The sequence below is a fragment of the Frankia sp. CcI49 genome (assembly GCF_001983215.1).
Classification (GTDB): domain Bacteria; phylum Actinomycetota; class Actinomycetes; order Frankiales; family Frankiaceae; genus Parafrankia; species Parafrankia irregularis.
Window position 1 is genome coordinate 1 of sequence record NZ_MOWP01000022.1, and the last position, 57,671, is coordinate 57,671.

Sequence of the window (57,671 nt, forward strand, 5' to 3'; positions counted from 1 at the left end):
GCCGTCCTCCCCACGCCCGTGGGGGTGATCCGCCGAATCCGCAGCCGGATGGCGGATCCGATGAGTCCTCCCCACGCCCGTGGGGGTGATCCGGCCGCGACCGCACCCACGGCGCGCTTGTGCGCGTCCTCCCCACGCCCGTGGGGGTGATCCGAGGACTCACATGGATGGTACGACGGGCGTGCGGTCCTCCCCACGCCCGTGGGGTGATCCGCAACGCGAATACTCGGGTGCGCGATGGATTCTGTCCTCCCCACGCCCGTGGGGGTGATCCGTGCACAATCGGACCGCAGCAGGCTGTCAACGTCGTTCTCCCGACGCCCGTGGAGGTGATCCGCGGGCGCAGTAGCGCGGCGAGAGTCTATATTCCGGCAGATTATAGGTTTGAGTTTGGTTGTGGGGGGCTGGAGGTCATTGGGTATTGGGGTGACGGCGACCTCCGTGTGGCTTGGATTCCTGGGCCCCGTTCGTGCGGTGGCGAACGTGCGGTGGTGAAAATTTTGGGACGGCTACGGGTTCCCCTGGCGGCCTTCAGGAGGTTCTGAGGTTGGCGAGTGAGCATCGACGGTTTTCGCGCTCCTGTGGTGTAGGTCTCGGGGAATATCTCGGGGATCGGTAGGCTGAGCGTCCATTGGTATGACGAGTGTTTGTTTGCGAAAAGGTTCCATCCGACGCCCGGGAGCGCTGGACATCTTGCAGTCAGACGGTCGGCGGATCGCGAGGTCAAGGAAATGGTGTGATCGCGCCTACCGCGGTCCGTCGGCGGTCCGTGTGTGTTGGAGTCGGTGACCGTGAGGGAGGAGGAGCAAGCCGCTCCGACAGAGTCTGCTGAGCTGGAAAGCCTAGGCGAGGCAGCTGCCGCTCGGGTGCATGGCGAGGAGTCGGCTGAACGGGACGCGGTGGGCACGGCGTGTAACCGGGCTGGTGTGCATCGTGACGACGCTATTTGTGTCATTATTCTTGATGATTCGCCGCCGCTTTCCCCTGAAGCAGCACGGGCTTTGTTGCGTATACTTCTTGCTGTCGGTGAGCGTGGACCAACTGAGGAATCCGCAGAGACCAGAGGTGATGGTCGCGCCCGCCGGAGGCGGAGCGACGGTTCTTGAGTATTCCCGGGTTGTGCTGGCTAGATGATGCCGGCCATCCGCGGAACATCAATCCTGTTCAGGATGGAAAGTGGTGATTTGGATGACGTCCTCTCCCACTCTGCCGGCCGCCGTCGGAAGGCCGGAGTCGGCTCGGATACGGTTTGCCTTCACTGGGCGAGTCTCGACCGAGGACCAGCAGGACCCTGAGGCATCCCGGCACTGGCAGATCGCCCGTGCTACGGCGCTGATCGACGGCCATGGGGAGATCGTGGCCGAGTACTTCGATGTCGGCCAGTCACGCTCGCTGCCGTGGAAACGGCGTCCGCAGGCGAGTCTGCTTCTTGCTGCGCTGGCCGACCGGGAGCGCGGCTTTGATGCTGTGGTGGTCGGTGAACCACACCGTGCGTTCTACGGCAACCAGTACAGCCTGACGATGCCTGTGTTCGAGCATTACGGCGTCGCGCTGTGGGTGCCCGAGGTCGGCGGGCCGATCGACCCGACGTCGGAAGCCCACGACATGATCATGTCGGTGTTCGGTGGCATGTCCAAGGGGGAGCGGAACCGGATCAAGATCCGGGTGCGGTCGGCGATGCAGGCGCAGACCAAGGTCGAGGGCCGCTATCTCGGGGGCCGGCCGCCCTACGGGTACCGGCTCGCCGACGCCGGGCCCCATCCGAACCCGGCCAAGGCTGCCGATGGGCGACGGTTGCACCGCCTCGAACCCGATCCTGCGACGGCCCCCGTGGTGGTCCGGATCTTCGAGATGTTCCTCGGTGGTGCGGGAGTCTTCGCGATCGCGGAAAGGCTGACAGCCGACGGGATCCCGTGCCCGTCCGCCAACGATCGGGCCCGTAACCGCCACCGTGAAGGTCTGGCCTGGTCGAAGGGTGCGATCCGTACGATCCTCTCCAACCCCCGGTACACCGGCCACGAGATCTGGGGGAAGCAGCGGAAGGAAGACGTTCTGCTCGACGTCGAGGACGTGGCCCTCGGCTATGAGACCAAGTTTCGGTGGAACGCGACCGAGACCTGGGTGTGGTCTACCGAGCGGGCCCATCCCGCGATCATCGACATCGACACCTTCACCCAGGCACAGACGCTGCGTGCTGCCCGCAGGGTCGTCCCGCCCAGCGAACGCGGCCAGCGGCGCGACACCCGTCGCTACCTGTTCCGCGGGATGCTGCACTGCGGTCTGTGCACCCGGAAGATGCAGGGTAACTGGATCAACGGGAAGGCGCACTACCGCTGCCGCTACCCCCAGGAGTACGCCCTGGCGAACCACGTGCACCATCCGAGCAACGTCTACCTGCGCGAAGCGGCGATCGTCCGGCCCCTCGACGACTGGCTGTTCACCCGCTTCGCACCCCACCGCGTCTCCGACACGATCGACGCCATGACCCAGGCCCAGAGCGACCCGGAAGCGGACGACCCTCGCCGGGCCGCCGCACAGAGGCAGGTGGCTGAGTGCGACCGCAAGCTCGCCCGTTACAGGGCCGCCCTTGACGCAGGTGCCGACGAGACGACCGTCGCGGGTTGGATCGCGGAGACGACAGCGCAGCGCGCCGCCGCCCAGGCCGTCCTCTCCACCTGCTCCCGACAGGCACGGCCGCGTCTGTCCCGCCAGGAGATCGCGGATCTTGTCGAGCGATTGGATGATCTCCGTCGGGTGCTTCGCGACGCCGATCCGGAGGACAAGGCGAAGGTCTACGCTGCGCTGGGAGTCCGCCTGACCTACAAGCCCTCTGAGCAGAGGCTGCTGGTCGCAGCAACGCCTGCCTCAAGGCACGTAGGCGTAAAGGTTGTGTCCGAGGGGGGACTTGAACCCCCACGCCCGTTAAAGGGCACTAGCACCTCAAGCTAGCGCGTCTGCCATTCCGCCACCCGGACGAGTGGTGGTTCTGGGCTGCTCGCCCGAACCGAGGATGACTCTACACGCTCGCGGGGGCGTCCGACGCTACGCCAGGCCACCAGAGGATCAAGCGCCGATCCAGAGATCGCGTCGGGGCCTTGACATCGCGCGTTCGTGTGCTCCTGTGGCGACCCCGATCGGTGGCCGAGTATGTGCCTGGCTGAGGACGTCACCGCTCCGTGACGGGGGTGAAATCGGTGCGATGATCGTGTGCCCACTGTTCGAGCGTGCGGCCGGGTCGGCCGGTCAGCTCGGTGACGCCCGGCCGCACGCGGTCCGGTTCGGTGAGGGTGTCGTGCCAGTAGGCGAGCAGCATCGCGACGATCGGCTCCGGGATGAACTCGCCGACGTCGGCACGGAACTCCTCGGGGGTGATCTCGACGGACCGCAGCGCGCGGCCGATGCCCGCACCGATGGCGGCGATCTGCTCGGCACGGGTCAGCGACCGTGGGCCGGTGAGCGGGATCGCCCGGCCGATCAGGTCGTCGCGCAGCAGTGCCGCCGCGGCCGCGTCCGCGATGTCCGCCTCGTGGATCGGCGCCTGGGCGGACCGCAGGTACGGTGCGCGGATCGGCCAGCCGTTCCTGATCGGCCACGCCCAGGCGAGCAGGTTGTTGGCGAAGGTGCCTGGGCGCAGGATCGTCCAGGCATCGGTGCGCGAGGTCACGGCCGCCTCGATCGCCGTGTGGTGGAGCTGGCTCGCCGAGCCCGCGTCGCGGGCGTGCTCCTTCGCCGCGGCGAGTGAGGAGAGCACGACGAAACGTTCCACGCCGGCGGCGATCGCCGCGGTCATGAACGCTTCCACTCCGCTTTCGGCGGGGAACACGAAGGCCTGCCGCACCCCGCCGAACAYCGCGTCGCCGAGGGTGGAGGCGTCGCCGAGATCACCGGCGACGGCATCGACGGCGGCGGGCAGCGACGCCTTCCCGGGATCGCGGCTGAGTGCGCGCACGGTCTCGCCCTGATCGAGCAGGGCGCTGACAAGGTGGCTGCCGACGGCGCCGGTGGCACCGGTGACGAGGATGGTCATGGGCTGTTTCTCCTGTGGGTGTGCGCCTCGGTGGGATCGAGACCCAGCGTGGCCTCCGCTGAGGTCAGCTCCTGTCCTCAGGTCGGACGAACCCACGGTCCGGACTCCGATTTGTGGAATGGTTGATCAACACCCTGTGCGCCCGCACCCGGAGGCATCTGGACGTCCGTGCCGGATGATGGGCGTCGAGGGCATGACGCCCGACCACGTGACCTCCTCGTCCTCGTCCCGGAGTGCTTCATGACGACCCGACACCTCGGCGACGACGTCACCGGGGCCCCGGACCCCGCCGGGCTCGTGACCTCGCTGCGCGCCCTGCACGCGACCGGTCGCACGAGGCCGGTGGCCTGGCGGCTGGCCCAGCTCGATGCCGTGATCCGGCTGCTCGACGAGCGGGAGAGCGACCTCGCGGGCGCGCTCGAGCAGGATCTGGGCCGCAGCGAGATGGAGGCCTGGCTCGCCGACATCGGGTCCTCCCGCGCCGAGGCCGTGTACGCCCGCAGGCACCTGCGGTCGTGGATGCGCCGGCGCCGCCAGCGTCTTCCGCTGCACCAGTGGCCCGGGGCCGGCTGGGTCCAGTACGAGCCGCTCGGCGTCGTGCTCGTCGTGGGGCCGTGGAACTACCCCGTCTACCTGTGCCTCGCGCCGCTGGTCGCCGCGGTCGCGGCGGGCAACTGTGTCGTCGTCAAACCGTCCGAGCTGGCCYCGGCGACGTCCGCGCTGCTGGCCCGGCTCATCCCCGAGTACCTCGACGTCGACGCCGTCAAGGTCGTGGAAGGCGGCGGGCAGCTGACCCAGGGGCTGCTCGCGGCCGGCTTCGACCATGCGCTGTTCACCGGCGGAACGGAGATCGGCCGAAAGATCATGGCCGGGGCGGCGGGCACCCTCACCCCGGTCACCCTGGAGCTCGGCGGCAAGAGCCCGGTGATCGTGGCACCGGACGCCGACCTGGACGTCGTCGCACGCCGGGTCGTCTGGGTGAAGCTGATGAACTCCGGGCAGACCTGTATCGCGCCGGATTACATCCTTGTCGACGAGCAGGTCAAGGACCGGCTTCTCGAGCGGATCACAGCCACGATCGCGGAGTTCCGCGCGGGTGCGGCCGGCGGGCTGCGCATCGTCAACGCACGTCAGTTCGACCGGCTGGCGGGCTATCTGCTGTCCACCAAGGGCACCATCGTGAGTGGCGGTGGGGTCGACGAGGCGGCGCTGACGATCGAACCGACCGTCGTCGTCGATCCCGGGACCGACGAGCCGCTGATGCGGGAGGAGATCTTCGGGCCGATCCTGCCCGTCCTCGGCGTCGACTCGGTCGAGGAGGCGGTGCGGTACGTCAACCGCGGCGACAAGCCACTCGCGGTGTACGTGTTCAGCCGGTCGCGGGCGCTGGCCCGGCGGGTCGTCGATCAGGTCCCCGCCGGCGGCGCGGTGATCAACCATGTCGCGGTGCACTGTCTCGTCCCGTCGCTGCCGTTCGGCGGGGTCGGCGCCAGCGGGATGGGGGCCTACCACGGCGAGTGGGGCTTCCAGACGCTCAGCCACCGCAAGGCGGTCCTCGCCCGGAGCAACCGGCCGGACCTCCGGTTCGTGTACCCGCCGTACACGCAGCGGGCGCGACGCCTCCTGCGCAGGCTCCTGTGATCCGCCGGCTCCGCGAGACGGTGTGGGTGTGCGCTGGCGTTTCCGGTGTGCCGTGTGCCGTATGCCGTGTGCTGTGCGCCGCTGCCCCGGTACCTGCTCGACGTCCGGAAACTAGCATCCGAGCCAGAACGCAGTGGTGCGTTCGGGGGCGTGGGTGTCAGGAGGATGGGATGTCGGGAGTCGACGGTCGCGTAATCATCGTCACGGGCGCCGGGGGTGGGCTCGGCCGGGAGTACGCCCTGCTGCTCGCCGCGAACGGAGCGCGGGTTGTCGTCAACGACCTCGGCGGTGCCCGGGACGGGTCGGGCTCCGGTTCCGAGATGGCGGACAAGGTCGTCGCCGAGATCCGGGAGGCCGGCGGGGAGGCGGTCGCCAACTACGACAGCGTCGCCACCGCCGAGGGCGCGGCCGCGATCGTGGCGACGGCCCTCGACGCCTTCGGGGCCGTGCACGGCGTGGTCAGCAACGCCGGGATCCTGCGTGACGTCTCGTACGCGAAGATGACCGACGCCCAGTGGGACGCCGTCATCCAGGTCCACCTGTACGGCGGCTACAACATCACCCGCGCGCTGTGGCCGCACTTCCGCGAGCAGCGGTACGGGCGCATCGTGGTGATCACCTCGACCAGCGGCCTGTTCGGCAACTTCGGCCAGTCCAACTACGGCGCCGCGAAGATGGGCCTGGTCGGCCTCATCAACACCCTGTCGATCGAGGGCGCGAAGTACGACATCACCGCCAACGCGATCGCCCCGATCGCCGCGACCCGGATGACCGCCGACATCGCCTCCGCCGACCTTCTCGCCAAGCTTTCGACCGCGTTCGTCGCGCCCGTCGTGACCCAGCTGATGACCGACGAGTGCACCGACACCGGCTCGGTCCTCGTCCTCGGCGGTGGGCTCGTGCAGCGGGTCCAGCTGTTCCAGAACGCCGGTGTGCAGTTCGAGCAGCCCCCGACGCCGGCCGAGGTCGCCGACCGCTGGGCGGAGATCACCGACATGTCGGCGGCCGTTCCCGCCAAGAACCCGCTGCACTGAGCCGGTATCCAGTCGGGCCGGTATCCAGCTGAGCTGGTAACCGGCCGGGCCGCGGGCCCGGGCGGCGGCCTGCCGGGAGGGCGGCCGTCGCCCGGGCCTCGTGTCTGCCTGGGAGGCGTCGCGTCTGCCTGGGAGAAGAGCCCACATCCATCGGGAAAGATGATGGGTCGTCATCGGGCTTCGTCGTTGGACGTGGCGGATCTTCCTGCCGCAGGATCACACAGGTGACCCGGTACATCATCATCGGGGCGGGCGCGGTGGGCGCCATGCTCGCCGCCCAGCTCACCGAAGCGGGCATCGACCACGTGCTGGTCGGCCGCGGAGAGCACATCCGGCGGATACGTGAAGACGGCCTGCGGTATGTGCAGCACGGCGAACCGCGGACCGTGCGGGTGTCCACCGCGTCAGACCCCGACGAGGTGGACCTGCGCGGCGGTGACCTGCTCGTGCTCGCCACGAAGGTGCAGGACGCCGAGGCCGCCGTGCGTACCTGGGCGTGGCGGCCGGTCGACATCGACGGCCGTCCGGGGGTCGCGGCGGAGCTTCCGTTGCTGACCCTGCAGAACGGCCTCGACGCCGACCGCATCGCGCTGCGCCGGTTCGCGCGGGTGCTCGGCGGCACGATTCTCACCAGTGCCCACTACCACAGCGTCGGCGAGGTGCGCTCGGGTGCGAGTGGCGCGATCGGCGTCCTCACCGTCGGTGGCGCGCCGCGCGGCACCGACCCGGCCCTGGAGGGCGTCGCGGCCGACCTGCGCCGTGCCGGATACATCGTCCAGCTCACGGACGACGTCACCCGTTGGAAGGCGGCGAAGCTGCTGCACAGCGTGCGTAACGGGCTGGAGGTCCTGGCCGGCGACGAGGCCCTGGCCGGCGGCGACGACGAGGAACGGTCAGCCCTCGGCCAGCGGCTCGTCGCGGAGGCCCGAGGCGTGTTCGAGGCCGCCGGTCYCGCGGTCGCCGACACCGCCGCGGAACGTACGGAGGACCTCTCCACGTTCGGGATCGATCCGAACTCGGGCGTCGTGGCGGGCCGGCAGTCCACCTGGCAGAGCTTCGCCCGCGGCGTTCCCAGCGAAGCCGACTTCCTGAACGGCGAGATCGTGCTGCTGGGCCGGCTGCACGGCGTCCCGACCCCGGTCAACGCCGCACTGCAGCGGGTGCTCGGCGAGGCGGACGCACGCCGCCTGCCGCCCGGAACCCGCACCCTGCGCGAAGTGACCGAGCTGGCGGCACTTCCAGCACGGACCTGACGGCGCCGCGTCGCGGACGCCCGACCCGCCCCAGACCCTCAAACCGCCAGCTCATCGAGCTGCGGAGGATAAGCGTGGGGGTTCAGGTTCCAAGGCTCATATACGAGGACATCCTGACCCGTCGGTGTCCGGAGCGTAGCGACGATCATCCCGACACCCTGGTCTCGGTGAGCAACCCCGCCGAAGCCCTGCACGCGCTCCGAGACGTTCACCTGTCCGGCTTGCCAACACCGTCCCCGCCACACCGTCGCCTACCCGTGGCGCCGGGGTGATCTCGCCGCGGTCGATCGTGGGTCTCCCCGCCGGCGGGATCGGACCGCTAGTCGGTCTCGTCCACAGCCGGGACCGTCTGGGCGGTCGTAGTCGTGCTCGCGGCCTCGGAGGAGACCACTCTGTCGGTGGTGAGCGGGTGGTGGCATGCGGCGTACTGGCTGGGGCGGAGCTCACGGATCTGGGGCTCCTCCTCGGCACACCGCCTGGTGGCCTGTGGGCAGCGGGTGCGGAACCGGCAGCCTGTCGGCGGAGCCAGAGGGGAGGGCAGGTCGCCCTCGATGGCCGGGCCGTGGAAGGCGTTGTCCGGGTCGGCCCGCGGGACCGAGTCCAGCAGGGCCCGGGTGTAGGGGTGGGCGGGGCTGCCGTAGACGAGGTCGGCGTCACCGAACTCGCAGACCTTGCCCAGATACATCACCAGCACGTTGTCGCTGACCGAGCGGACGACCCCGAGGTCGTGGGCGATGAACACGACGGTGAGGTGGTACTCGGCCTTCAGCTGTTCGATCAGGTTGAGGATCTGGGCCTGGACGGACACGTCGAGGGCGCTGACCGGCTCGTCGCAGATGAGCAACTGGGGTCTGAGGGCCAGTGCCCGACCGATCGCGACCCGCTGGGCCTGTCCACCGGAGAGCTGCCGGGGCAGCAGGTCGCGGAAACGCTCGCTGCCCAGCCCCACCTGTTCGAGAACCGCGGACGACATGGCGGCCCGTGCGGTGGCCGGGACGCCGGCGATCGCCAGGCCCTCGACCACCAGGTCCTTCACCGGCCGGCGGGGGTTGAGTGACGCCACCGGGTCCTGGAAGATCATCTGAATGTGCCGGCGCAACTCGCGCATCCTGGGCTCGCCGGCCCTCTCGAGGGGCTCACCCGCGAACGAGATCTGGCCGGAGACCATCTTGCCCAGCCGCAGGACGGCCCGGCCCGTCGTGGACTTGCCACAGCCCGACTCGCCGACGATACCGAGGGTCTCCCCGGGCAGGACGTCGAAGCTGACCTTGGATACTGCCTGCACCACGCCGCCCTTGGATCGGTACTCGACGACCAGGTCGCGGATGGACAGCAACGCCTGTTCGCCGCGCAGATGCGCGGTGCCGCTACCAGCCAACAGGCTCACCTCCAGATGTGGCGGGTGTCCTGGCATCGGCCGGAACCTGTCCGGCGGGTTGCATTCCGGCTTTCCCGGTGTCGGGTCCAGCCGGATGCAGACAGGCCACCTTGTGGTCGGCGCCGACCGACGACATCGCCGGTCCGGGTTCCAGGCACCCGTCGTCGGCGTGGGTGCAGCGCGGCGCGAACCGGCAGCCGGAGGGCGGGTTGGTCGGGTCGGGCAGCGCGCCCGGGATCAGGCGCATCGGGGCGTGCCGGACGTGGTCGAGCGACGGCGTCGCGTCCAGCAGGGCTTGGGTGTAGCGGTGCCTGGGGGAGCCGAACACCTCCCGGGTCGACCCGTACTCGGTCAACCGGCCGGCGTACATCACGGCGACCCGGTCGGTGCGTCCGGCGACGACGGCCAGGTCGTGGCTGATGAGCATCATGGACATGCCGCGACCGTGCTGGACCCTGCGCAGCAGGTCGAGGATCTGGCGCTGGACGGTGACATCGAGCGCGGTGGTCGGCTCGTCGGCGATCAGCAGCTCCGGCTCGCATGCCAGCGCCGTCGCGATCATCACCCGCTGTCGCATGCCACCGGAGAGCTCGTGCGGATAGTTGCGTAACCGTTTCTCCGGGTCGGGCACCCCCACCTCCTGCAGAAGATCGAGGGCCCGAGCACGGGCTTCGGAGCGTCCGATGCCCAGGTGCCTGCGCATGCCCTCCGTGAGCTGGCGCTCGACCCGGACGACCGGGTTGAGCGAGCGGCCCGGGTCCTGGAAGACCATCGCGATCTGCTTGCCCCAGATCTCCGCCCGCTGCGCTCGGGGGAGCGCGAGCAGGTCCCGGCCCTGGAAGAACACCTCACCGGAGCATCCGGACCGGGCGGGCAGGATGCCCATGATCGCTCTCGCCGTCACGGACTTCCCGGACCCGGACTCCCCGACCACGCCCAACGCCTGGGCATGGTCGAGGTCCAGGCTGACGTCGTCCACCGCGCGTACGACGCCGCGTGTGGTGCCGATGTGGGCTCGCAGGTTGCGCACCCGCAGGACTGGTTCGGTGCTCATGAGCCGGAAGCACCTTCCCTTCGGAGCGTCGGCGGCGGTTGCGCGGGTATCTCCCGCGATCGACGGGTGTCTGGCCCGCTCGGGTGAACAAGGCGCTCAGGCGAATGCGCCCGGCGGGCCCTAGTCATGCAGGGTGCGGTCGAGTCGATGGCGCAGGTGATCGCCGACCTGGTTCAGCGAGAACACGGTGAGGAAAATGATCGATGCTGGTATGAGCACCATGTGCGGCGCGTCCACCAGGTAGTCCTTGCCGTCGGAGATCATGCCGCCCCAGCTTGGCCGGGGCGGCGGAATACCGGCGCCGAGGAAACTGAGCGAGCCTTCCGCGACAATCAGGGCCGAGATCACGACCGGAAGGTAGGCCGCCAGTGACGGCAGGAGATTGGGCAGGATTTCCCGGATCAGGATCCGTCCGCGAGAAGCGCCCATGTTCCTGGCCGCGGTGATGAAGTCGCGAGAAGCCCAGGTCAGGGTGTTCGCGCGGGCAAGCCGGGTGAACGTCGGAATGATCAGCAGCGTGAGCCCGGCGGTGAGCGTCATGATGCTCGGCGTCAGGATCGAGGAGATCGCGAGCAGCAGGATCAGTGGTGGGAAGGCCAGCAACGCGTCGGTGAGCAGCCGGACAACCCAGTCGAGCCATCCGCCGAGGTAGCCGGCCAGCAGGCCCAGGGCCGCGCCGATCGCGGCCCCGAGCAGGCTGCCCACCGTGCCGACGAGCAGCGAGACCTGCGCGCCGTAGACCGCCCGGGAGATCATCGGCCGGCCCTGCGAGTCGGTGCCCAGCAGGAGGTCGAACCCGCCGCTCGGTCCCTGGCGCGGGTCCCCGACCGGGATCGTGTACGACGGGATCGGCAGCACGTCGGCCAGTACGGCGACCCCCAACACCAGTGCCAGCCAGCCGTAGCACAGGTAGACCAGAAACGACCGCGGCCTGCGCGCCGCGGAGACGATCGGCGTGCCAGGCAGGACCTCCGCCGGTGCGGCGGTTCGCTGCTCGGTCACAGTCGCCGCGGTGCCGTAAGGACGGGTCATCTCACGCCCCGGCCTTTCTGACCCTGGGGTCGAGCCAGCTGTAGCTGATGTCCACGAGCGTGTTCAACGCCACGTAGACCACCGCCACGAACACCACGACTCCCTGGATGGTGATGACGTCCCGGCTGGTGATAGAGCTGACGACCAGCTGACCGAGACCGGGCAGCGAGAACAGGGACTCGACGATGACCGTCCCGCCGATCAGTCGCCCGAGATTGATCCCGATCAGGGTGATCAGGGAGAAGGATGACGGACGAAGGGCGTGGCGCGTCATCACGTAGGCGGGGCTCATGCCCTTGGCACGAGCTGCCTCGACGAAGTCCTCGCGCATCGTTCCGACCAGGTCGGCGCGCAGCAGCCGGTGGAACGCGGCGATCTCGGTCAGTGAGATCGCCAGAATGGGCAGGAAAGCGGACTCCAGATTTCCTCCGAAGCCCGCGCCGATTTTGACCCAGCCGGTCACCGGAAACCAGCCGAGTTGGACCGCGAGGAGGTAGGTGAGGAGAGGTCCCGCGATGAACGCGGGAACGGACAGGAAACCTGAGGAGAGTGCGGTGATCGCGCGATCGAGCAGTGTTCCCTCGAATGCCGCGGAAACGATGGCCAGCCCGACCGCGATGACCAGCGCGAGGATGAGGGCGAACACCGCGAGTTCAATGGTGACCGAAAGCCGCTGGTTGATCGCCTCGACGACCGGCTGGTTGGTGATCGGTGAACTGCCGAGATCACCCCGAATCGCGTTACCGAGCCAGCTGACGTACTGCTCCCACACCGGCTTGTCGAGGCCGAGCTGGTGCTCGAGTTCCGCGACCTGCTCGGGTGTCGCGTTCTCCTGGAGCATGACGGCGGCCGCGGAGCCCGGTGCCAGGCTCAGCAGCCCGACCGAGCCCATGGTTACCAGCAGTACGACCAACAGGCTGCGCCCTAATCGTTGCGCGGTGGTGAGCAGCATGTGGCTTGCTTCCTCCGGTGGTGGTCGACGGGTTGCGCGCCGCGTCCACGGCAGCCGATGCCGATGGCCGATCTCGGCGCCGACCGGCCGCTATGGGCAGTCGCATCGGCTATGGCTTGATCCACAGCTCTTCGGGAAGCAATGAACCCAGGCCGTACTGCCGCACACCGCCGACGTTCGTGGCGGTGATGACGCTGGGCGCGGCCCGGGTGTAGAAGATCACCGGGACCTGCTCGACCAGCCGTTCCTGCAGCGTGTCGTAGGCCGCCTTACGGTCCTGCTCGGTGGTGGCGGTCCGGGCGTCCTGCAGCGCCTGGTCGAGCTGCGGGTCGGCCAGGCCTCCCAGGTTCGCCGCCGAGGTCGAATGCAGCGCCGTGAACAACCGTGGCTCGGGGTCCTGGAAGAACGCGGAGGTGGTGGCCACGTCAAAGTCGTGGGTCCGGCGAAGCCCGGCGAGTTCCGTCACTTCGACGACCTTCACATGGACGGTGACGTTGCGGAACGCGCTGAGCTGGGCCTGGACGTTCTCGGCCAGGGCCTTGTTCTCGGTCGAGGGTGCGCTGGTGAAGGTGAAGGACACCGGCTTGCCCTCTGCGGCGAGCTCGTCGAACAGCCGCTGCGCCTTCGCCTTGTCCGGGTGTGCCAACGGGGTGTTCGAGTAATAGGGCGAATCCTCGGTGAAAAGAGTGCTGGCGAGTTTCGCGGTACCGCCGTAGACGGCCTGGTTCACGACATTGGTGTCCAGCGCGGCGGCTACCGCCTGCCGGGCCCGGATGTCGTTGAACGGCGCCCGCCGGCTGTTCAGCGCCATCAGGACGCCGCCGGAGAGGTCCATGACGTCGGTCGGCAGGTTGGCCTTGGCTGCCTTGTCGAGGTTGACCCAGTTCGACTCGATGGCCACGTCGGCGCCGCCGCTGAGGATCGTGTTGTAGCGCTGGGTGGCATCGAGCGCCGGGCGGAACGTCAGGCTGTCGAGGTAGGGCCTGGGGGCGTCCCAGTACTTCGGATTCCTGACCATTTCCATGGTCGCCTGCCTGGTCCAGCTCCTCAGCGTGAACGGCCCGGCTCCCACCGGGTTCCGGTCGAACTCCGCCTGCCCCTTGGCCAACGCCGCCGGTGAGGCGATCCAGTTCAGGGTCGAGGTGATGACGGACTGGACGTAACTCGGCACCGGGCTGGTCAGGCTGATTTTCAGTGTCACCGGGTCGATCACCTCGGCGGAGGCGATCATCGACGCCTCGGAGACGTTGACCGATCCGGTGGCCGGATCCTTGGCCCGCTCCCAGTTGAACTTCACGGCCGCGGCGTCGAGCGGGGTGCCGTCGGAGAACACCAGGCCCGGTTTCAGCGTGAGCCGGAACGAGGTGCCGTTGTCGGCAGTGGTGAACGACTCGGCCATCCTGTAGACGACCTTGCCCGCGCTGTCGTTGGTCATCAACGTCCCGTACAGGGCGTTGCCGATGACAGCCGAGGTCGCATAGGCATTGCCGATAGCCACGGGATCCAGGCTGCGTGGGTCGTTCAAGGTGAGTACTCGCCCGTTGCCTCCGGCCACCGGCGCCCCGGATGCGCCTGCTGATGCGGACGGCGTGGAATCGCCGCCGGCACAGGCTCCGAGCACGAGCGTCATGGCGCAGACAACCGTGATGGCCAGTAATCGTGCCTTGCGGATCATCTGTGACCTCTCATCGGTACTCCGGACCTTTCCGGAGCTCGTTGTCAGCGGGTCGGCCGTGGCGTCTGACGAGCACGTGCCGCGATGCCAGGCGTGCGCGTGCGCGGCGCGCCGGCCGGTCAGGTTCGTTCGGGTCTGTCTGCGGTGGACGGCACGCCGAAATCCGGGATCGAGCCCCGGGACCGGCGGCTCATCGTCAAGAGGACTCCTCGAGCAGAAGTCGATGGCAATATTGCTATAACGAAAACCAAATCGGGTCAAGGTGTCTCAGGCATGCCAGCGCCGTGGGCTTGGCGGTCCGTTTGGCCAGGTCAGGCCGTCGGTGTTCATCAATGACCGGTGGTAACTGGTGGCGGCCTACCGGTGCCGGACGACCCACCGAGCGTGAGCGTCCGGCTAGCCTGGTGGCCGGTCGCGTACGAGCCACCGCAGTGGCGGACGCGCATCACGACGGTGCGCGGACGTCATCTGCCTGCTCCGGCGGCACCGTGGTCCTCGTGCCCGAACCGTGAAAAGCGGGTCCGCCCTGGGCGCGCCGGTGACGCCCAGATCGCGTCCGGCGCACCCGGCGCCGCTGGTCAGCCGCAGCGCAGGGGCTGGTGGCCCGGCCGCGGTCTCACGTGTCCGCTGGGCACGTGAGAGCTTGTCAGCGCTGGCGGGCCGAGCCGGCCGACGCGGACGCCGGCAGATCGCGCCCGGGAATCCGGCCGCGGGCCTGACGAGTCGCGATGGCCGCTGACTGGGCCAGGCGACGGCCCAGCTCGCCGACCTGTGAGACGGGGACCGGGTGCTCCGCGGCGGTGATGCTCAGTGACAGCAGCACCCGGCCGATCGGGTCGAAGATCGGGGCGGCGATGGTCTTGACCGCGATCTCGTCCGCGTCCTCGAGCCCGTCGAACGACAGCAGCATCTCGTCGGTAGCCGCGAGGGCCTCGGTGAGGCGTTGTTCGGCCTGCTCGTCGGTCGGCTCGCTGCGCAGCCTCGCGACCGCGTCGATCACTGCCGGGGCGGCGATCGCCTGCAGCGGGACGCTGAAGCCCCGGGYCCGGATCTCCGCCAGGACTCCGCGGTACAGCTGGGCGAGCGGGGCTGTGAGGGCGGCGCGGTCGATCCACGAGGTGATCGCGTCGTCGTCCGCCCAGGCGAGGAAGACGGCACCGATCGGCGCGAGCAGCGGTGTGCGGTCTCCGGGGTAGCCGACGCTGGGTGTGAGCGGCTGCGGGCCGCGCCGAGCGAGGAAGATGACGTCCCGTCCGGCGGTCGCGGAGACGCCGACCTCCGCGCCGAGCTCGCCCGCGAGCACCTCGGCCTGCTCGATGGCGGCATTGATCGCCGGATGCTGCTCGAGCGCGGCGAAGCCCGTCGCCGCCAGCGCCGGACCCAGCACGTAGGTGCGATGCACCGGGTCGCGGATGAGGAAGCCGCAGTCGCACAGCACCGCCAGGGTCGCGTGGGCCGAAGCGATGTTCATGTCGAGGTGCGCGACCAGCTCACTGATCGTGAAGCCACGGGACGGATGCGCGGTCAGGAAGGAGACGATGTCTGTCGCGCGGGCAGACGCGGGCGCGGGCCTGGGCATGCGGACACCGTAGCGAACCCCGACAAGAAGAGGCTGTCCACCGGACTGACTGCAACGGGGATTTCGTCATAGCAAAATGCGGCGGTCGGGGTGGCTCTCGCCACCCAGGTCAGGGCGGCTCTCGCCGCCTGGACCTCGTCGAGACCGGAAGGTGCGGCCGCATGAACCGCTTCGAAGGCAGGAACACCGTGATCGTCGGCGGTGGACAGAGTGCCGGAGCGACGGTGGGCAACGGGCGGGCCGCCGCCCTCGCCTACGCCCGCGAAGGCGCCACCGTCCTGGTCGTGGACCGCGACCGGGAGGCGGCCGAACAGACCGCCTGCGAGATCCGGGCCGGCGGGGGTGTGGCGTACGCCCACCAGGCTGACATCACCCGCCCCGAGGAGTGTGCGGCCCTCGCCGAGGCCGCGGTGGAGACTCTCGGGGCGATCGACGTCCTGCACAACAATGTCGGTGTCGTCGTGGCCGCCGCCACCGAGGACCTCAGTGTCGCCGACTGGAACCGCGGCCTCGACCTCAACCTCACCGGCCTGTGGATGGTGTGCCGGCAGGTGCTGCCCGTCATGCGTGCCCAGGGTCGAGGGGTGGTCATCAACATCTCCTCCCTGGCGGGGGTTCTCGCCGGGGCCAATCCCTACTCGGTCGGCAAGGCGGCCCTCAACGCTCTCACCCGGGGCCTGGCGCTCGAGTACGCCCCGCACGGCGTCCGGGTGAACGCCATCGTGCCCGGCATGATCGACACCCCCATCGGTGTCGACCGTGTCGCGGTGGCGAGTGGCCGCTCCCGCGACGACGTCGCCGCCGCCCGCGCGGCCCAGGTGCCGATGAGACGCCAGGGCACCGCCTGGGACATCGCCCGGGCGGCCCTGTTTCTCGCCTCCGACGACGCCTCGTACATCACGGGCGCCGTCCTCCCCGTCGACGGGGGTGGCTCCCTGCGTGGACATCAGGCTTGACTGCAAAGAAGATTTTGCTATAGCAATATTCCATGTTCGACTTAACGGGCCGGGTGGTCGTGGTCAGTGGCGGGAACGCGGGGATCGGGCTGGCCTTCGCGCGCGGGGTCGCCCAGGCCGGTGGCGATGTCGTCGTCTGGGGCCGGCGCGCGGACAGGAACGCCGAGGCCGCCAGGGAGCTGGCTGCCTTCGGCCACCGGGTCCTCGCACAGGAGGTGGACGTCTCCGACGAGGCGCGGGTCGTCGCCGCGATGGCCGAAGTGGTTGAGGAGTTGGGCCGGGTGGACGGCGTCATCGCCAACGCCGGCCTGATGCGCCGGGAGCGCAGCTTCGTGGAGATGACCAGCGAGGCGTGGCACGGACTGCTGGCGGTCAACCAGCACGGGGCGTTCTACGCCGTCCGCGAGGGGGCGCGGCACATGAAGCGGCGCTACGACCAGGGTGACCCCGGCGGCTCGTTGTTGTTCTGCGCCAGCCTGTCGGCGTTGACCGGCAGCCCCGGGATGGAGCACTACAACGCCGCGAAGGGTGCCATGGTGGCGATGTCGCGGGGCATCGCGGTGGAGGCCGGCCGCTACGGGATCCGCTGCAACGTGGTCTGTCCCGGCTACACCGTGAGCGAGACGGTGCAGGTCGCGCAGGAAACCCCGCTGTCCCAGCGCATCCGCCGCTTCAGCCCACTGGGCCGGATGGCGGAGTCGGACGAGCTCGCCGGGATCGGCGTCTACTTCATGAGCGACGAATCCCGTTTCCACACCGGCGACGTCGTCGTCGTCGACGGCGGATGGCTGGCGAACGCCGGAAAGACCGACATCACGGAGCTGCCGCCATGGCCGTGAAAGTGCTGCGCGTCGACGGGATGCGCACCGACACCCGCACCGCCGCCGAGCGGGCCGCCCTCGAGGCCGTCGAGGGACGTCCGCTGGACATGAGCGTCGACGCGGTGCTGGCCGCGGCCCGGCGCCAGACCGGGCTCGACGACTTCGGCGCCCTCGACTTCACCGAGCGCCTCGGGCTGCTGCTGGCCGAGGTCGAGGCCGACGGGAACGTGTGGCGGGCCAGCAAGGCGACCTTCGTCGACCAGTGCGTCCGGGCGGCGGCGAACCGGCTGCTGATCCAGCACTACTGGAACGAGTACCCCGCCTGCCTCGACGCGCCGATCGAACGCCCGATCAACGTCGTCGCCCTGCCGCGGTCGGGCAGCACCCACCTGGAGAACCTCCTCGCCGCCGACCGGCGGCTGCGCCACCTGCCGGTCTACCTGGCCGCGCAGCCGGCTCCGAACCCGGGCGAGACGGCGGGCCCGGGCGGGACGGACCCGCGCTGGGCCCGGTCCGACGCGCGGTGGCAGCAGCTGAGCCGTAACGAGATCTTCGCCGCCATGCACGAGCACTCACCCGACCACGCCTGCGGCGAGAACGAGCTGCAGGTGCCGGACTTTGCCAGCTACCAGTGGGAGTGGATGGCGAACGTCCCCGGCTTCCGCGATCACTACCTGACCCACGACCAGACCCCGCACTACCGCTACATGAAGGACGTGCTGCGGGCGATCACCTGGCAGCATCCCAGCAAGGGGCGCTGGATGCTGAAGTCCAACCAGCACAGCGAGCAGCTGGGCCCGCTGCTGGCGGCTTACCCGGACGCGACGGTCGTGATGATCCACCGCGACCCCGTGGCGACGATCCAGTCCCTGCTGACGATGCGCGGGCTCGCGCTCAAGATGAGCCAGAAGCAGCCGGACATCGACGCCCACGTCGCCTACTGGGTCGACCGTCCCGAACGGATGCTGCGCAGCTACCTGCGTGACCGGCACCTGGTACCTGCCGAACAGCTCGTCGAGGTGCACTTCGACGAGATCGTCGGCAACGACGTCCAGGCCGCGGCCGGCGTGCTGGAACGCGCCGGGCTCGAGGTCACCGACGACACCATCGCCGACATCGAGCACTATCTCGCGTCGCATCCCCGCGGCCAGCGCGGCCGGGTCGTCTACGACCTGGAGGGCGACTTCGGTCTCGACGCGGATGGGCTGCGGCGCCGGTTCGCCTTCTACACCGAGGCCTTCGGGGTCCGTTCCGAGGCGCGCAGGGGAGACAGCCGATGAGCTCGGAGAAGCAGCCACTCAACGCCCTCATCGTCAGGGCGGGGGAGGGCGTGCAGGACGCCGTGGACCTCGGCGACGGGATCCACGCGTCGAAGGGCATCTCCAACAGTTATCTGGTCACCACCCCCGGCGGCGACCTGCTGATCAACACCGGGATGTACTTCGAGGCGGAGCAGATCCGGGCGCGGTTCGCCAAGGTCAGCGACCACCCGGTTCGCGCCATCGTGTTCACCCAGGGCCACCCCGACCACGTCGGCGGCTGGTCACAGCTGGTGACTCCCGAGGTGGAGACGATCGCCCAGGCCAACCACGGGGACGTCCGGGAGTACTTCCACCGCCTGCAGCCGTTCTTCGCCCGCCGCAGTCGACGGCTGTGGAACCGCGACGTCACCCGGGTCGACCCGCTCTACCAGCCGCCCGAGCCGGTCCTGACGACAACGTTCCTCGACAGCCACACGCTCACCCTGGGCGGCCGCCGGATCGAGCTGTACGCGACCCCGGGCGGGGAGACGACCGACTCGCTGGTCGTCTGGCTCCCCGCGGAGCGCATCGCCTTCACCGGCAACCTGTTCGGCCCGCTGTTCGGGCACATCCCGAACCTGTACACGGTGCGCGGGGACAAGATCCGCAGTGCCATCGGCTACCTGCACGCCGTCGACCGGGTCATCGCGCTTCGCCCCGAGAAACTGATCACCGGGCACGGCGAACCGGTCAGCGGCGAGGAGAACATCCGCCAGCAGCTGACCCGGATGCGTGACGCCACGCAGTACCTGCGTGACCGGACCATCGAGGGAATGAACGCAGGTGTGGACCTGTGGACCCTGATGGGGCAGATCACACTGCCGCCCGAGCTCGACATCCCACAGGGGCACGGCAAGGTCCCGTGGATCGTGCGGGCGATCTGGGAGGAGCACGCCGGCTGGTTCCGCTACGAGTCGACGACCGAGCTCTACGACGTCCCCGCCAGCGCGATCTGGGGCGAGCTCGTCGAGCTCGCCGGCGGCACGGCACCGCTGGTCACCCGTGCGCAGGCGCACCTGGCGGCCGGGCGGCCCCTGCAGGCGCTGCACTTCGCCGAGATCGTCCTGTCGCAGACGCCGAAGGACACCGACGCGCTGAACATCAGGCTTGAGGCCCACGAAAGGCTGCTGGAGCGCAGCGGCCGGGAGAACTTCAGCGAGGTCCGCTGGCTGGAAGCCGAGATCCGTGACCTGCGGGAGGACGGGTCATGACCCACCCCCGGCTGTCCGTCAGCGAGATGTGCACCTACCCGTGGGCGTTCGCCGACGAGCTGCTCCTGTGGGACTCCCTCGACGTCCACCGCGTGGGCGTGCTCGACGTCAAACTCACCGACCACGGACGCGGCGAGGCGGTGCGTGCGCTCACCTCCCGGTCGATGCGCCTCACGACGGTCATCACGCACTCCTTCGACCTGAGCGCCCCCGACACCTGGGACGCGACCCGCACCCGGGTGAACCAGGCCATCGACCTCGCGGCCCTGCTCGGTGGCTGTGTCTACTTCACCCCCGGCGCCGCCGACGGCCGGGCGTTCGACGAGCTCACCGCGGCGCTCGCCGACGCGGCCGCACCCTGCCTCGCCCGCGCCGACGCCCGGGGTGTCCGGCTGGCGATCGAACCGACGCAGCGCGCGGACCGGTCGTTCGTCCACACCCTGCGCGAGGCCGCCGAGGTCTCCGACCGCACCGGCCTCGCGCTCATCGTCGACCTCGGCAACTGCTGGCGGGAACCCGACCTGGCTGCGGCGGTGCGCCAGATCGGCGACCGCCTCGCGGTCGCGCAGCTCTGCGACGTCATCGCCCGCGAGGACGGACCGCTGCCGGCCGGAACCCGGATGGTCCCCGGCGACGGGGACATGCCAGTCGAGGCCTTCGTGCGGGCCGTTCTCGACACCGGCTATGTCGGGCCGTTCGAGCTGGAGCTCGTCGGCCCGGCGGTCGAGGCCGAGGGCCTCGAGCCCGCGACCCGCCGCGCCGTCGAGCGGGCCACCGCACTACTCGAGAAGGTGATGTTATGAGCCGGGCGGTCGTGTTCAACGGCGACGAGACATGGGAGCTGCGCGACCTCCCGGTGCCGGCCCCGCAGCCCGGCGGCGCCGTCCTGCGGGTCGAGGCCACCGGGCTGTGCCACAGCGACATCGACCATTTCCGCGGGCACGTCCACACCTCGTGGGGCGGCGCCTTCCCCTCCATCCCCGGGCACGAGATCGTCGGGCGCATCGAGCGCATCGACCCTGCCGCCGCCGAGAAGTGGGGCGTCGCCGAGGGCGATCGGGTGGCGGTCTGGGACATCGTCTTCACACCGGCCGGCCACCGCATCTACGGGCACGACTTCTCCGTCGACGAGGGCTCGGGGCTGTACGGCGGCTTCGCCGAGCACCTGGAGCTGCTGCCCGGGTCCATGGTCTACAAGCTGCGCGAGGACGTCCCCGCCGACCAGCTGACGGTCTTCGAGCCGTTGAGCTGTGCGGTCACCTGGGTCGCCCCGGTCAAGGACGGTGACGTCGTCGTCATCGAGGGCCCCGGGCACATGGGCATGGCCACGATCGTCGCGGCCAGGGCGGCCGGCGCCGCGAACGTCATCGTCACAGGGACGGCCCGGGACCGGTTCCGGCTGGACTGCGCGCGCCGGATCGGCGCCGACCACACCGTCGACGTCGAGGCCGAGGACGTCGTCGAACGGGTCCGCGAGATCACCGGCGGCGCGATGGCCGACGTGGTCATCGACGCCGCGGCGGGCAACCCGGTGACCGTGAACCTGGCCATGGACCTCGTCCACAAGGGCGGCCACGTCGTCATCGCGGGAATGAAGGACCGCCCGCTCGAGGGATTCCACAGCGACTGGATCCCGACCCGCCGCATCACGCTGCACCCCGGCGCCGGCCTCGACGCCGCGGGCGCCGTCGCGCTCATCAACGCGGGCAAGGTGCCGACCGCCGAACTGCTCGGCGACTCGTTCCCGCTGGAGAAGTTCGAGGACGCCTTCGCTCTCCTGACTCGCTCGACGCCCGGCCGTGACTCGGTACGGGTCGCACTCCGGATGAGCTGACCCGCAGACCACGCGACACCACGGCAGGAGATCCTGAACATGGGCAACGCGGAGAAGATCTACCGCGAGGTGATGACCAGAGAGCCCGCGCCGGCCGGCACGCCACACGAGGCACTCACCCGTGACTTCGTGTTCGGCGAGGTCTGGTCCCGCCCCGGGCTTTCCCGACGCGACCGTCGATGGGTGACGCTGACCTGCGTCGCCGCCGCGGACGCGCCCGGGCCCATCGACGACCACGTCTACGCCGCACTGAACAGCGGGGACATCGACCTCCCGGCGATGCTCGAGTTCGTCCTGCACTTCGCCGTCTACTGCGGCTGGCCCAAGGCCAGCCACCTCGAAGGCGTCATCGCGAGAATGTCGGCCCGGATCGCCCAGGAGAACGGGCGGGATCCCGAGCCGTGGCCGGTGCTGCCCAACGAAACCCTGGGGGAGAACGACTGGGAACGGCGGATCGCGCGGGGCGTGCAGGAGTTCATCGACGTCAACCTCACCCAGGCGCCGCCGCCCTCGTCGCCCTACCGGCAGGCCGGAATCCTGAACTTCGTCTTCGGTCATGTCTGGCAGCGCCCCGGCCTCACCCGGCGCGAGCGGCGGATCATCACGGTCGCCTCCGTCGCGATCGACGACTCCCCGACACCGCTGCGGACCCACGTCTCCTCGGCGCTGCACTCCGGCGACCTGACCAAGGAGGAGATGGACGAGATCGTGCTGCATTTCTCCGCCTACTACGGATTCGCCAAGGGCGAGGCGTTGCATGACGCGGCCGAGGCCGCGTGGGCAGCGAAGGCCGCATGATGCCAGCACAGCCCCTTTCGGGACCTCATGGCGGCGCAACCCATCTGCAGCGCCTGGAGAACGAGAGCATCCAGATATTCCGCGAGGCTGTTTCGGAGAGCGAACGGCCGGTGATGCTGTACTCGGCGGGCAAGGACAGCGCGGTGATGCTGCACCTCGCGCGCAAGGCGTTCTACCCGTCGAAGCCGCCGTTCCCGCTGCTGCACGTCGACACGACGTGGAAATTCCGCGCGATGTATGACTTCCGGGACAGCCTGATCGGCGACCTGGGCCTGGAGCTGCTCGTCCACCAGAACCCGGAGGCGCTCGCGCGGGGCATAAACCCGTTCGACCACGGCTCCGCCCTGCACACCGACGTCTGGAAGACCGAGGGACTCAGGCAGGCGCTGGACAAGTACGGCTTCGATCTGGCGTTCGGCGGCGCTCGCCGGGACGAGGAGAAATCCCGGGCCAAGGAGCGGGTGTTCTCGATCCGGTCCGCGCAGCACCGCTGGGACCCGAAGGACCAGCGCCCCGAACTCTGGCGGCTCTACAACGTGCGGCGGGCACCGGGGCAGAGCGTGCGGGTGTTCCCGCTGTCGAACTGGACCGAGCTGGACATCTGGCTCTACATCCACAGGGAGAACATCCCGATCGTGCCGCTGTACTTCGCCGCGCCGCGGCCGGTGGTGGAACGCGACGGCGCACTGATCATGGTGGACGACGAGCGCATGCGGCTACACCCCGGTGAGGTTCCCCAACAGCGTTCCGTCCGGTTCCGCACGCTGGGCTGCTACCCGCTCACCGGCGCGGTGGAAAGTGAGGCCGCGACCCTGCTGGCGATCATCCAGGAAATGCTGCTGACGACGAGCTCGGAGCGGCAGGGACGGGTGATCGATCACGACTCGTCCGGATCGATGGAGAAGAAGAAGCATGAGGGGTACTTCTGATGGCGGGTGAGCGGTGATGGCGCACGCGACCGACGACCTCGTCACGACCGACATCGCGGAATACCTGCGCCGGCACGAGCACAAGTCGATGCTGCGGTTCATCACCTGCGGCAGCGTCGACGACGGGAAGTCCACCCTGATCGGCCGACTGCTCTACGACGCGAAACTGGTCTTCTCCGACCAGCTCGCGGCGTTGGAGTCCGACTCGAAGAAGGTCGGCACGCAGGGCGGTGAGCTGGATTTCGCGCTGCTCGTCGACGGGCTCGCGGCCGAACGCGAGCAGGGCATCACCATCGACGTCGCCTACCGGTTCTTCTCCACCGAGCGGCGCAAGTTCATCGTCGCGGACACCCCCGGGCACGAGCAGTACACCCGCAACATGGTCACCGGGGCGTCGACGGCCGACCTCGCCGTGATCCTCGTCGACGCGCGCAAGGGTGTGCTCACCCAGACGCGCCGGCACAGCTACCTCGTCTCGCTGCTCGGCATCCGCCACGTCGTCCTCGCGGTCAACAAGCTCGACCTCGTCGACTACTCGCCGGACGTCTTCGCCGCCGTCGAGGCGGACTACCGGGCCTTCGCCGCCCGGATCGGCCTGGCGGGCGACGCCGTCACCTGCATCCCRCTGTCGGCGCTGCGCGGTGACAACATCACCACCCCCAGCCCGAACACCTCCTGGTACTCCGGCCCGACCCTGGTCGGCCACCTGGAAACCGTCGAGATCGACAACGCGTCGGACGCCGGGCCGTTCCGCCTGCCGGTGCAGTGGGTCAACCGGCCCGACCTCGACTTCCGCGGCTTCGCCGGGCAGATCGCCGGCGGGGCGGTCCGCCCGGGTGACCGGGTCCGGGTGCTGCCGAGTGGCCAGGAAAGCACCGTCGGCCGAATCGTCACCTTCGACGGCGACCGGGACACCGCCCGCGCGGGAGACTCCGTCACGATCACGCTGACGGACGAGATCGACGTCAGCCGGGGCGACATCCTCGCCGCCGCGGACGCCCCCGCCGAGGTCGCCGACCAGTTCGAGTGCCACCTGGTGTGGATGAGCCCCGAACCGATGCTGCCCGGCCGGCCCTACCTGCTCAAGATCGGCACCCGCACCGTCAGCGCGACCGTCGCGCAGCCCAAGCACAAGGTCAACGTCAACACCCTGGAGCACAGCGCCGCGCGCACGCTCGATCTGAACGAGATCGGTGTCGCCAACATCAGCCTGGACCGCGCCGTGCCCTTCGACCCGTACACCAGCAATCGGGACACCGGCGGGTTCATCCTCATCGACCGGTTCACCCAGGCGACGGTCGCCGCCGGGCTGCTGCACTTCGCGCTGCGCCGCGCGCACAACATCCACTGGCAGGCCGTCGAGGTCGACCGGCGAGCGCGGGCGGCACGCAAGGGCCAGCGGCCGGCGATCGTGTGGTTCACCGGGCTTTCCGGCGCCGGCAAGTCCACGATCGCCAACCTCGTCGAGAAGCGGCTGCACGACCTCGGCTTCCACACCTATCTGCTGGACGGCGACAACGTCCGCCACGGACTGAACAAGGACCTCGGGTTCACCGAGGCTGACCGGGTCGAGAACATCCGCCGCATCGCCGAGGTCGCCAGGCTCATGGCCGACGCCGGGCTCATCGTGCTCACCTCGTTCATCTCGCCGTTCCGTGCCGAGCGTCAGCTGGCCCGTGATCTGGCGGGTGACGGCGAGTTCGTCGAGGTATTCGTCGACACGCCCCTCGAGGTCGCCGAGTCGCGCGACCGCAAGGGCCTGTATGCCAAGGCCCGCCGCGGCGAGCTGGTCAACTTCACGGGCATCGACTCTCCCTACGAGCCACCCCACCATCCCGAGATCCGTCTCGACGCCTCCGGCGAGGTTTCCGCCGAGACCAATGCAGACCTGGTCGTCGCCTATCTACGCGACATCGGTCATCTCACACCGGCGGACGAGACATGAGCGGCGGACGAGATATGAGTAACGGACGCGACCTGAGCGCGGTGGACGATCACGCGCTCGCGGCGGACCTCGCCACCGAGGCCGGTGACCTGCTGCTCGTCATCCGTGACCAGGGCGGCGCTGCCGGGGACCAGCAGTCCAACCAGCTGCTGCTGCGCCGCCTCGCCCAGGCACGCCCAGGCGACGCCGTGCTGTCCGAGGAACACACCGACGACCCCGCCCGGCTCGATCACGAGCGGGTATGGATCGTCGACCCACTGGACGGGACACGTGAGTACGGCGAGCCGCCGCGGGACGACTGGGCGGTTCACGTCGCGCTCGCGGTCAACGGGCAGCCCGTCGCCGGCGCCGTCGCGCTGCCCGCCGCCGACCTGGTGCTGCACACCGGGGCTCCGCCCGCTCTGCCCACCCGGTCCGCCGGCCCGATCCGCCTCGCGGTGTCCCGGACCCGGCCGCCCGCCTGTGTCGACCAACTCGTCACCCGGCTGGGGGCCGCCCTGGTGCCGATGGGCTCCGCCGGAGCGAAGGCCATGGCGGTCCTGCGCGGGCAGGTCGACGTCTATGCGCACTCCGGCGGCCAGTACGAATGGGACTCCTGCGCGCCCGTCGCCGTCGCCGCGGCCGCCGGGCTGCACGTCTCCCGGCTTGACGGCTCGCCGCTTCGCTACAACGAGCCCGACCCCTACCTGCCAGACCTGCTGGTCTGCCGCCCGGAGCTGGCCGACGCCGTCCTCGACGCGCTGCGGGACCTGTGAGCACGTCGAGTGGCGGCGACGCACAGTCGATGCGGGTCGGATTCATCGGGCTGGGCAGCCAGGGCGCACCCATGGCGCGCCGCATAGTCGAAGACGGCTTCCCTCTCACGCTGTGGGCCCGCAGAAGCGCGTCAACGGAGCCCTTTGCCGACACCGCCGCGAACCTTGCCGCGACGCCGGCCGAAGTCGGTGCGTCCAGCGACATCGTCTGCGTCTGCGTCGTCGGCGACGCCGACGTCGAGGACGTCCTGCTACGGCCAGATGGAGTCCTGGCCGGACTCGCACCCGGCGGCCTCGTCGTAATCCACTCCACGATTCATCCGGACACCTGCCGGAGGCTCGCGGATAAGGCCGCCAAGCGAGGGATCGCCGTCGTCGACGCTCCGGTCAGTGGCGGCGGCGCCGCCGCGGCCAAGCGTGCGCTCCTGGTCATGGCCGGCGGTGCGGAGGAAGACGTCGCCCGCTGCCGGCCGATGCTGGAGACCTTCGCGAATCCGCTGATCCACCTGGGCCAACTCGGCAGCGGGCAGCTCGCCAAAGCGCTGAACAACTTCGTCTTCACCGCGCAGCTCACCGTCGCGTGGGAGACCTTCACGCTCGCGGAGGGACTCGGCATGGACCCCGCCGCGGTCGCGCAGGTCCTCGCGCACGGCAGCGGCGGAAGTCGAGCCGCCGGGATTCTCGCCGCCTCCGGCTTCAACACGACCGGGTTGCGGCAGGCCGCGACGTTGTTGCGCAAGGACGTGGGCATCATGCTCGACGTTGCGAGGACAGACGGGGTAACCGAACCCGCCGCTCTGATGAAGCTCGTCGACGCAGCCCTTAGCACGCTGGAATAGAAAGAGTGGTCAGTGCCCGGCGCCCGTCTGGAGGATGGTGCCGCCGAAGATGAGGAGGTCGACGACGGCGGCGCAGAGACTGGGCGTCGTTCCAGAGCCAGACGGCGCGGCGGTCTCGGCGGGCGCGAGCGGCGACGATGCGGATGTGGTTCTCGGCGTGGCGAATGCCGATCCACCTGGTCGCGCACGCCTGAACGGGCCGGAGCTTCACCACCCCGGGCGACAATTGTGTGGTGCCGAACCACCATGACCGCGCCGACAGTCGGCGAGGAGGCCGTGGTCCTGAGGATGATGCATCGGTGAGCAGCGTGTCGGATGCCGCCGAGATCTTCCGGACCGTCATGGGCCGGACGCCCGAAGGGGAGTGGGCCGCGCCTGGCCGGGTCAACGTGATCGGCGAGCACACCGACCACAGCGAGGGGCTGGCGCTGCCGATCGCGTTGCCCCAGCAGGTGGTCGTCGCCGCGGCCCGCCGCGATGACCGCGAGCTCGTCATCCACTCGGCCCAGAAGCCCGATGACAGGCGCACCCTTCGGCTGGACGAGCTGGAACCCGGCGACGCCGGCAGCCACAGTGCGGCCAGCGGCGCCGACAGCCCCGGCGGTGTCGACGGCTGGGTGGCCTATCTGGCCGGTGTCGCCTGGGCGCTGCGCGAGGCAGGGCATCACCTCGGCGGTGTCGACATCGTCGTCGACGGGGACGTTCCGCAGGGCGCCGGGCTGTCCTCTTCGGCGGCGCTGGAATGCGCCACCGCGCTCGCCCTGCGGGACCTGTTCTCCCTCGCGCTCAGCCGTCCGGAGCTTGTTCGACTCGCCCAGCGGGCCGAGAACGGCTTCGTCGGTGTTCCGTGCGGGATCCTCGACCAGTCCGCGTCGCTGCTCACCACCGCGGGGCACGCGCTGCTGCTCGACGTCCGCAGCCAGACGTCCGAGCAGATCCCCTTCGATCTGACCGCCGCCGGCCTGACCCTGCTCGTGATCGACACCCGGACCGTCCACGCCCTGGTCGACGGCGAGTACGCGGCCCGCCAACAGGCCTGCCTGCGGGCCGCGCGGGAGCTCGGCCTGCCCGCCCTACGAGATGCGACCCTGGACGACGTTCGCGGGCTGGCCGATCCGCAGCTGCGCCGGCGCGCCCGCCATGTGGTCACCGAGAACGCCCGTGTCGCCGAGACCGCCGCGATCCTGCGCGGCGGCGACGACGTGCGGGTGATCGGGCCGCTGCTCACCGCTTCCCACACGTCGCTGCGGGACGACTTCGAGGTGACCGTCCCTCAGCTCGACGTCGCCGCGGCGGCCGCCGTCGCCGCCGGGGCGTACGGAGCCCGGATGACCGGCGGCGGTTTCGGGGGCTGCGTCATCGCCCTCGTCGAGGATGCCCGGTCCGACCAGGTGGCCGCCGCGGTGGCGCAGGAGTTTGCCCGGCTCGGCTTCCGGCCGCCCACCCACTTCCGCGCCGTCCCGTCCGCGGGGGCGCACCGGATCCGTTAGCGCGGCGGCCCCGTCGGCGCAGTTGATCCGCGGGTTCTGGTTCGTGGCCGTCAGCCCGTAACGCCGGTAACGATCGCGATAACACCGGCTGGCCACCCTCCTGGCTGACCGCTCAGACCCGGCCGCGGCCGCGCCTGAACCGTCTGACGGAGAGTGGAGCCCGCTGTGACCAGTGCCATCGCGCGTCTGCAGGATGCCATCGCCCGTTTGCACGATGCGGCAAACCTGAATGTTCTGCGGATGGCGTTGGCGCACCTGACCGGGGATCCGATCCTGCTCGACATGTCGGTCGAACAGACTCCGCTGCGTGGTGGCGCGTTCCTGTCCGCGCAGCTCGACCCGGTCCATCACGAACAGGTGCGACGTCGGGCGATCGAACTGGCACCGGGTTTCGCCGAGAACACCGGTGCCGCGCGCGGTGACGCCGAGCTGCGGGCGATGATGACGGCGTTCCTCGGGCGGCCGTTGACCGACGGTGAGTTCCGGCTCGGCCGCGAGCAGCTGTGCGTCGACGACTTTCCCCGCGCGGCGCACTGGTCCGCAGGCCGGCCCGCGGGCGCCGATGATCTGGGCGTGGTCATCATCGGGGCCGGGCCCAGCGGCATCGCCACCGCCGTGCAGCTGGAGCGCCTCGGGCTGCGCTACACCATTCTGGAACGCCAGCACGCCGTCGGCGGGACGTGGCTGCTCAACCGTTATCCGGATGCCCGGGTCGACGTGAACAGTTTCCAGTACCAGTTCACGTTCGAGAAGAACTATCCGTGGCCGGACTACTTCGCCTCGGCGGCGGACGTCCGGGCCTATCTGGAGCATGTGGCGGACAGACACGGTGTGTCCGCGCGGATCCGCTTCGGTGTCGAGCTGACCCGCGCGAGCTGGGATGAGCGGAGCCGGACCTGGCACCTGGAGGTGACCGGAGCCGGCGGCGACGGCGACGGTACCGGTGGCCCGGCCAGCGTCGAGCACATCGAGACCCAGGTCGTGGTCAGCGGCGCGGGCATGTTCAGCACGCCGAAGTTCCCTGACATTCCGGGAATCGAGACCTTCCAGGGCCGTCACTTCCACACGACCCAGTGGGATGACAGCTGGGATCCGGCCGGCCAGCGCATCGCCGTGATCGGTAACGGGTCGACCGGGGTCCAGCTCATGCCGCGGCTCGCGGAGGCCGCCGAGCGGCTCTACCAGTTCCAGCGCACGCCACAGTGGATCTCGCCGATGGAGGGCTACAAGGAGCCGATCTCGGCGGACGACCGGGCGTTGCTCGACGGCATTCCCTTCTACTGGAACTGGTTCTGCCTGAAGAACTGGGCGATCGGGATGTCGATGGAGGCCGCGCAGACCGTCGACCCGGACTGGGTCGCGCGCGGTGGCCAGGTCAGCGAGCGCAACGATGGCCTGCGGGCCACCCTGACCGAGATCATCCGCCAGAAGCTCGGGCACGACCCCGAGCTGTTCGCCCGGTGCGTCCCGGACTACGCACCGCTGGCGCGGCGCCTTGTCGTCGACAACGGTTACTACGACGCGATTCTGCGTGAAAATGTCGAGCTCGTCACCGACGGCATCGTGGCCATCGACGAGACCGGCATCACGACCGCCGACGGGACGCACCGCGAGGTCGACGCGATCGTCTACGCCGCGGGCTTCCAGGTGACGAAGTACCTGTACCCGACCGAGTATGTCGGCGTCGGCGGGATCACGCAGGAGAAGGCCTGGGAGGAGGACGGGCCGCGGGCCTATCTCGGCATCACCATGCCGTCGTTCCCGAACCTTTTCATGTTGTACGGGCCGAACTCGCAGCCGAGATCAGGATCCTTCATCAACGCCATCGAGAACTGGGCCCGCTATGTCGCGCAGATGATCGCGCTGATGGCCGAGCGCGGAATCCGGTCGGTGGAGATCAGGCCCGAGGTCTGCGCCGCCTACAACAAGCGCCTCGACGACGAGAGTGAGCAGATCATCTGGCTTACCGAGGCCGCCCGGACCAGGGGACGCAACTACTACGTGAGCGAGCAGGGGCGGCAGGTCGCGAACGTCCCGTGGGCGCTGCCGGAATTCTACGGCATGCTCGCGGAGCCGCGCCTGGACGACTACCTGCTTACCTGGTGAGCGCGGCCCGACAGGAGCGGAGGAATTTCTTCGCCCCAGAGCCTGTCGTCGGAGCGGAATCGAAGGTGTTGAGGAATCTGGTCGTTTCGGCGCCCAGAGTCCTCAACACCTGCCCGGCAGCAGAAGTGGCAAAGGCGGCGGCGGTGAGAGGTGCCGTTAGTCGAGAGTGGTGGCTGGGCCGTGCACGTGCTCGGTCGCCCGGATCTCGGCGATCTGGGCGGGCGACAGGCCCAGTTCGGTCAGCACCTGTTCGGTGTCGGCGCCTACCTGCGGTGCCGTATGGCTGGCCGGCAGGTCGGCGCCGGCGAAGTCCACCGGAGAGTTGACCGAACGGTAGGTGCCGGTGCCGAGCGGGATGTCCAGGAACGCGCCGCTGGCGTGCACGACCGGGTCGGCGAGGGCCTCCGGCAGGTTCTGCACCGGGGTGAACGGCAGGCCTGCGGCGGCCAGCCGCTTCGCCCATTCCGCTGCCGTGCGGTGCCGGAAGATCTCCTCCAGGGTCTCGACCAGGATCTCGCTGTGCTGCGCCAGCCGGGTCGGTTCGCCGCCGTGGAAGCGGGGATCCTCGTCCAGCCAGTGTGCGTCGAGGACGTCGAGCAGCAGGTACCAGTCTCGGGCGGGGAACAGCACCTGGAGCCAGATCCACCGGCCGTCGGCACAGCGGTAGCAGTTGAGCGTGGCTTTCGGCGTGGTCTCGTGAACGGTGGGGTAGGGCCGGTCGTCTCGGTGCAGGGCGTCGGCCACGTCCGAGGCCATCAGCCACATCGCGGTCCGCAGCAGCGACACGGTGACCACCGTGCCCTCGCCGGTGCGTTCCCGCTGGAACAGCGCGGCGCTGACCGCGCCGGCGAGGGCGGCGCCGCCGGCACGGTCGCCCATGCCCGTCGCCGGGTGCGGCGGACGTCCGGTCGCGTCGCCCGACAGCGAGGCGAGGCCGGAGTACGCCCAGAAGGCGCCGAGGTCATAGCTGCGGCGCTGCCCGACCTGGTCGTCGCCGTAGCCGGTGACATGGGCGTAGATCAGCCGGGGATGGTCCGCGCGCAGGGTGGCGCTGTCGAGCTCGATCTGGCGCAGCACGCTGGGTCGCAGGTTGGTGACGAAGACGTCGCAGCCACGGACGAGCTGGTGGGCGACCCGCCGGGGGCCCGGCTCGAGCAGGTTGAGCACCACGCTGCGGCGGCTGCGGTTGTGCACGTCGAAACGCGGGTTGGCCAGCGGCGCGTTCGACGGGCCCGACCGGGCCAGGGTCGCCCGGCCCGGCTCGCCGCCGGGCGGTTCGAGCTTGATGACCTGCGCACCCCAGTCGGCGAGGATCGTCGCGCAGGACGGTGCCGACGCGAACCAGCCGGCCTCCACCACACGCACACCATTCATCGGTCCGTTCACGAAGGAATGCTGCTCGCCGACCCGTTATCGCTGCCGTTACGGTCCTCGTGCCCCGGTCCTGGTGATCCGGTCTGCGTCGGTCCGGTCTGCGTCGGTCCGGTCTGCGTCGGTCCGGGCGGTGTGGTGCCTACGCGCCGGTCGGCGCGGCCGGTCCCACGGCGTGGCGGGGGCGGTCGATGAGCCGGCGGGCGTCGCCGGGACGCAGACCCAGCTCTCCGAGCGCTGCGACCGCGCGGCTGTAGGCGGCCAGCGCCGAGGTCTCGCTGCCGATGCTGCGCTCGATCTGGACGAGCAGCCGGTAGCCGGGATCGCTGTAGCGGTTGAGGCGCAGCAGGATCTCGCACTCGTCGCGCGCGGCCTCGGGACGTCCGAGGTCGAGCAGGAGACTGACCAGCTCCAGGCGGGCCTCCTCCTCGACGACGGCGAGGTGGGTGCGGCGCTCCTCCGCCCAGGCCAGGTCGCTGCCGCTGAGGTACGGTCCGCTGACCAGCGCCAGCGTGCGCCGCAGGCGCTCGACCCGCTCCTGCCCGGTCACCAGGCTGGCGGACCGGGCCAGCTCCTCGAACTGCAGGTCCGCGGCGTCCACGACGGTGTCGCCGGGCAGGCCGACGAGGTTGCCGTGGCGGCGGTCCAGGGCGAGGCCGGTGATCTGGCGGAACTTGAAGCACACCTGGCGGAAGTGGTTGCCGCCGTTGCGCAGGGAGGCGTCCGGGAAGAGCCTGGACTGCAGCTGCGCCCGGTCGACGCCCGCCGGGTGCAGTACCAGCAGCGCGGTCAGTTCGATGATCTTGAGGCGTCCGATGTGCTGGGGTACGCCGCCGACGAGGACGTCACGGTTGGCGCCGAACGGCTGGAGCGCGAGGTGCACGCCGCCGCGGGTGGCCGGGCGGCGCACGGGCCGTGCCGACGGGGCCACGACGAGACGCCGCCAGCGCCGCCCGGACGGGTCATGACGGTCCTCCCGCTCGGCGATCGCCGGGAACAGCGTCACGACCGGTAACAAGGACATCGTCGTCCCCATCATCGCCGCGGTGTGCTGGGCCAGCTCCGCGGCCTCGTGTGCGGCGTCCGGGTCGCCCGTCCTGGCCTGCGCCTCGGACAGCGCGGCCGCGGCGAGCGGCAGGTAGAGGCGCCGCTGCGCCGCCTTCATGGAACGCACGCACTCCTCGAGGAAGCCACGTGCCTCGGCGGCGCGGTCCAGGGTCAGCAGGGCGCAGCCGAGAAACGCCTGCCCCCACTCCAGCAGTGCCAGATGCCCCGAGCGGGCGGTCGCCTCGACGGAGCGTTCGAGCTCGGTGAGGGCCTCCTCGGCCCGGCCCGCCAGCAGCAGCGCCCAGCCGTGGAACATCGGGTACGCCGGCGAGATCGCGTACGGGCTGCGCTCCCGGTTGTGCAACGCCGCGTCCAGGGTGGCGATGCTGGCCTCGGCGTCGCCCTCGGCCAGCTGGACGACGGCCTCGATGTAGCGGGTGTGCGGCCGTTCCCGCAGCTCCGGCGGGACGCGTTCGAGGCTGTCCCGGGCGTCGGCCAGATCGCCGGTGAAGCACATGCCGAGCACCACGTTCGGGTTGAGCACAGGTGCCGCCGGGTCGTCGGGGGCGAGGCGGCGCAGCTCCTTCGTCCGGCCCTGCAGGAACAGCCCCCAGCTGAAGGGCCGTTCGAAGTCGCCCCACTCCCGCCAGACGGGAGGTGTGGCCGGCCGCAGGCCGCAGGTGGCCTCGGTCATGAACCGCAGCACCTCGGACCGGTAGTCGCCCCGGTACCGGTCGAGCAGCCGGTGTGCCTCCGCGACGTCGGACTGCAGCGCCCACGCCGCCGTGGCGAGCAGGGCCGGGTCGGCCTCGGTGCAGGCTCGCAGCGAGCCGGTGACGTCGAGGCGGCGGATCAGCGAGATCGTGTCCTCGAAGCGGTGCTGCCCGAAGAGCGAGCGGATCAGGCCGGCCATGAGCCGCGGGTTCGTGGTGATGCGGTCGCGCCCGATCCGCTCCGCCCAGCGCAGGAACGTGGCCCAGTCCGACCGGGCCAGCAGTCCCTCGGCCGCGCGGTCGAAGGCGAGGAGGGCCTCGTCCCGGGCGTCTATCGAGAGGTACTGCTCCACCGCCTCCTCGACCCGCCCGCTGTCGGCGAGATGGCCGGCGTAGCGGCGCACCATCAGCGCGTGCCGGCGCGGCTCGGTCGACAGCAGAGTGCGCTGCAGGAAGGTGCGGAACAGCGAGTGGTAGACGACCGCGTCGTCGGACATCGTGGTGGCGGGCAGATGCCGTGAGCGCACCGTGTCCCACAGCCGGTGGCCGTCGTCGCCGCACAGCGCRGTCGCCGCCTCCCGGGTGACGGCGGTGGGGATGCTCGTGTCCAGCAGGAACTGCGCGTCCTCCGCCGGAAGACGCTCCAGGACCGCGGACATGAGGACCGTGGGCAGGTGGTTCGTCCGGCTCTGCTCGTGCAGGCCGAAGCGGTAGCTGAAGACCGCGCCGGCCATCCACCCGCCGGTTGCCCGCATGACCTTCGCGGCCTGGCCGGTGTCGCTGGCGAGCAGCTCGGCGAGCTGGCGGTTCTCCTCCTCGGTGAGCGCCAGGTCGCTGTCGGCCACCAGGGAGATCCCGCCCTCGACCAGCCGATGCTCGATGAAGCCCTTCAACGCGCCCGAGGACAGCAGCAGGACCCGCAGGGTGTCGGGTGCGCCGACGACGAACGTGCCGAGGGCGTGCCGCGCCTCGTCGGCCAGCATCAGGTACTGGCACTCGTCGATGACGAGCAGTGCGGGGCGGCGCTGGATCGTGCCGGCGGCCACCGCCGCGGCCTCGGGCAGCGAGGCCTCGATCCGGAAGGCCGGGTTCGTCGAGCCCTGGGCCTGCGCCGGCCGGAGGTCCCGCAGCGCGTCGAGGAGCGTGGCCAGCAGCCGGTGCGGTGAGACGTGGGAGCCGTCGAGCGTCACCCAGATCGTCGGGCGGTCGAGCGCGGCGCTGTAGAGCTGCGCCGCGACCGTCTTGCCGGCGCCCGGGGCAGCGGAGATCAGCACCGCGGGGGAGCGTGCGAACGACCTCTCCAGCAGCTGGTCGACCCGCGGGCGGTGCAGCACCGCACCGGGCAGCCCCGGGCGGGTCTCACCGGCCCGCCGCTCGTCGTCGGCTGTCGTGGTCACCGGGCAGGCGTTCCTTTCGGTCCCGCGTCGATGCGAGTGGTCAGCCCCCGGAGCAGCGCAGATGCCGGGAAAAGGGATGTTAGCTCCGCCTCGCGACCCATCGCAATCTCGGACGAGTGCGCGGCCGCGCAGGTCAGCGCCCTGCCCGAGGGCGTCCGGCCCGACGAATCCACCCGTAATGACGCAGGTAACACCGCCCGCAGATCGTGCGGCCGACCGTCCCCGGCCACTGGGCATCTGCCGTGGGGACCGAGAGAGGAGTCCGTGGTGACCGTAGGACACGGCCGAGCACGCGCCGCCCGGGTGGGTCGGCGACTCGCCTGGCCACGCACGATGGCGGTCGGGCTGTTACTCGCTTCGGCGGTCGCCGCGTGCGGGGGAGGCGGCGACACGAGCGATTCTGCCGCCTCGACGCTTCCGCTGGCGTCGTCGACCGGCGATCCGCTCGCGCCCCAGCCACTGGCCAGGCAGGAGACCCTCCGCATCGGCGTGAGCTCCAAGCTGGAGTCCTTCTCCGCGCTGCTGCTGGCCACCGACGAGCTCGCGAAGGAGAACATCAAGGTCGAGCTGACCTACGCCGGAGTGTCCGAGACCACGCTCCTGGTCACCCAGGGCAAGCTGGACATGGTCTTCGGCTCCTACACGGCCGGGTTCTTCAACATCGTCTCCGCGAACCCCGACGTGCGGTTCATCTTCCCCGGTGCGAGCCAGCCCGAGGACTCGACCCAGGGCTTCTGGGCCAACAAGTCGGTCCTCAACCCCTCCGGGGGTGAGCTGACGGCCGCGGCCTTCAAGGGCAAGAAGATCCTCACGGTCTCCGGTGACGGCAGCCCCAGCGCCTTCCAGATGGCCGCGTGGATCAGGACGCTGCCCGGGGGTGACTCCGTCAAGCCCACCGACCTGACCTTCGAGCAGTTCGACGCCACCCTGGTGTCGCAGGCGCTCCAGCAGGGGGCGGCCGCGGCCGGCCAGGTCAACTCCCCGTACGACCAGCAGCTCAGCGACGACTCCTGCTGCGAGTTCATGTCCGGCGTCATCCCGACGAAGGCGACCGTCTCCGGGATCGTCGAGGGCAGGTCCATGAAGGGCCGGGAGGACGTCACGCTGGCGTTCGTCCGGGCGATGGCCCGCACCACCCTCGACAAGCTGCAGCCGGGCTACAAGGAAGACCCGGACACGCTCAGTGCCCTGGCGAAGGTGCTGGAGATGGACACCGCGAAGCTCAGGTCGATTCCCGAGCTGTACTTCGACCCGACCTTCCAGAGCCACATCGCCCCGGCCCTGTCGGACGGCCAGGGGTTCTGGCGGGCCCGCGGCCTGCTCAAGTACGACAAGGACCTGACCGAGTCGGACCTCTGGGACTACCGCTACCTCGACGCGATCGGCTTCGCGCAGCAGAGCTAGCAGCCGGCGGACACATCCGGCCCGCCTCCGGAACGCCCCACCTCCGGAACGCCCCACCTCCGGAACGCCCCGAGTTCGGCGGACGAACCGTGCCCGGAACGCACCGCATCCCAGGAGGGGAGCAGACATGACCCAGCCTGCCAGGCCCGGCACCGGGACGCTGGCCGACCTCCGCGTCGTCGAGCTCGGCGGCATCGGGCCCATCCAGTACGGCGCGATGCTGCTGGCCGACCACGGCGCGGACGTCGTCCGCATCACCCGGCCCGGACATCCCTTCCCGAACCGCCCGGACGGCGTGGACCTGCTCGACCGGGGCAAACGGCTCGTCGCCCTCGACCTGCGCCGGCCGGACGACCAGGCCGCCGCGCTGCGCCTGGCCGTGGCCGCCGACGTCGTCGTCGAGGGCTGGCGGCCAGGCGTCGCCGAGCGGCTCGGTGTCGGGCCGGCCGAGATCACCGCGCGCAACCCCAGGAGCGTCTACGTGCGGATGACGGGCTGGGGCCAGAGCGGCCCGCTCGCCGAGCGGGGCGGTCACGACATCAACTACATCGCGGCCGCCGGCGCGCTGGACGCCTTCGGGAGGCGGGACGGCCCGCCTGTCCCGCCGCTCAACCTGGTGGGCGACTTCGCGGGGGGCGGCCTCATGCTCGCGTTCGGCATCCTCGCCGCGCTGCGCGAGGCCGACCGCCGCGGGGAGGGCCAGGTGGTCGACTGCGCGATGGTCGACGGCGTCAGCCACCTGATGACGGCGTTCCACGCGCCGGCACTGGCGCTCGGCCCCCGCGGTACCAACCTCCTCGACACCGGGCACCCGGCCTACGAGGTGTACGAGACGGCCGATCGACGCCACGTCGCGGTCGGGGCGCTGGAACCCCGGTTCTTCGACGTCCTGCTGGCCGGGCTCGGGCTCGACCCGGCCGAGGTGCCGGGGCCGCTCGACATCGCCCGGCGGGAGGAGCTGCGGGCGGCGCTGGCCGCAGCGATCGCCCGGCGGACGTCGGCGCAGCTTCGGGAGGTCTTCGACCGGCTCGACGCCTGCGTCACCCCGGTTCTCACGCAGGGCGAGGCGATCGCCCACCCGCACAGCGTGGCCCGGGAGGCCTTCGTCGACGTCGGTGGGATCGTCCAGCCGGCGCCGGTGCCGCGGTTCTCGCGGACGCCGGGACGGGTCACCGCGCTGCCCCGCCCGGCCACCGCGGAGGAATGCCGGCGGGAATGGGCCGGGTCAGCACGGTCGGCCAGGTCCGCCGGGTCGGTCGAGGTGGCAGGGTCAGCCGAGGCGGTCGAGGTGGCAGGGCTGGCCGACTCGGTGGCGCCGGCCGAGGCGGCGGCCAGATGACAGCGCGTCACCGCCACGGCCCGCTCGCCGGGGTGAAGGTCGTCGACCTGTCCACGGCACTGGCCGGGCCCTGGGCCGCCGGCATCCTCGCCGGTCAGGGCGCCGAGGTCATCAAGGTCGAGCGGCCCGAGGGCGACCAGGCCCGCTGGTCGGGCACCCGGGCCGGCGACATCTCGGCGATGTTCCACATGGTCAACCGGGGCAAGCGGGGAATCGTCCTCGACCTCCGCACGGCGGAGGGCCTCGCCGCCGCGCACCGGCTGGTGGCCGGGTCCGACATCGTGGTGCAGAACTTCCGCCCCGCGGTGGCCGAACGCCTCGGCCTGGCCTACGAGCAGCTGCGCGCGGTGAACGAGGACGTCATCGTCGTGGCCGTCACCGGCTTCGGGCCGACCGGACCGGACGCCGACCGGCCGGCGTTCGACAGCGTGATCCAGGCGGAGGCCGGGTTCGCCGACCTGCAGGCCGGCGCCGACGGTGTGCCGCGGTTCTCCGAGCACACGATCATCGACAAGATAACGGCGATGGCCGCGGCGCAGGCCGCCGTGACGGCGCTGTTCGCCCGCGAGCGCGGACTGGGCGGCCAGCTCGTCGAGGTGCCGATGCTCGACGTCGCCGTGGACTTCCTGTGGGCCGATGTAGCCGGTGACGAGACCCTTCTCGACGCCCCGCGAGAACCGTCGCGCGGCGTGACCGTGGGCCGGCGGCACTTCCTGCAGCTCGCCGACGGGTGGGTGACGGTGTCGTTCGGCCGGCCCGGTGCGGTCGGCGGCCTGTGCCGCGTGCTCGGCCTCGACCTGGCGCGCTACGCCGGTCTGGCCGAGGAGGCCGGCCCCGGGCCGGGTGGCGCGCGCCCCCGGCTGCTCGACGCGTTCCTCGCCGAGGCCCGGGCGGCCGCGCGCACGCTGACCCGCGACGAGGCCGCCCGCCGGCTGGTGGACAACGACGTGACGATCGGGGTCGTCCGCACCCTCGCGGAGATGCACCGCAACCCGCAGCTCGCCGGCGCCGGCTTCTTCCACGAGACGACGCAGCCCGGCGTCGGACGCATCCGGCACACGGTCCCACCGGTCCGGTTCGGTGCGTTCGAGCCGGTGGTTCCCGGGATCAGCCCACACCTGGGCGAACACACCGACGAGGTCCTCGCGTGAGCGGGGCAGCAGCGACCAGTCCGCCGGGACGGAGAGGAACGGACAGCAGATGGCCAGAAAAATCGCGGTCCAGGAAGTGGAGCGCACCTTCGGCACTGGCACCCGGACGGTCCAGGCACTCGGCCCGCTCGACCTGGACATCGGCGACGGCGAGTTCGTCTGCGTCGTCGGGCCGTCGGGCTGCGGGAAGTCGACGCTCCTGCGCATCATCGCCGGGCTCGTCAACCCGACCGGCGGCGCGGTCTCGATCGAGCACGACGACATCAGCCGGCATCTGATGGCCGTGGTCTTCCAGGACTACAGCATCTACGCCTGGAAGACCGTGGAGGCGAACGTCCGGCTCGGCCTGGACATCGCCCGGGTGCCGCGCCGGGAGGCGAAACGGCGCGTCGAGGCGATCCTCGACCGGCTCGGCCTGTACGGCGTGCGCAAGGCCTACCCGCACGCGCTGTCCGGGGGCATGCGCCAGCGTGTCTCGATCGCCAGGGCGCTCGTCGTCGAGCCGGAGATCCTGCTCATGGACGAGCCCTTCGCGGCGCTCGACGCGCAGTTGCGGCTGGTCATGCAGGAGGAGCTGCTGGCGCTGTGGCAGCAGGACCGGCGCACCGTCGTCTTCGTCACCCACAACCTGGACGAGGCGATCCTGCTCGGCGACCGCGTGGTGGTCATGTCGGCGGGCCCCGGCACCATCCTGGAGCAGGTCGAGGTGCCGTTCGCCCGGCCACGCTCGGCGGCGCTGCGGGGCACCAGCGAGTTCGCCGCCCTTGAGGACCACCTGTGGTCCCTGCTGCGGCGGGAGATCCGCGACCACAACCCCGGCGGAGCCGACACCGGTTCCGACCGTCACCACACCGCCCTCGCAGAGCAGGTGATCTCGTGAGCATTGGCAGCAGCCAGCAGAGCATGCCACCGGCGCCGCAGGTGGCACCGGCACCGGCACCGGACGCCGGCACCGCGCGACCGGCGGCCACCGCCGCCTTATCTCCCGAACCGGGCGCGTCATCTCCCGAACCAGGTGCTCGTCCGGCATCCGCCTCGGCGACCGCCGCGACGGCCGGTGGCGCGGTCACGGTGGTCCGTGCGCCCGGTGCGCTCGAACGGGACCGGTCCCGCTACCAGCGCCGGCAGCGGGTGGTGGACATGGCGCTGCGCTTCGGCACCCCGATCGTGCTCCTGCTGCTGTGGCAGTGGGCGTCGACCAGCGGTGCGATCGACCGCCAGTTCTGGCCCCCGCCGACCGAGGTGGCCAGTGCGTTCGGTGACTCGGTGAGCAGCGGCTACCTCGGCGAGAACCTGTGGAAGACGTTCGTCCGGCTCATCTACGGCTACGCCGGCGGAGCGGCGGCCGGGATCCTGCTCGGCCTGCTGCTCGGCACGGTCCGGGCGCTGCGGGTGGCGCTGGAGCCGATCGTCTCAGCCCTCTACACGGTGCCGAAGCTGGCGATCTTCCCGTTGTTGCTGCTGGTGTTCGGTGTCGGCGACGCACCGAAGATCATCCTGACCGGGCTCGGTGCGTTCTTCGTGACCTGCCTGTCCACGCTGGCCGCGGTGGTCAGCGTCCCGGCGCCGATGCACGAGCCGATGCGCTCGTTCCAGGCGTCGTGGCTGCAGACGTTCCGCCACCTGACGGTCCCGGCGGTCCTGCCCGAGGTGTTCCACGCCCTGCGGCTGGGGGCCGGGATGGCGGTGCTCGTCCTGGTCGGCATGGAGATGATCCAGGGCGCGAACGGCCTCGGCGCGATGATCTGGAGCTCCTGGCAGGTCTTCGACACCGGCCGGATGTATGTGGGCATCGTCGTCGCCGCCGTGTTCGGTGTGCTGTTCCAGAGCGCGATCAAGTGGGCGGGCACCCTGCTGCTGCCCTGGACCCGCAACGACCGCTGACAGGCCGGGGAATGCACCGGTTCGCCCTGTGGCGGCTGCTGGCCGGGCCCGGCCGGTTCGGGATGTTCTTCCTCGGTTCGACCCTGACGAACATCGGCACCTGGGCGCAGAACTTCGCGGCCGTGCTGCTCGTCTACCGCCTCACCGGCTCGACCACGCAGGTCGGGCTGGTGAGCGTGGCCCAGTTCGCCGCGCCGATCCTGCTCGTGCGCTGGACCGGCGCGGTGGCCGACCGGGTCGACCGGCGGCTGACGATCATCGTCTGCCAGCTGCTCGGTGCGGCGGCGACACTCGTCCTGGTGGTCGCCAGCGCGACCGGAACGGTGACACCGGCGCTGGTACTGGCCGTGACGCTGGTCCTCGGCGTCTTCCTGGCCTTCCAGACACCGGCGCAGCTCGCGCTGGTGCCGCTGCTGGTCACCCCCGCGCAGCTCGACAGCGCCTTCTCGCTCAACGGGGCTCAGTTCAACCTGGCGCGCGCGGTGGCTCCCGTCCTCGCCGGCCTGCTCGTCGGCAGCTTCGGCTTCACCGTGGTCTTCGCCCTGAACACGGTGACGTTCCTGCTCTACCTGCTGGCGATCCTGCTGGTCCGGCCGGCACCGCAGGAACGGCCCGCGTCGAGGCCGCGGCTGCTCGCGACGCTGGAGACCGTCCGGCGGACCCGCTACGTCACCACACTGCTGGCTGTCGCGTTCGTCGTCAGCGGGGCGACGGACGCGGCGGTCACCCTCGGGCCCGCGCTCGGCGTCACGTTGGCCGGCGACGACGGTGCCGCCGGATCGATCATGACGGCCTTCGCTGGCGGCGCCGCGCTGGCCGCGATCGGTCTCGCCTCGTGGGTCGAGCGGTTCCGCCGCCGGTTGCCCGCGGCGATTCTGGTCCAGGCCCTGGGGCTGGCCGGGGTGGCGCTCGCACCCTCGCTGCCGGTGGCGCTCGTGGCCGTCGCTGTCATGGGCAGCGCCTTCATCCTCGGGGTGAACCGGGCGCTGTCACTGATCCAGCAGCGGGTGCCCGCGGTGGCGCTCGGCCGGGTGATGGCGCTGTTCGCGGTGTGCGTCGCCACGAGCAAGCCGGTTTTCGCGCTCGCCGACGGCTTCCTCAGCGACCGGCTGGGACCGCGCTGGGCGGTGGCGGCACTGGCTGCGACAGCCGTGGTGACCGGCACCCTGCTGTGGCGTCAGGGAACCGCGGCCGACCAGGCGTCGGCGTCGGCAGCGGGCGCGCCGGTCACCGCGCCCGCTCCCGCCGACCGTGCGGCGGCGGTGGGTCAGGGGATCGCGCCCGCCGACTGATAGGCGGCGATGTCCTCCCAGGTCTTGCCGCATTCGAGCAGCACCAGCTCGGTGTGCTCGCCGAACTCCGGGGCGCGGGCCAGCGCCGGCGCGCTGTCGTCGACGGTGACCGGCCCGCGGACGGTGGGCACGCCCCGCTCCTCGATCCGGGTCACGTAGCCGTTCGCCACCACCTGCGGGTCCTGGACGATCTCGTCGGCGGACTGGACGGCCGCCCAGGGCGCGTCGAAGTCGCTGAACAGGGCCCGGATGTCGGCGAGGGTGTGCCGGGCGAACGCCGCGTCGAGCTCCGCCAGGCAGGCCGCCTTCTCCCGGGCGCGGGCGTGGTGGTCGACGAAGCGCGGGTCGGCCGCGAGGCCCGGCACGCCCAGCAGCTCGACCAGCCGCGGCCAGTAACGGTCGCTTTCCAGCAGGCAGAGGCTGACCCAGCGCCCGTCGGCGGTCGCGAAGAAGTTGACCAGTGGGTTCGAGGTGGCGCCCCGGCCGTGGTCGACGGCGTCGCTCATGCCGGACGCGGCCCGCATCAGGTCGGCGGACATGAACCAGGCGGCCATGCCGAGCAGGGAGACGTCCACGGTGCTGCCCATGCCGGTGCGGTGGGCCCGCAGCAGCGCGGCGCAGACACCGTAGGACAGGGCCACCGCGGCGGTGCGGTCGCCGATGGCACCGGGCATGGGCGGTGGCCAGGGGGCGTCCTGGCCGGCGAAGGCCTGGGCGAGGCCGCCGCGTGCGTAGAAGGCGGTGAGGTCGTAGCCGGGAGTGTCCCGGTCCGGGCCGCGCCGGCCGAAACCCGAGCCGCGGGCGAGGACCACGCGCGGATACCGGCGGTGCACCTCCTCGGCAGTGATCCCGAGCCGTTCGGCCGCCGCGGGACGGAAGTTGGTGAGCAGGACGTCGGCGTCCCCGAGCAGCTCCCAGAACAGGTTCAGGCCCAGCGGGTTCTTCAGGTCCAGCGCCACGCTGCGCTTGCCGCGGTTGGTCATCTGGACGCCGACGTCGGGCGGCTGGCCGTGGGTGCGCAGGGACCGGTACGGATCACCGCGGCGCACGTGCTCGATCTTCACGACGTCCGCGCCGAGGTCGGCGAGCAGCGCGCCGACGGTCGGCACGAAGACCCACTCGGCCAGTTCGACAACCCTGATGCCAGCGAGCGGGCCGGGAGGAGGCGTGTCAGACATGCCGCCCACGACAGCGCCGGCGAGTTATCCAGCGCGTTACCGCACGCTGCCGGCAAGGCCCGGGCGGCACAGGGCCGGGATCGTCACGAGCCCGATAACGGACACGGTAACGCCGGCGGCCGAACGTCGACGGCGAACCGGGCGCCGCAGCGCGGATGACCCACTGTCCAGCAACGCCCAGCCACGCATGGGAGATCGCCGTGACGACGACCGAGCGGCCCGCGTTAGGAACGATGCTGCGGGAGTTCGATGTGCTGAACCCCGAGCATTCCGACCGCAAGCACGAGATCCTGGCCTACGCCCGCCAGCACTGCCCGGTGAGCCGGACCGAGGCGAACTACGGCGGCTTCTGGATCCTGACCCGCTACGACGACATCCGCCGGGTGCTGGAGGACTGGGAGACGTTCTCCTCCACCGAGGCAAGCCCGGCGCCGTCGAACCTGAAGATGTGCCCGATCCACACCGACCCGCCGGTGCAGACGCACGCCCGGGACATGCTCAACCCGCTGCTGTCGAGGAAGGCGCTGGCCCGGTTCGAGCCCCGGATGCGCACGATCGCCGCCGACCTGGCCGACGCGTTCGCCGACCGGGGCGAGGTGGAGCTGCTGACCGAGTTCGCCGGCCCGTTCTCCAGCCAGGCGCTGGTCGAGATCGTCCTCAACGACATCACCCCCGAGCAGCTCGCCGAGGCACGCGAGATCTCGCTGCGGGCGTCCGAGCAGCCCACCCCGGAGGTGATCGGGCAGCTGATCGCGATGAGCGAGCGGTTCCTCGACCACGCCCGCGCCCACCTCGACGAGCTGCCGGACGGCATCCTGCGCACGATCGTGACCGGGCCGTTCGGCGGCCAGGTGCCGACGCCGGACGAGCAGCTGCGGATCCTGGCGATCCTCATCCTCGGTGGGCTGGACACCACCCGCGCCGCGATCGGCGCGATCGGCTACTACCTGGCGACGAACCCGGGCCTGGAGCTGCGCCTGCGCGACCCGCGCTGGATCCGCCGCGACCTGGACGAGTTCCTCCGCCTGGCGTCCCCCGTCGGCTACATGGCCCGGGTCGCCACCCGGGACACCGAGGTCGGCGGGGTCGCGATCGCCAAGGGCCAGCGGGTCATGGTCCGCTTCGACTCGGCGAACCGGGACGAGGCCAAGTTCCCCAACCCGGACGAGCTGACCTTCGGCGCGACCCGGCCCGGCCACGCGGCGTTCGGCCTCGGCGTGCACCGGTGCATCGGCTCCAACCTGGCCCGGATGCAGATCGAGATCGCCCTCGACGAGCTGCTGCGGCGGGTCGAGAACCTGCGCCCGGTGCCGGGAGCCCGCTACGAGTGGACGGCCGGTGTCGGCAACTCGCTGCGCTCGGTCCCGCTGCACTTCGACCGCCGGGCCTGACCCATGACGCACCGGATGACGATCGCCGGCCGGCCCGCGTCGACGCACGCCTCCTTCGATGTCGTGGACCCGGCGACGGGCCAGCCCGCCGGGCGTGCGCCCGAATGCTCGCCCGAGCAGGTCGACGAGGCCGTGGCCGCCGCCGTGGCGGCGTTCGGTGAGGAGCCCGGCGCCTTCGGCGAGGAGCCCGGTGGCGGGTGGGGCCCGGCCCTCGGCGGCAGGCCCGGCGGCGGTTCCGGCCCGGCCTGGCGCCACGATGAGGCGGGCCGCCGCCAGGCCTTGCGCGACATCGCTGACACCATCGAGGCGCACCACGGCGAGCTGACCCGGCTGCTGGTGCTGGAGTCCGGCAAGCCGCTGGCCTGGGCCGCCGGCGAGGTCTCCTATGCGCCGAGCTGGTTTCGCTACTACGCCGACCTGGACATTCCCCGGGAGGTCCTGCGGGACGTCCCGGGCAGCCTGGTGGAGCTGGCCTACCGGCCGCTGGGGGTGGTCGCCGCGATCACGCCGTGGAACGGCCCGATCGGCATGGCGGCCTGGAAGGTCGCGCCCGCGCTGCGCGCCGGGAACACCGTCGTGCTGAAGCCCTCGCCGTTCACGCCGCTGGCCACGCTTCGCCTCGGCGAGCTGCTGGCCGGGGTGCTGCCGCCGGGGGTGCTGAACGTGGTCAGCGGCGGCGATGATGTCGGCCGGCGGATGACGGCGCACCCGGCCGTGCGCAAGATCAGTTTCACCGGGTCGACCGGGGCGGGCCGGCAGATCGCCGCCGCGGCCGGCAGCCGCCTCGCCCGCGTCACCCTCGAGCTCGGCGGCAACGACGCGGCGATCCTGCTCGAGGACGTCGACGTGCCGGCCACGGCCGCCGCGCTGGCGGCGCTCGCGCTGAAGAACTGCGGCCAGATCTGCGCCATCCCGAAACGGATCTTCGCCCCGGCCGCGATCTACGCCGACGTCGTCGCCGCGTTCGCCGACGCGTACGGGCGGGTCGTGGTCGGCGGGCCCTACGAGCCCGGCGTGACGATGGGCCCGCTGTCCACCCGGCCGCAGTGGGAGCGGGTACGCGGACTGGTCACGGACGCGGTGGCCCGCGGTGGCCGGATCGCCACCGGCGGGGCGCCGCCGGACCGGCCGGGATTCTTCTACCCCGCGACGGTCGTCGCCGACGTCGCCGAGGGCGTGCCGCTGGTGGACGAGGAACAGTTCGGCCCGGTCACGCCGATCATCCGCTACGACCGGCCGGCTGACGCCGTCGCGCGCGCGAACGCCACCGAGTTCGGCCTGTGCGGCTCGGTCTGGTCGGCCGACCCCGAACGCGCCGCGGTGCTGGCCGAGCGGCTGGAGACCGGCATGACGTACGTCAACGGGCATGGCGGTCTGCCGCCCGAGCTGCCGTTCTTCGGGGCGCGCTCCAGCGGGATCGGTGTCGCGAACGGCCTGCCCGGGCTGTTGGAGTTCACCCAGCCCCAGGTGGTCACCCGAGCCCGCGGCTGATCTCGCCGACAACGCAGAAGGAGCAGACCCGATGACCAGAGCGTCCGTGGACGAGGCCCGCTGCCAGGGGCACGGCCGGTGCTCCCTGGAAGCGCCCGACCTCTTCGACGTCAGCGACAGCGGCACCGCCTTCCTGCTGGTCGCCGACGATCTCACCGTGGCCCAGACCGTCCAGCTCGACGACGCCATCGTGGCGTGCCCGGAGCAGGCGATCTCGAAATCCCCCTGAGGCACGACAACCCAGGCACGACAACTCAGGCGCGGCAGCCCAGGCGTGACACCCCAGGGGCGAGACCACCGCCCGGCCGCGCCATGCCGCCTCACCACTGCGAAAGGAACGGGACGTCGACCATGTCCGCCACCCCGCCGCGCACCGTGGATCCGCTCGATCCACTGGCCCTGACGACCCAGCTCGACGACACCGAACGCGCCCTGGCACAGACGGTCCGTCAGTTCGTCACCGAACGGTTCCTGCCGCAGGTCGCGGACTGGTACGAGCACGGCATCTTCGACCCCGCGCTGGCCAAGGAGCTCGGCGCGCTCGGCCTGCTCGGCCTGCACCTGGAGGGCTACGGCTGCGGCGGGGGCAGCGCGGTCGCCTACGGAGTGGCCTGCGCCGAGCTGGAGGCCGGTGACAGCGGCCTGCGGTCGTTCGCGAGCGTGCAGGGCTCGCTGGCGATGTTCGCCATCCACCGCTGGGGCAGTGAGGAGCAGAAGAACGACTACCTGCCCCGGATGGCCGCCGGCGAGCTGATCGGCTGCTTCGGGCTGACCGAGGCCGACTCGGGCAGCGATCCCGGCGCGATGCGCACCACCGCGCGCCGCGACGGGGACGACTGGATCCTCGACGGGTCCAAGATGTGGATCACCAACGGCAGCATCGCCGACGTCGCCGTCGTCTGGGCCCGCACCGACGAGGGCGTGCGCGGCTTCCTCGTCGACCGGGGCACCCCGGGGTTCACGGCGAACACCCTGCACCGCAAGATGTCGCTGCGCGCCTCCGTCACCGCCGAGCTCGTCCTCGACGGTGTCCGGCTGCCCGAGCGCGCCCGCCTCCCGCTGGCCCGCAGCCTGGCCGGGCCGCTGTCCTGCCTCAACGAGGCCCGCTTCGGCATCCTCTGGGGGGCCACCGGCGCCGCGCGGGCCTGCTACGAGGCGGCGCTGTCCTACACCTCGACCCGCACGCAGTTCGGCCGGCCGCTCGCCGGCTTCCAGCTCACCCAGCAGAAGCTGGCCACGATGGCCCTGGAGATCGGCAAGGGCCAGCTGCTGGCCCTGCACCTGGGCCGGCTCAAGGACGCCCAGGGCCTCGCGCCCGCGCAGGTCTCGATGGGCAAGCTCGCGAACACCGTGATGGCGAGCGACGTCGCCCGCACCGCCCGCGGGATGCTCGGCGCGAACGGGATCTCCCTGGAGTACCCGGTGATCCGGCACATGATGAACCTGGAGTCGGTCCTCACCTACGAGGGCACCGCGGAGATCCACGCGCTCTCCATCGGCCAGGCGCTCACCGGGCACCGGGCGTTCACCTGATGACGGCGTCCGCGACGTTGTCCGGGTCCGCGTCCGCGACATCGACGCTGCCCCCGGCGTCGACCGCATCGCAGACGTTGGCGGCGGCCGACGACGTCCTGCTCACCGAGGACGAGATCGAGCTGCGCGGGCGGATCCGCGAGTTCGCCGAGGCCGAGCTGGTGCCAGGCGCGCGCGCGGCCGACCAGCGGCACCGGCTGGCACCCGAGACGCTCGACCAGCTGCGCCGGATGGGCCTGTTCGGCCTGGTCGTCAGCGAGGAGCACGGCGGCGGGGGCGCCACCCGGGTCCAGCTGTCGCTCGTCGTCGAGGAGGTGGCGCGCGCCTGCGCGTCGGCGGCGATGACCGTGATGGCGAACGCGCACAGCAGCGGTGTCATCTCCCGCTACGGCACCGACGACCAGCGCCGGCGCTGGCTGCCCGCCGTCGCAACCGGGGAGTCGATCGCCGCCGTCCTGCTCACCGAGCCGGCGGTCGGCACCGACGTCCTGTCGATGACGACGACCGCGCGACGCCGCCGGGCGACGGCCGGGGCCGACGACCACTACGTGCTGAACGGACGCAAGACCTTCATCACCAACGGCGACCTCGCCGGGACGTTCGTCGTCTTCGCGAAGGTGCGTGAATCGGACGCACCGGACGGCACCGTGGCCGCGTTCGTGCTGGCCGCGGACAGCCCGGGAATCACCGTCGCCCCCGGGTTCGACAAGCTGGGGCTGCGCGGGTCGAGCACGAACGAGGTGGCGTTCGACGACGTCGCCGTGCCCGCCGCCGACTGCCTGGGCGCGGAGGCCGACGGCCGCCGCTACCTGCTCGAACCGCTGGACGGGGCGCGCCTGAGCACCGCGGCGCAGGCCGTCGGGATCGGCCAGCGCGCCCTGGACCTGGCCCGGCGCTACTGCCTGGAACGCCACCAGTCCGGCCGGGTGATCGCCCACCACCAGGCTGTGCAGCTGCGCCTGGCGGACATGCGCATCGAGCTGTTCGCCGCCCGCGCGCTGCTCTACAGCGCGGCGCGGGCCGTCGACACCGGCCGGGGCAGCATGGGCTCGGCCGCCGCCGCCAAGGTCTTCTGCACCCGCACCGCCGCCGAGATCACCTCGCGCGCGGTCGAGCTCGTCGGCGGCTACGGCTACATCGAGGAGTACGAGTTCGCCCGCCTGCTGCGCGACGCGAAGGGCGGCGAGATCTACGACGGGACGAACGACGTCAACCGGCTGCTGCTGGCCCGCCAACTCGTCCGGGAGGGCACGCCGTGCTGACGCTCGCCGTCGACGGCCCGCTCGCGACCGTCACGCTCGACCGGCCGCCGGTGAACGCCTGGGACGACGACGCGCTCGACCGCCTCGATGCCATCACCGCACGGCTCGCCGCCAGCCCGCAGGTACGCCTCGCCGTGGTGCGCTCCGCCGGGAGGCACTTCTCCGCCGGCGGTGACATCGCGATGATGGCCGCCGCGGTCGACAGCGGCGACGTCACCGCGCTCAACCGGTTCGCCGGGCGCATCCAGCACGCGTTCACGCTGTGGGCCGAGCTGCCGGTGCCCACCCTGGCCGTGCTGCGCGGCGCGGTCACCGGCGGGGGCCTGGAGTTCGCCCTCGCGTGCGACCTGCGGATCGCCGCCGAGGGGTCCCGGATCGGCCTGCCGGAAAGCCAGCTGGGGCTGGTCGCGGCCGGCGGCGGCACGCAGCGCCTGACCGCGGCGATCGGCCGCGGCGCCGCGATGCGGATCATGCTGACCGCCGAGCTCGTCGACGGACGCCGGGCCGCCGAGCTCGGGATCGTCGAATGGTGCGTCCCGGACGCCGACCTCGATGCGGAGGTCGACGCCGTCACGGCGCGGATCCTGGCCGGTTCGGCCGCCGCGCAACGGGCGGCCAAGGAGTGCGTCGCCCGGGCCGGTACCGCCGCCGGTTTCGCCGCCGAGACGGTCAGCCAGCGCCGGCTGCACGCCGACCCCGACACCCAGAACCGGCTCCGGCGCTTCCTGCACGACCGCCGCACCCAGCACGGCCGCACCCAGCACGGCCGGACCCAGAGCAGCCGCACCCAGAACACCGAGACCAAGGAGATCGACACGTGACTGCTGACCTGTGCGAGCGCGTGGCCGTCGTCACCGGGGCCGGATCCGGCATCGGCCAGGCCGTCGCCGTCGAGCTGGCCGCCGCCGGTGCCACCGTCGCCGTCGCCGACATCAACCCGGCGGGCGCGAACGAGACCGCGAGCCTGGTCACCGCTGCCGGCGGAACGGCGAAGGCGTTCTCGGTGGACGTCACCAGCCAGCCGAGCATCCTGGCGCTGCGCGACGCCGTGGCCGGCGAGTTCGGCCTCACCGACCTAGTCGTCAACGGTGCCGGCTGGAACGTCGGGCAGCCGTTCCTGCAGAACGACGCCGAGCACATCATGCGGGTCACCACGCTGAACCTGCTCGGCCCGATGTGGGTCTGCCAGGCGTTCCTCGCCCCGCTCGTCGAAGCCGGCCGGCCGGGCAGCGTCGTCAACATCTCCAGCGACGCCGGCCGGGTCGGCAGCCTCGGCGAGACCGTGTACGCGGGGGCGAAGGGCGGCGTCATCGCGTTCACCAAGTCCCTGGCGCGGGAGATGGCCCGCCACAAGATCACGGTCAACACGGTGGCGCCCGGCCCGACCGACACGCCGCTGTTCCGCCTGCAGCCGGAGAAGATCCAGGAGGCGCTGGTCCGGGCGATCCCCTTCCGCCGACTCGCCGAGCCCGCCGAGGTGGCCCGGGTCGTGGCGTTCCTCGGCTCGCCGGGTGCGTCGTATGTGACCGGCCAGGTCATCAGCGTCAGCGGTGGCCTCACGATGGCGGGCTGAGCCCGATGGGGGAGTGCATCCGCGACGTCGGAGGACATGAGGTCGGTGAACGTGAGGTCGGTGAGCAGAGCCGCCGGGTGCTCGGTACGTTCGGCCTGACGATCGATCCGGCCCGCCGCCGGGAGTACCGGGAACGGGGCTGGTGGCCGGACACCACCGTGCTCGACGAGTTCGACGCCACCTGCCGGGCACATGGCGACCGCGAGGCCGTCGTCGGCTACCGCGCCGGCAGCGCCACCCCCGGCAGCGCCACCGCTGACCGGCTCACCTACGCCCAGCTCGCAGACCGGGTCGAGCGGGTGGCGTCGTTCCTGCTCGGCGTCGGCGTGCGTCCTGGCGACGTGGTGTCGGTGCAGCTGCCGAACTGGTGGCAGTTCCCGGCCGTCGCGCTCGCGACCCTGCGGGTGGGCGCGGTGCTGAACCCGGTGCTGCCCATCCACCGCGCCCGCGAGATCTCGTTCGCGACCGGAATGTTACGGCCCAGGGTGTACTTCGCGCCGCGCCGGTTCCGGTCGTTCGACTACCCGGCGATGCTGGCCGAAATCTGGCCGGACGACGGCGCGGAGGCGGGGTCGGCGGCACCGACCGTGGTGCTCGTCGGCCCGGGGCCTGACGCCCCCGGCTCCGACGACGTCGGCACCGGCGATCTCCATTCGGGAGATCTCGGCTGCGACCACATCCGCGCGCTGTCGTTCGAGACGGACGTCCTGGGCCGCCCACCGTCGCCGGCGGCGGGCCCCGGCTCGCATCACGACCGAGGCGTGGACGGTGACCTGGTCAGCGACATCCAGTTCACGTCCGGGACGACCGGCGAGCCCAAGGGCGTCGGCCACGTACACGCGACGCTGACCGCCCGCACCCGCGCCCTGTTCGACGCGCTCGACGTCGCCGAACACGACGTCGTCTTCATGCCGTCGCCGGTCACCCATTCGACCGGTCTGGTCTACGGCGTGCTGGCACCGCTGTCGCACGGGATGACGACGGTGCTGCAGGACGTCTGGGAGCCGCGGGCGGGGCTGGACATCATCGCGGCGGAACGGGCGACGTGGACGTTCGCCACCACCGCGTTCCTCGTCGACATCATCCGCGCCCAGCGCGCCGCCACCCCCACGGCCACGTCGCTGCGCTACTTCATCGCCGGGGGTGCCGCGATCCCGCCCGCGGTCGTCACCGAGGCGGACGAGGTGCTGGGCACCCGGGTGGTCGCCGTCTGGGGCATGACCGAGAACGGCGCCGTCACCTTCACCCGGGCCGGCCAGGGGCGGGACGCGGCCGCGCGCAGCGACGGCGTCCCCTGCCCGTGGATGTCGGCCCGGGTGGTCGACCCCACCGGGGCCGACCTGCCGGTCGGGCAGGAGGGCCAGCTGCTCGTGCGCGGAGCCTCGCAGGCGCTCGGCTACGTCCGCCGCCCGGAACGGACCGGGGAGGCCTACGACGGCGACGGCTGGTTCCGCACCGGTGACATCGCCCGCCTCGACGCCGACGGCGGCGTGCGGATCACCGGCCGGCTCAAGGACATCATCATCCGCGGCGGCGAGAACATCCCGGTCACCGAGGTCGAGACGATGCTCTACGCGCACCCGCGGGTCGCCGACATCGCGATCGTGCCCTACCCCGACGAACGGCTCGGGGAGCGGGCCTGCGCCGTGGTCGTGCCCAGACCGGGGCCGCGCCTGACGCTCGGTGACCTGACGTCCTACCTGGCGACGCTGAGCGTCTCGAAGACCTACTGGCCGGAGCGGGTCGAGCTGGTCGACACCATGCCGCGCACCGCGTCCGGGAAGATCCAGAAGTTCGTGCTGCGCGACCTGGTGCGGGATCTGCCTCCCGGCGAACGCGGGGCGGTGACAGCGTGAGCACCGACCGCACCGACCGCACCGACCGCACCGACCGCACCGACCGCGCCGACCGCGCCGACCGCACCGACCGCGCTGGCCGTGCCGGGCTCGGTGGGCTGCGTGCCGGCGTTCTGCTGCCGTACCGGGCGGTGCCGGCGCCGCGCACCGCGGCGCTCGCCGGACTCGCCGAACGGCTCGGCTTCACCTCCGTGTGGGCCGCCGAGGTCAGCGGAGCGGACGCCTTCGCCCAGCTGGCGGCGGCGGCCGCGGCGACCGTCTCGGTGGAGCTGGGGACCGCCATCGTCCCGATCGGCTCGCGCACCCCGGCACTGCTCGGGATGTCGGCGAACACGCTGGCGACCCTGTCCGGCGGCCGGTTCGCCCTGGGGATCGGTGTCTCCTCACCGCGCATCATGCGGTCCTTCCACGGGCTGGCGCCCACCCGCCCGCTCGCCGCGGTCGGCGACGCGCTGACGATCCTCGACGACGTGCTGGGCGGGCGCCGCACCTTCCACTCCGGGGAGGCCTTCAGCTCCAGCGGGTTCACGCTGACCGTGCCGGCCGCCCGGCCGCCGTTGCTGCTGGCAGCACTTGGGCCGGGCATGCGGCGGCTGGCCGGCGAGCGCGCCGACGGGGTGATCCTCAACTTCGTCCCGGCCTCCGCGGCGGCCACGCTCGCGGCGGAGACCGCAGTGGCGGGCCGGCCGTTCCGCCGGCTCGCGCTGGTGCGGGTGGCGCTCGCCGAGCCGGGCGCCGACCGCACGCCGGTGACGCTGCGCCGCGGCCTCGCCTCCTACCTGCGGGTCCCGCCGTACGCCCGCTGGTTCACCTCGCTGGGGCTCGGCGCCGTCGTCGAACGGGTCACCGCGCAGCCCGACCTGGACGCCATGGCCGACGCGCTGCCCGAGGACGTCGTCCGTGACCTGGCGGTGGTCGGCACCGCCCGGGAGTGCGCCCGCCGGCTGCGCGAGTTCGCGAGCACCGGGCTGGAGCCGGTGATCGTGCCGGAGACCGCCGCCGGCGACGTCGAGGCCTACGAGCGCCTGATCACCGCGCTTGCCGCCCACCTGGCGGACTGACATCCGTCGCGCGGATCCTGCGCATCCCCACGCGGTCGGAAGCGGGCGCGAAACGCCCCGCGTAACGCGGCCACGCGACGGTGGAAACACACGAACGGGGCCAGGCCACTCCCGCGGTGGCCCTGATTCAGGGAGGCACGTTGACGACAGGGACATCCTTACCGGCGGCAGCCGCGCATTCCCCGGCTGCCCCGAGTTCTCCTGCACCCGCACCCGCTCGTTCCCCCGCACCTGCGGCCGTCTCCGCGGACCTGCCCAGCTACGCCGAGCTGCCGGTGACGCCGGGCGCCCCGCCAGGCTCGTCCTGGGGCCTGTGGGGAGCCGAGGACCGGCTGGGCACGCTCAACCTGCTCACTCCGGCGCGGCTGGCCGCCGGTGTGGCGACCGTCCGGGACCACCGGGTGATCCCGCTGGACCTGCCGCTCGACGTCCCCGGGCCGCCGCTGTTCCGCCGCTCCCGGTTCCAGCACACGATCCGGGCCCTGCCCGTGGGCCGGGACGAGACGCTGTCGGACTGGAACCCGCAGGGGTCGAGCCAGTGGGACGGCTTCGGCCACGTCCGCCACCCCCGGTGGGAGTACTACAACGGCCTGCCCTGCACCGACCATGGGATGGAGCACTGGGCCAGCCGCGGCATCGCCGGCCGGGCCGTCCTCGTGGACGTCGACCGGTACCTGGGCGCGGCCGGCCGGCCGATCGACCACGCGAGCTCCGTCGCCGTCACCCCGGACGACCTCGCCGGCGCGCTCGCCGCGCAGGGCACGACCGTCGAGACCGGGGACATCCTGCTGATCCGCACCGGTTGGCTCGGCTGGTACCGCGCCGGAAGCGCGCGGCGGCGGGCGCGGCTCGGCGAGGCGATGGCCGAGGAGCTGGCCAACCCGGGCCTCGCGCCCGGCCGGGAGATGGCCGCGTTCCTGTGGGACCTGCACCCGGCGGCCGTCGCCGTGGACAACCCGGCGGTCGAGGTGTGGCCGCGCGGCTGGCCGCTGAGCCGCGCGCAGGCCACCTCGTGGCTGCTCGACCCGGCGCACTGCGAGGACGTCTTCCTGCACTTCCTGCTCGTGCCGCTGCTCGGGATGGCCCTCGGCGAGCTGTGGGACCTCGACGAGCTGGCCCGGGCCTGCCACGGCGACGGCCGCTACGAGTGCCTCGTCGTCTCCGCGCCGCTGCACCTGCCCGGCGGGGTCAGCTCCCCGGCGAACGCGGTCGCGCTGCGCTGACGTGGGCCTGCGGGCCCGCAGGCCCACGTCAGCGCGCCCGTCCGCCCAGCCCGTCCATCTCCAGAAGGGACTTTCGCGCGATGACCGGCAAATACCGTTTCGACGGACAGGTCGCGGTGGTGACCGGGGCCGGCAGCGGCCTGGGCCGCCGGCACGCCCTGGCCCTGGCCCGCCGCGGCGCCACCGTCGTGCTCAACGACATCCGCCGCGAGCAGGGGGAGAGCGCCGAGCAGGAGACCGCCCGCGGCGTCGTCGAGCTGCTCGCGGCCGAAGGCGTCACCGCCGACGCGGACGAGGGTGACATCGGCGACGAGCGGTACGCCCGCGGGCTCGTCGAGCGTGCCGTCGAGGCGCACGGGCGCATCGACATCGTCATCAACAACGCCGGGATGCACGGCTTCGGCACCGCGCAGGACACCGGGACGGCGCTGATGTACGACAACTGGCGGGTCAACCTCATGGGCGGCTTCTGGACCATGAGCTCGGCGCTGCGCCACATGCGCCGCCAGGGGTACGGCCGGATCGTCAACACCGCGTCCGCGCTCGGCGCGTTCGGCGGGCAGGGCGTCCTCGCGTACTGCACCGCCAAGGCCGGCGTCATCGGCATGACCCGGGCCGCCGCCCAGGACAACACCGACACCGACATCCGGATCAACGCGCTGTGCCCGGTCGCGATCACCCCGATGTCGCAGGCGTGGTTCGCCGAGAGGTCTGGCGTCGACGCGGCACTGCTGGTGCCCGAGCTGGCCTCGCCGGTCGCGCTCTACCTGGCCCACGCGGACTGCGCGGTCACCGGCCACGTGCTCAGCGCGGGCATGGGGGTGTGGGCGAACATCTTCACCGCGAAGACCGACGGCGTCGCCGCCACCGACGACCTCGACGACGTCTTCGACCGCCTCGACGGGCTGCTCGCCACCGACCGGTTCCAGGTCCTGTCGACGTCCGCCGACCAGTACCGGCGGGCGAACTGATGGGCGCCGCCGGTGCCCAGGTGGTCCGCCGGATGTTCCACCCGACGTTCGCGGTGGTCGACCTGGAGGCGGCCCGGGCCTGGTACCGGGCCGTGTTCAGCCGCCCCGACGTCCGCTGGGCGGACCGGTACGACATCTCGATGCTCGACGTCGACTACCCGAAGGACTACTCGTTCTTCATGGTCGTGGGCGACGTCGTCCTCGACGCGCTGTGCCCGTCGATGCACGCCCAGGGCCGGCTGTCCGGCCAGGACCGCTACGACCTCGCCGACCAGCGCCCGATCGGGCTCGGCTGGTACGTCGACGACGCCGTCGCCGCCGCCGCGCACCTGGCCGGCCATGGCATCCGCACCCATGACCAGCTGGGCCGCCGGGTGGAGGGCGGCCACGTCCCCGTCTCGGCGATGGCCCCGGACATCCTGCTGTTCTTCAGCGAACCGGCCGACACCGGGCTGCGCTACGAGTTCTTCCAGCTCGCGGACCGTTACGTCGAGTACTACTCGCGCAAGGGTGACCCGCGGCTGCGGCCCGACTGGCGGCTGCCCGGCGCCCCGCCGCCGGACGACCCCATGACGATCATCCGCGGCTCGCACCACACCGTGCTGACCCGGCGGCCCGAGCGGGCGCTGCGCCTGTACGCCGAAGCCCTCGGCGGCACCGTGCTCGGCACCGCACCCAACCCGGACCTGGGCACCGACAGCACCTACCTCATGCTCGCCGGCTCGGTGTTCGAGCTGGGCGTCCCGCGGCCGGGCAGCCCGTACGCCGGCCTGGTGACCGACGCCGCCGACCACTACCTCGGGATCACCTTCCTGGTCGCCGACACCGGCGCCGCCGCGGCGCACCTCGCCGCCGTCGGCACCGCGGCCCACCGAGACGGCGCCGGCGCGGTCGTGGTGGCGCCCGCCGACGGGTTCGGCGTCCAGTGGCGCTTCGCCCGGGAGCTGCCCTACCTGGCCCCGCTCGGATCGGAGGTGATGGCGTGAGCCAGTTCGACCTGACCGACGCCCAGCGTGCGTTCGCCGACCAGGTCCGCGACGTCGCGACGGCGAAACTCGTCCACGTCCCGAGCACCGAGGGCCGGGTGAACCGGCCGCTGTTGCGGCAGCTGGGCGAGCTGGGGCTGCTGCGCGCGCTGTTCGGTGGGCAGCCCGGCGAGGAACCGCGCGACGCCGCGGCGATGCAGCTGTGCCTGCTGCGCGAGACGCTCGCCACCGTCAGCACCGAGGCGGAGACCGCGCTGGCGCTGCAGGGGCTGGGCAGCTACCCGATCCTGCAGTCCGGCTCCCCGGGCACGGTGCGCCGGTGGATCCCGGGCGTCGTCACCGGCGAGGTCGTCGCCGCGTTCGCGCTGTCCGAGCCGGAAGCCGGTTCGGATGCGGCGGCGCTGGCCCTGCGCGCCGATCCGGACCCGGACGGCGACGGCTGGCGGCTCACCGGCCGCAAGACCTGGATCTCCAACGCGCCGTGGGCCGACGTCTACACCGTCTTCGCCCGGACCCGCGCGGACGGCGGCGCCCGCGGTGTCACCGCCTTCGCGGTGCCCGGCGACGCGCCGGGGCTCACCGGCGAGCCGCTGGACATGCTCAGCCCGCATCCGCTCGGAACGCTCGACTTCGACGGTGTCCGGGTCGGCCGCGCGGACGTGCTCGGCGAGGTCGACGCCGGTTTCCGGGTCGCGATGCGCACCCTCGACCTGTTCCGGCCCAGCGTCGGCGCGTTCGCCGTCGGCATGGCCCAGGCCGCCCTCGACGCCGCCGTCGACTGGACGGCGTGGCGCCAGGCCTTCGGCGGGCCGCTGTCGGCGCAGCAGTCCGTCGCGCACACGCTCGCGGACCTGGCGACCCGGGTGCAGGCGGCCCGGCTGCTGGTGCGGGCCGCCGCCGCGGCCTACGACGGCTTGGCCGACGGCGGCGCGGCCAAT

Annotated in this window: 45 protein-coding genes, 1 tRNA gene and 1 pseudogene (1 of these 47 running past the window's edge); 36 read left to right on the forward strand and 11 right to left on the reverse strand. The window is 71.4% G+C overall.

Annotation, left to right across the window (positions count from 1 at the left end; genetic code table 11):
• Positions 1-1,188: 1,188 nt before the first annotated feature.
• Positions 1,189-2,856 (forward strand): annotated as a pseudogene (locus tag CcI49_RS44495) (recombinase family protein); the annotation flags it as partial.
• Positions 2,857-2,890: 34 nt separating this feature from the next.
• Here the strand turns inward: CcI49_RS44495 and CcI49_RS20265 are convergent.
• Together CcI49_RS20265 and CcI49_RS20270 are read right to left on the reverse strand one after the other, a co-directional pair.
• Positions 2,891-2,975: transfer RNA gene (locus CcI49_RS20265), tRNA-Leu, on the reverse strand.
• A gap of 191 nt (positions 2,976-3,166) precedes the next feature.
• Positions 3,167-4,027: an NAD(P)H-binding protein gene (locus CcI49_RS20270; protein ID WP_076828642.1), complete on the reverse strand. Its 861-nt coding sequence runs from the start codon at positions 4,025-4,027 to the stop codon at positions 3,167-3,169.
• A gap of 240 nt (positions 4,028-4,267) precedes the next feature.
• Between CcI49_RS20270 and CcI49_RS20275 the strand changes: the two genes are divergently transcribed.
• From CcI49_RS20275 to CcI49_RS20285, 3 genes are all read left to right on the forward strand, one after another.
• Positions 4,268-5,668 (forward strand): aldehyde dehydrogenase family protein, encoded by a 1,401-nt coding sequence (locus CcI49_RS20275; RefSeq protein ID WP_076828644.1) that lies wholly within the window; start codon positions 4,268-4,270, stop codon positions 5,666-5,668.
• A gap of 170 nt (positions 5,669-5,838) precedes the next feature.
• On the forward strand, positions 5,839-6,702 hold the full coding sequence (locus tag CcI49_RS20280) for an SDR family oxidoreductase (RefSeq protein ID WP_076828646.1): 864 nt from the start codon (positions 5,839-5,841) through the stop codon (positions 6,700-6,702).
• Positions 6,703-6,926: 224 nt separating this feature from the next.
• Positions 6,927-7,955 carry a 2-dehydropantoate 2-reductase N-terminal domain-containing protein gene (locus tag CcI49_RS20285; protein WP_076828649.1) on the forward strand — a complete coding sequence of 343 codons (1,029 nt, stop codon included), beginning with the start codon at positions 6,927-6,929 and terminating at the stop codon, positions 7,953-7,955.
• 319 nt (positions 7,956-8,274) lie between these two features.
• On the opposite strand, the gene CcI49_RS20290 is transcribed toward CcI49_RS20285, so the two are convergent.
• The 6 genes from CcI49_RS20290 to CcI49_RS20315 all read right to left on the reverse strand — a co-directional run bounded on the left by CcI49_RS20290 (position 8,275) and on the right by CcI49_RS20315 (position 15,625).
• Positions 8,275-9,369: an ABC transporter ATP-binding protein gene (locus CcI49_RS20290; protein WP_241840159.1), complete on the reverse strand. Its 1,095-nt coding sequence runs from the start codon at positions 9,367-9,369 to the stop codon at positions 8,275-8,277.
• Positions 9,323-10,387 (reverse strand): ABC transporter ATP-binding protein, encoded by a 1,065-nt coding sequence (locus tag CcI49_RS20295; RefSeq protein WP_054567827.1) that lies wholly within the window; start codon positions 10,385-10,387, stop codon positions 9,323-9,325. The genes CcI49_RS20290 and CcI49_RS20295 overlap by 47 nt, the downstream gene beginning before the upstream one ends.
• Before the next feature lie 120 nt (positions 10,388-10,507).
• On the reverse strand, positions 10,508-11,419 hold the full coding sequence (locus tag CcI49_RS20300) for an ABC transporter permease (RefSeq protein WP_083473409.1): 912 nt from the start codon (positions 11,417-11,419) through the stop codon (positions 10,508-10,510).
• Between the two features lies 1 nt (position 11,420).
• Positions 11,421-12,371 (reverse strand): ABC transporter permease, encoded by a 951-nt coding sequence (locus CcI49_RS20305; protein WP_076828651.1) that lies wholly within the window; start codon positions 12,369-12,371, stop codon positions 11,421-11,423.
• 109 nt (positions 12,372-12,480) lie between these two features.
• A complete protein-coding gene (locus CcI49_RS20310; RefSeq protein WP_083749635.1) occupies positions 12,481-14,046 on the reverse strand; it encodes an ABC transporter substrate-binding protein in 1,566 nt (521 codons plus the stop codon).
• 646 nt (positions 14,047-14,692) lie between these two features.
• Complete coding sequence (locus CcI49_RS20315) at positions 14,693-15,625, reverse strand: helix-turn-helix domain-containing protein (RefSeq protein ID WP_076828653.1); 933 nt, start codon at positions 15,623-15,625, stop codon at positions 14,693-14,695.
• 161 nt (positions 15,626-15,786) lie between these two features.
• Between CcI49_RS20315 and CcI49_RS20320 the strand changes: the two genes are divergently transcribed.
• The 13 genes from CcI49_RS20320 to CcI49_RS20380 all read left to right on the forward strand — a co-directional run bounded on the left by CcI49_RS20320 (position 15,787) and on the right by CcI49_RS20380 (position 30,610).
• Complete coding sequence (locus CcI49_RS20320; protein ID WP_076828655.1) at positions 15,787-16,581, forward strand: SDR family NAD(P)-dependent oxidoreductase; 795 nt, start codon at positions 15,787-15,789, stop codon at positions 16,579-16,581.
• Positions 16,582-16,613: 32 nt separating this feature from the next.
• Positions 16,614-17,420, forward strand: a complete 807-nt coding sequence (locus CcI49_RS20325; RefSeq protein ID WP_054567823.1) for an SDR family oxidoreductase — start codon at positions 16,614-16,616, stop codon at positions 17,418-17,420.
• On the forward strand, positions 17,411-18,682 hold the full coding sequence (locus CcI49_RS20330) for a sulfotransferase (protein WP_076828657.1): 1,272 nt from the start codon (positions 17,411-17,413) through the stop codon (positions 18,680-18,682). The genes CcI49_RS20325 and CcI49_RS20330 overlap by 10 nt, the downstream gene beginning before the upstream one ends.
• On the forward strand, positions 18,679-19,914 hold the full coding sequence (locus CcI49_RS20335; RefSeq protein WP_076828659.1) for an MBL fold metallo-hydrolase: 1,236 nt from the start codon (positions 18,679-18,681) through the stop codon (positions 19,912-19,914). Before CcI49_RS20330 ends, CcI49_RS20335 begins: the two co-directional genes overlap by 4 nt.
• The gene (locus tag CcI49_RS20340) at positions 19,911-20,717 is read left to right on the forward strand and encodes a sugar phosphate isomerase/epimerase (protein WP_076828660.1); all 807 of its coding nucleotides are present in this window, start codon (positions 19,911-19,913) and stop codon (positions 20,715-20,717) included. Before CcI49_RS20335 ends, CcI49_RS20340 begins: the two co-directional genes overlap by 4 nt.
• Entirely contained in the window at positions 20,714-21,748 is a 1,035-nt protein-coding gene (locus CcI49_RS20345) for a zinc-binding dehydrogenase (RefSeq protein WP_076828662.1), read from the forward strand. Before CcI49_RS20340 ends, CcI49_RS20345 begins: the two co-directional genes overlap by 4 nt.
• A gap of 39 nt (positions 21,749-21,787) precedes the next feature.
• Complete coding sequence (locus CcI49_RS20350; RefSeq protein ID WP_076828666.1) at positions 21,788-22,546, forward strand: carboxymuconolactone decarboxylase family protein; 759 nt, start codon at positions 21,788-21,790, stop codon at positions 22,544-22,546.
• Complete coding sequence (gene cysD, locus CcI49_RS20355) at positions 22,546-23,475, forward strand: sulfate adenylyltransferase subunit CysD (RefSeq protein ID WP_054567978.1); 930 nt, start codon at positions 22,546-22,548, stop codon at positions 23,473-23,475. Before CcI49_RS20350 ends, cysD begins: the two co-directional genes overlap by 1 nt.
• A 16-nt stretch (positions 23,476-23,491) precedes the next feature.
• Positions 23,492-25,420 (forward strand): sulfate adenylyltransferase subunit CysN, encoded by a 1,929-nt coding sequence (cysN, locus tag CcI49_RS20360; RefSeq protein WP_054567977.1) that lies wholly within the window; start codon positions 23,492-23,494, stop codon positions 25,418-25,420.
• 14 nt (positions 25,421-25,434) lie between these two features.
• Positions 25,435-26,175 (forward strand): 3'(2'),5'-bisphosphate nucleotidase CysQ, encoded by a 741-nt coding sequence (locus CcI49_RS20365; protein ID WP_116437454.1) that lies wholly within the window; start codon positions 25,435-25,437, stop codon positions 26,173-26,175.
• A gap of 29 nt (positions 26,176-26,204) precedes the next feature.
• The gene (locus tag CcI49_RS20370; RefSeq protein WP_054567976.1) at positions 26,205-27,014 is read left to right on the forward strand and encodes an NAD(P)-dependent oxidoreductase; all 810 of its coding nucleotides are present in this window, start codon (positions 26,205-26,207) and stop codon (positions 27,012-27,014) included.
• Positions 27,015-27,313: 299 nt separating this feature from the next.
• Positions 27,314-28,504, forward strand: a complete 1,191-nt coding sequence (gene galK / locus CcI49_RS20375; RefSeq protein ID WP_076828669.1) for a galactokinase — start codon at positions 27,314-27,316, stop codon at positions 28,502-28,504.
• A gap of 240 nt (positions 28,505-28,744) precedes the next feature.
• Entirely contained in the window at positions 28,745-30,610 is a 1,866-nt protein-coding gene (locus CcI49_RS20380; protein ID WP_131831144.1) for an NAD(P)/FAD-dependent oxidoreductase, read from the forward strand.
• A gap of 156 nt (positions 30,611-30,766) precedes the next feature.
• Here the strand turns inward: CcI49_RS20380 and CcI49_RS20385 are convergent, their stop codons facing one another.
• Both CcI49_RS20385 and CcI49_RS20390 read right to left on the reverse strand, forming a co-directional pair.
• Complete coding sequence (locus CcI49_RS20385) at positions 30,767-31,984, reverse strand: CoA transferase (RefSeq protein WP_076828673.1); 1,218 nt, start codon at positions 31,982-31,984, stop codon at positions 30,767-30,769.
• 139 nt (positions 31,985-32,123) lie between these two features.
• A complete protein-coding gene (locus tag CcI49_RS20390) occupies positions 32,124-35,138 on the reverse strand; it encodes an AAA family ATPase (protein WP_054567814.1) in 3,015 nt (1,004 codons plus the stop codon).
• Positions 35,139-35,405: 267 nt separating this feature from the next.
• Between CcI49_RS20390 and CcI49_RS20395 the strand changes: the two genes are divergently transcribed.
• The 6 genes from CcI49_RS20395 (at position 35,406) to CcI49_RS20420 (ending at position 42,208) form a co-directional block, all read left to right on the forward strand.
• Complete coding sequence (locus CcI49_RS20395) at positions 35,406-36,542, forward strand: hypothetical protein (protein ID WP_131831146.1); 1,137 nt, start codon at positions 35,406-35,408, stop codon at positions 36,540-36,542.
• A 127-nt stretch (positions 36,543-36,669) separates the two neighbouring features.
• A complete protein-coding gene (locus CcI49_RS20400; RefSeq protein ID WP_076828677.1) occupies positions 36,670-37,881 on the forward strand; it encodes a CaiB/BaiF CoA-transferase family protein in 1,212 nt (403 codons plus the stop codon).
• On the forward strand, positions 37,878-39,032 hold the full coding sequence (locus CcI49_RS20405; RefSeq protein ID WP_076828679.1) for a CoA transferase: 1,155 nt from the start codon (positions 37,878-37,880) through the stop codon (positions 39,030-39,032). Before CcI49_RS20400 ends, CcI49_RS20405 begins: the two co-directional genes overlap by 4 nt.
• Before the next feature lie 49 nt (positions 39,033-39,081).
• Complete coding sequence (locus CcI49_RS20410) at positions 39,082-39,912, forward strand: ABC transporter ATP-binding protein (protein ID WP_076828681.1); 831 nt, start codon at positions 39,082-39,084, stop codon at positions 39,910-39,912.
• Positions 39,909-40,916: an ABC transporter permease gene (locus CcI49_RS20415; RefSeq protein ID WP_083749636.1), complete on the forward strand. Its 1,008-nt coding sequence runs from the start codon at positions 39,909-39,911 to the stop codon at positions 40,914-40,916. Before CcI49_RS20410 ends, CcI49_RS20415 begins: the two co-directional genes overlap by 4 nt.
• Positions 40,917-40,927: 11 nt before the next feature.
• Entirely contained in the window at positions 40,928-42,208 is a 1,281-nt protein-coding gene (locus CcI49_RS20420) for an MFS transporter (RefSeq protein WP_076828683.1), read from the forward strand.
• On the opposite strand, the gene CcI49_RS20425 is transcribed toward CcI49_RS20420, so the two are convergent.
• On the reverse strand, positions 42,184-43,386 hold the full coding sequence (locus CcI49_RS20425; RefSeq protein ID WP_076828686.1) for a CoA transferase: 1,203 nt from the start codon (positions 43,384-43,386) through the stop codon (positions 42,184-42,186). The two genes, CcI49_RS20420 and CcI49_RS20425, sit on opposite strands and share 25 nt — an antisense overlap.
• A gap of 200 nt (positions 43,387-43,586) precedes the next feature.
• Here CcI49_RS20425 and CcI49_RS20430 point away from each other — a divergent pair, with 200 nt between their 5' ends.
• From CcI49_RS20430 to CcI49_RS20490, 13 genes are all read left to right on the forward strand, one after another.
• Complete coding sequence (locus tag CcI49_RS20430) at positions 43,587-44,777, forward strand: cytochrome P450 (RefSeq protein WP_083749637.1); 1,191 nt, start codon at positions 43,587-43,589, stop codon at positions 44,775-44,777.
• Positions 44,778-44,792: 15 nt separating this feature from the next.
• The gene (locus tag CcI49_RS20435) at positions 44,793-46,268 is read left to right on the forward strand and encodes an aldehyde dehydrogenase family protein (protein ID WP_054567809.1); all 1,476 of its coding nucleotides are present in this window, start codon (positions 44,793-44,795) and stop codon (positions 46,266-46,268) included.
• Between the two features lie 31 nt (positions 46,269-46,299).
• Complete coding sequence (locus tag CcI49_RS20440; RefSeq protein ID WP_054567808.1) at positions 46,300-46,497, forward strand: ferredoxin; 198 nt, start codon at positions 46,300-46,302, stop codon at positions 46,495-46,497.
• A gap of 122 nt (positions 46,498-46,619) precedes the next feature.
• Positions 46,620-47,801: an acyl-CoA dehydrogenase family protein gene (locus CcI49_RS20445; protein ID WP_076828690.1), complete on the forward strand. Its 1,182-nt coding sequence runs from the start codon at positions 46,620-46,622 to the stop codon at positions 47,799-47,801.
• Positions 47,801-49,063: an acyl-CoA dehydrogenase family protein gene (locus CcI49_RS20450; RefSeq protein WP_083749638.1), complete on the forward strand. Its 1,263-nt coding sequence runs from the start codon at positions 47,801-47,803 to the stop codon at positions 49,061-49,063. The genes CcI49_RS20445 and CcI49_RS20450 overlap by 1 nt, the downstream gene beginning before the upstream one ends.
• Positions 49,057-49,884 (forward strand): enoyl-CoA hydratase/isomerase family protein, encoded by an 828-nt coding sequence (locus CcI49_RS20455; protein WP_076828692.1) that lies wholly within the window; start codon positions 49,057-49,059, stop codon positions 49,882-49,884. The genes CcI49_RS20450 and CcI49_RS20455 overlap by 7 nt, the downstream gene beginning before the upstream one ends.
• 8 nt (positions 49,885-49,892) lie before the next feature.
• A complete protein-coding gene (locus CcI49_RS20460) occupies positions 49,893-50,636 on the forward strand; it encodes an SDR family oxidoreductase (protein WP_054567972.1) in 744 nt (247 codons plus the stop codon).
• Between the two features lie 5 nt (positions 50,637-50,641).
• Complete coding sequence (locus tag CcI49_RS20465) at positions 50,642-52,492, forward strand: AMP-binding protein (protein ID WP_083749639.1); 1,851 nt, start codon at positions 50,642-50,644, stop codon at positions 52,490-52,492.
• Positions 52,489-53,553, forward strand: a complete 1,065-nt coding sequence (locus CcI49_RS20470; protein ID WP_076828694.1) for an LLM class F420-dependent oxidoreductase — start codon at positions 52,489-52,491, stop codon at positions 53,551-53,553. Before CcI49_RS20465 ends, CcI49_RS20470 begins: the two co-directional genes overlap by 4 nt.
• Before the next feature lie 140 nt (positions 53,554-53,693).
• On the forward strand, positions 53,694-54,776 hold the full coding sequence (locus CcI49_RS20475) for a cyclase family protein (RefSeq protein ID WP_158230791.1): 1,083 nt from the start codon (positions 53,694-53,696) through the stop codon (positions 54,774-54,776).
• 80 nt (positions 54,777-54,856) lie between these two features.
• Positions 54,857-55,747: an SDR family NAD(P)-dependent oxidoreductase gene (locus tag CcI49_RS20480; RefSeq protein ID WP_054567801.1), complete on the forward strand. Its 891-nt coding sequence runs from the start codon at positions 54,857-54,859 to the stop codon at positions 55,745-55,747.
• Complete coding sequence (locus tag CcI49_RS20485; RefSeq protein WP_054567800.1) at positions 55,747-56,733, forward strand: VOC family protein; 987 nt, start codon at positions 55,747-55,749, stop codon at positions 56,731-56,733. Before CcI49_RS20480 ends, CcI49_RS20485 begins: the two co-directional genes overlap by 1 nt.
• Positions 56,730-57,671 carry the 5' portion of an acyl-CoA dehydrogenase family protein gene (locus tag CcI49_RS20490; RefSeq protein WP_076828696.1) on the forward strand. Its footprint extends 321 nt past the window's final position, so the window shows 942 of its 1,263 coding nt (coding positions 1-942); its start codon is at positions 56,730-56,732; its stop codon lies beyond the right edge, outside the window. The genes CcI49_RS20485 and CcI49_RS20490 overlap by 4 nt, the downstream gene beginning before the upstream one ends.

Coding starts and splice junctions, on each gene's coding strand:
- CcI49_RS20350 (WP_076828666.1), top strand. CDS start 21,788: ATGGGCAACGCGGAGAAGATCTACCGCGAGGTGATGACCAGAGAGCCC.
- CcI49_RS20410 (WP_076828681.1), top strand. CDS start 39,082: ATGGCCAGAAAAATCGCGGTCCAGGAAGTGGAGCGCACCTTCGGCACT.
- CcI49_RS20325 (WP_054567823.1), top strand. CDS start 16,614: ATGTTCGACTTAACGGGCCGGGTGGTCGTGGTCAGTGGCGGGAACGCG.
- CcI49_RS20385 (WP_076828673.1), bottom strand. CDS start 31,984: ATGAATGGTGTGCGTGTGGTGGAGGCCGGCTGGTTCGCGTCGGCACCG.
- CcI49_RS20300 (WP_083473409.1), bottom strand. CDS start 11,419: ATGACCCGTCCTTACGGCACCGCGGCGACTGTGACCGAGCAGCGAACC.
- CcI49_RS20290 (WP_241840159.1), bottom strand. CDS start 9,369: ATGCCAGGACACCCGCCACATCTGGAGGTGAGCCTGTTGGCTGGTAGC.
- CcI49_RS20280 (WP_076828646.1), top strand. CDS start 5,839: ATGTCGGGAGTCGACGGTCGCGTAATCATCGTCACGGGCGCCGGGGGT.
- CcI49_RS20450 (WP_083749638.1), top strand. CDS start 47,801: ATGACGGCGTCCGCGACGTTGTCCGGGTCCGCGTCCGCGACATCGACG.
- CcI49_RS20370 (WP_054567976.1), top strand. CDS start 26,205: ATGCGGGTCGGATTCATCGGGCTGGGCAGCCAGGGCGCACCCATGGCG.
- CcI49_RS20305 (WP_076828651.1), bottom strand. CDS start 12,371: ATGCTGCTCACCACCGCGCAACGATTAGGGCGCAGCCTGTTGGTCGTA.
- CcI49_RS20365 (WP_116437454.1), top strand. CDS start 25,435: ATGAGTAACGGACGCGACCTGAGCGCGGTGGACGATCACGCGCTCGCG.
- CcI49_RS20405 (WP_076828679.1), top strand. CDS start 37,878: ATGACAGCGCGTCACCGCCACGGCCCGCTCGCCGGGGTGAAGGTCGTC.
- CcI49_RS20330 (WP_076828657.1), top strand. CDS start 17,411: ATGGCCGTGAAAGTGCTGCGCGTCGACGGGATGCGCACCGACACCCGC.
- CcI49_RS20340 (WP_076828660.1), top strand. CDS start 19,911: ATGACCCACCCCCGGCTGTCCGTCAGCGAGATGTGCACCTACCCGTGG.
- CcI49_RS20310 (WP_083749635.1), bottom strand. CDS start 14,046: ATGATCCGCAAGGCACGATTACTGGCCATCACGGTTGTCTGCGCCATG.
- CcI49_RS20335 (WP_076828659.1), top strand. CDS start 18,679: ATGAGCTCGGAGAAGCAGCCACTCAACGCCCTCATCGTCAGGGCGGGG.
- CcI49_RS20485 (WP_054567800.1), top strand. CDS start 55,747: ATGGGCGCCGCCGGTGCCCAGGTGGTCCGCCGGATGTTCCACCCGACG.
- CcI49_RS20320 (WP_076828655.1), top strand. CDS start 15,787: ATGAACCGCTTCGAAGGCAGGAACACCGTGATCGTCGGCGGTGGACAG.
- CcI49_RS20445 (WP_076828690.1), top strand. CDS start 46,620: ATGTCCGCCACCCCGCCGCGCACCGTGGATCCGCTCGATCCACTGGCC.
- CcI49_RS20420 (WP_076828683.1), top strand. CDS start 40,928: ATGCACCGGTTCGCCCTGTGGCGGCTGCTGGCCGGGCCCGGCCGGTTC.
- CcI49_RS20345 (WP_076828662.1), top strand. CDS start 20,714: ATGAGCCGGGCGGTCGTGTTCAACGGCGACGAGACATGGGAGCTGCGC.
- CcI49_RS20380 (WP_131831144.1), top strand. CDS start 28,745: ATGGCGTTGGCGCACCTGACCGGGGATCCGATCCTGCTCGACATGTCG.
- CcI49_RS20295 (WP_054567827.1), bottom strand. CDS start 10,387: ATGAGCACCGAACCAGTCCTGCGGGTGCGCAACCTGCGAGCCCACATC.
- CcI49_RS20425 (WP_076828686.1), bottom strand. CDS start 43,386: ATGTCTGACACGCCTCCTCCCGGCCCGCTCGCTGGCATCAGGGTTGTC.
- CcI49_RS20465 (WP_083749639.1), top strand. CDS start 50,642: ATGGGGGAGTGCATCCGCGACGTCGGAGGACATGAGGTCGGTGAACGT.
- cysD (WP_054567978.1), top strand. CDS start 22,546: ATGCCAGCACAGCCCCTTTCGGGACCTCATGGCGGCGCAACCCATCTG.
- CcI49_RS20435 (WP_054567809.1), top strand. CDS start 44,793: ATGACGATCGCCGGCCGGCCCGCGTCGACGCACGCCTCCTTCGATGTC.
- CcI49_RS20480 (WP_054567801.1), top strand. CDS start 54,857: ATGACCGGCAAATACCGTTTCGACGGACAGGTCGCGGTGGTGACCGGG.
- CcI49_RS20440 (WP_054567808.1), top strand. CDS start 46,300: ATGACCAGAGCGTCCGTGGACGAGGCCCGCTGCCAGGGGCACGGCCGG.
- CcI49_RS20400 (WP_076828677.1), top strand. CDS start 36,670: ATGACCCAGCCTGCCAGGCCCGGCACCGGGACGCTGGCCGACCTCCGC.